Origin of the sequence: Flavicella marina (genome assembly GCF_009193215.1) — a bacterium.
GTDB classification, from domain to species: domain Bacteria; phylum Bacteroidota; class Bacteroidia; order Flavobacteriales; family Flavobacteriaceae; genus Flavicella; species Flavicella marina.
Window position 1 is genome coordinate 57672 of sequence record NZ_VYVA01000004.1, and the last position, 57671, is coordinate 115342.

51 protein-coding genes and 1 tRNA gene (2 of these 52 cut by a window edge) are annotated in these 57671 nt (G+C 32.7%); 21 read left to right on the forward strand and 31 right to left on the reverse strand.

Annotated elements, in window-relative coordinates:
• The 7 genes from F6P99_RS09315 to aroQ form a co-directional block, all read right to left on the reverse strand.
• Nucleotides 1–337, reverse strand: the 5' end (the start) of a protein-coding gene (locus tag F6P99_RS09315) for a glycosyltransferase family 4 protein (RefSeq protein WP_152287211.1). Its footprint begins 830 nt before the window's first position; the window shows 337 of its 1167 coding nt (coding positions 1–337); its start codon is at nt 335–337; its stop codon lies off the left edge, out of view.
• Nucleotides 321–1301: a glycosyltransferase family 2 protein gene (locus F6P99_RS09320; RefSeq protein ID WP_152287212.1), complete on the reverse strand. Its 981-nt coding sequence runs from the start codon at nt 1299–1301 to the stop codon at nt 321–323. The genes F6P99_RS09315 and F6P99_RS09320 overlap by 17 nt, the downstream gene beginning before the upstream one ends.
• Nucleotides 1301–2446, reverse strand: a complete 1146-nt coding sequence (locus tag F6P99_RS09325; RefSeq protein WP_152287213.1) for a polysaccharide pyruvyl transferase family protein — start codon at nt 2444–2446, stop codon at nt 1301–1303. The genes F6P99_RS09320 and F6P99_RS09325 overlap by 1 nt, the downstream gene beginning before the upstream one ends.
• A complete protein-coding gene (locus tag F6P99_RS09330; protein WP_193316045.1) occupies nt 2424–3350 on the reverse strand; it encodes a nitroreductase family protein in 927 nt (308 codons plus the stop codon). The genes F6P99_RS09325 and F6P99_RS09330 overlap by 23 nt, the downstream gene beginning before the upstream one ends.
• A gap of 158 nt (nt 3351–3508) precedes the next feature.
• Nucleotides 3509–4762 carry an ABC transporter ATP-binding protein gene (locus tag F6P99_RS09335; protein ID WP_152287215.1) on the reverse strand — a complete coding sequence of 418 codons (1254 nt, stop codon included), beginning with the start codon at nt 4760–4762 and terminating at the stop codon, nt 3509–3511.
• Between the two features lies 1 nt (nt 4763).
• Nucleotides 4764–5618 carry an ABC transporter permease gene (locus F6P99_RS09340; RefSeq protein ID WP_152287216.1) on the reverse strand — a complete coding sequence of 285 codons (855 nt, stop codon included), beginning with the start codon at nt 5616–5618 and terminating at the stop codon, nt 4764–4766.
• Nucleotides 5619–5693: 75 nt separating this feature from the next.
• The gene (aroQ, locus tag F6P99_RS09345) at nt 5694–6107 is read right to left on the reverse strand and encodes a type II 3-dehydroquinate dehydratase (protein WP_152287217.1); all 414 of its coding nucleotides are present in this window, start codon (nt 6105–6107) and stop codon (nt 5694–5696) included.
• Nucleotides 6108–6233: 126 nt separating this feature from the next.
• Between aroQ and xerD the strand changes: the two genes are divergently transcribed.
• Nucleotides 6234–7136, forward strand: a complete 903-nt coding sequence (gene xerD, locus F6P99_RS09350) for a site-specific tyrosine recombinase XerD (RefSeq protein WP_152287218.1) — start codon at nt 6234–6236, stop codon at nt 7134–7136.
• On the opposite strand, the gene lpxK is transcribed toward xerD, so the two are convergent.
• Nucleotides 7133–8173 (reverse strand): tetraacyldisaccharide 4'-kinase, encoded by a 1041-nt coding sequence (gene lpxK / locus F6P99_RS09355; RefSeq protein WP_317162579.1) that lies wholly within the window; start codon nt 8171–8173, stop codon nt 7133–7135. The genes xerD and lpxK overlap by 4 nt on opposite strands.
• Before the next feature lie 114 nt (nt 8174–8287).
• Between lpxK and F6P99_RS09360 the strand changes: the two genes are divergently transcribed.
• Nucleotides 8288–9385 (forward strand): Nif3-like dinuclear metal center hexameric protein, encoded by a 1098-nt coding sequence (locus tag F6P99_RS09360; RefSeq protein ID WP_152287219.1) that lies wholly within the window; start codon nt 8288–8290, stop codon nt 9383–9385.
• A gap of 2 nt (nt 9386–9387) precedes the next feature.
• A complete protein-coding gene (locus tag F6P99_RS09365) occupies nt 9388–10161 on the forward strand; it encodes a zinc ribbon domain-containing protein (RefSeq protein ID WP_152287220.1) in 774 nt (257 codons plus the stop codon).
• Between the two features lie 134 nt (nt 10162–10295).
• Here the strand turns inward: F6P99_RS09365 and dnaB are convergent, their stop codons facing one another.
• Complete coding sequence (gene dnaB / locus F6P99_RS09370) at nt 10296–11813, reverse strand: replicative DNA helicase (protein ID WP_152287221.1); 1518 nt, start codon at nt 11811–11813, stop codon at nt 10296–10298.
• Between the two features lie 224 nt (nt 11814–12037).
• Here dnaB and F6P99_RS09375 point away from each other — a divergent pair, with 224 nt between their 5' ends.
• From F6P99_RS09375 to F6P99_RS09400, 6 genes are all read left to right on the forward strand, one after another.
• Nucleotides 12038–13099 (forward strand): DUF3810 domain-containing protein, encoded by a 1062-nt coding sequence (locus F6P99_RS09375; protein WP_152287222.1) that lies wholly within the window; start codon nt 12038–12040, stop codon nt 13097–13099.
• Nucleotides 13100–13161: 62 nt separating this feature from the next.
• A complete protein-coding gene (locus F6P99_RS09380) occupies nt 13162–13971 on the forward strand; it encodes a TrmH family RNA methyltransferase (RefSeq protein ID WP_152287223.1) in 810 nt (269 codons plus the stop codon).
• 65 nt (nt 13972–14036) lie between these two features.
• On the forward strand, nt 14037–15278 hold the full coding sequence (locus tag F6P99_RS09385; protein WP_152287224.1) for a M48 family metallopeptidase: 1242 nt from the start codon (nt 14037–14039) through the stop codon (nt 15276–15278).
• Between the two features lie 20 nt (nt 15279–15298).
• Nucleotides 15299–17512, forward strand: coding sequence for a RelA/SpoT family protein (locus tag F6P99_RS09390; RefSeq protein ID WP_152287225.1), 2214 nt, complete (start codon nt 15299–15301; stop codon nt 17510–17512).
• 187 nt (nt 17513–17699) lie between these two features.
• Nucleotides 17700–18137 carry a Fur family transcriptional regulator gene (locus tag F6P99_RS09395; protein ID WP_152287226.1) on the forward strand — a complete coding sequence of 146 codons (438 nt, stop codon included), beginning with the start codon at nt 17700–17702 and terminating at the stop codon, nt 18135–18137.
• A 29-nt stretch (nt 18138–18166) separates the two neighbouring features.
• Nucleotides 18167–19438 (forward strand): adenylosuccinate synthase, encoded by a 1272-nt coding sequence (locus F6P99_RS09400; RefSeq protein WP_152287227.1) that lies wholly within the window; start codon nt 18167–18169, stop codon nt 19436–19438.
• 70 nt (nt 19439–19508) lie between these two features.
• Here the strand turns inward: F6P99_RS09400 and F6P99_RS09405 are convergent, their stop codons facing one another.
• The 5 genes from F6P99_RS09405 to F6P99_RS09425 form a co-directional block, all read right to left on the reverse strand.
• Complete coding sequence (locus tag F6P99_RS09405; protein WP_152287228.1) at nt 19509–19859, reverse strand: hypothetical protein; 351 nt, start codon at nt 19857–19859, stop codon at nt 19509–19511.
• A 156-nt stretch (nt 19860–20015) separates the two neighbouring features.
• Nucleotides 20016–21635 (reverse strand): ABC-F family ATP-binding cassette domain-containing protein, encoded by a 1620-nt coding sequence (locus tag F6P99_RS09410; RefSeq protein WP_152287229.1) that lies wholly within the window; start codon nt 21633–21635, stop codon nt 20016–20018.
• A 96-nt stretch (nt 21636–21731) separates the two neighbouring features.
• Nucleotides 21732–22184 carry a tRNA (cytidine(34)-2'-O)-methyltransferase gene (locus F6P99_RS09415; RefSeq protein WP_152287230.1) on the reverse strand — a complete coding sequence of 151 codons (453 nt, stop codon included), beginning with the start codon at nt 22182–22184 and terminating at the stop codon, nt 21732–21734.
• A gap of 17 nt (nt 22185–22201) precedes the next feature.
• A complete protein-coding gene (locus F6P99_RS09420) occupies nt 22202–23356 on the reverse strand; it encodes a class I SAM-dependent methyltransferase (RefSeq protein WP_152287231.1) in 1155 nt (384 codons plus the stop codon).
• A gap of 115 nt (nt 23357–23471) precedes the next feature.
• Nucleotides 23472–26099 carry a valine--tRNA ligase gene (locus F6P99_RS09425; RefSeq protein WP_152287232.1) on the reverse strand — a complete coding sequence of 876 codons (2628 nt, stop codon included), beginning with the start codon at nt 26097–26099 and terminating at the stop codon, nt 23472–23474.
• 163 nt (nt 26100–26262) lie between these two features.
• Here F6P99_RS09425 and F6P99_RS09430 point away from each other — a divergent pair, with 163 nt between their 5' ends.
• Nucleotides 26263–26673 carry a DUF1573 domain-containing protein gene (locus tag F6P99_RS09430; protein ID WP_152287233.1) on the forward strand — a complete coding sequence of 137 codons (411 nt, stop codon included), beginning with the start codon at nt 26263–26265 and terminating at the stop codon, nt 26671–26673.
• A 46-nt stretch (nt 26674–26719) separates the two neighbouring features.
• Here F6P99_RS09430 and F6P99_RS09435 read toward each other — a convergent pair whose 3' ends face one another.
• Nucleotides 26720–27895: a GlmU family protein gene (locus F6P99_RS09435; RefSeq protein ID WP_152287234.1), complete on the reverse strand. Its 1176-nt coding sequence runs from the start codon at nt 27893–27895 to the stop codon at nt 26720–26722.
• Between the two features lie 154 nt (nt 27896–28049).
• On the opposite strand from F6P99_RS09435, the gene F6P99_RS09440 reads away from it, so the two are divergent.
• Entirely contained in the window at nt 28050–28964 is a 915-nt protein-coding gene (locus F6P99_RS09440) for a choice-of-anchor D domain-containing protein (RefSeq protein WP_152287235.1), read from the forward strand.
• A 48-nt stretch (nt 28965–29012) separates the two neighbouring features.
• Here the strand turns inward: F6P99_RS09440 and F6P99_RS09445 are convergent, their stop codons facing one another.
• From F6P99_RS09445 to F6P99_RS09505, 14 genes are all read right to left on the reverse strand, one after another.
• A complete protein-coding gene (locus F6P99_RS09445; protein ID WP_152287236.1) occupies nt 29013–30941 on the reverse strand; it encodes a DUF349 domain-containing protein in 1929 nt (642 codons plus the stop codon).
• 120 nt (nt 30942–31061) lie between these two features.
• Nucleotides 31062–31811 carry a shikimate dehydrogenase family protein gene (locus F6P99_RS09450; RefSeq protein ID WP_152287237.1) on the reverse strand — a complete coding sequence of 250 codons (750 nt, stop codon included), beginning with the start codon at nt 31809–31811 and terminating at the stop codon, nt 31062–31064.
• A gap of 77 nt (nt 31812–31888) precedes the next feature.
• Nucleotides 31889–32539, reverse strand: a complete 651-nt coding sequence (locus F6P99_RS09455; RefSeq protein WP_152287238.1) for an SCO family protein — start codon at nt 32537–32539, stop codon at nt 31889–31891.
• Entirely contained in the window at nt 32520–33137 is a 618-nt protein-coding gene (locus tag F6P99_RS09460) for a toxin-antitoxin system YwqK family antitoxin (protein ID WP_226913054.1), read from the reverse strand. Before F6P99_RS09460 ends, F6P99_RS09455 begins: the two co-directional genes overlap by 20 nt.
• A gap of 8 nt (nt 33138–33145) precedes the next feature.
• Nucleotides 33146–33964, reverse strand: coding sequence for a YHYH protein (locus tag F6P99_RS09465; protein ID WP_152287239.1), 819 nt, complete (start codon nt 33962–33964; stop codon nt 33146–33148).
• 123 nt (nt 33965–34087) lie between these two features.
• Complete coding sequence (locus tag F6P99_RS09470; RefSeq protein WP_193316046.1) at nt 34088–34639, reverse strand: porin family protein; 552 nt, start codon at nt 34637–34639, stop codon at nt 34088–34090.
• Nucleotides 34640–35014: 375 nt separating this feature from the next.
• Nucleotides 35015–36289 (reverse strand): serine hydroxymethyltransferase, encoded by a 1275-nt coding sequence (glyA, locus tag F6P99_RS09475; protein ID WP_152287241.1) that lies wholly within the window; start codon nt 36287–36289, stop codon nt 35015–35017.
• A 107-nt stretch (nt 36290–36396) separates the two neighbouring features.
• Nucleotides 36397–38223 (reverse strand): sulfatase-like hydrolase/transferase, encoded by a 1827-nt coding sequence (locus F6P99_RS09480; protein ID WP_193316047.1) that lies wholly within the window; start codon nt 38221–38223, stop codon nt 36397–36399.
• A 419-nt stretch (nt 38224–38642) separates the two neighbouring features.
• A complete protein-coding gene (locus tag F6P99_RS09485) occupies nt 38643–39038 on the reverse strand; it encodes a YchJ family protein (protein WP_152287243.1) in 396 nt (131 codons plus the stop codon).
• Nucleotides 39038–39199: a hypothetical protein gene (locus tag F6P99_RS13415; protein ID WP_193316048.1), complete on the reverse strand. Its 162-nt coding sequence runs from the start codon at nt 39197–39199 to the stop codon at nt 39038–39040. Before F6P99_RS13415 ends, F6P99_RS09485 begins: the two co-directional genes overlap by 1 nt.
• Before the next feature lies 1 nt (nt 39200).
• Nucleotides 39201–40538 (reverse strand): TolC family protein, encoded by a 1338-nt coding sequence (locus F6P99_RS09490; protein WP_152287244.1) that lies wholly within the window; start codon nt 40536–40538, stop codon nt 39201–39203.
• A complete protein-coding gene (locus F6P99_RS09495; RefSeq protein ID WP_152287245.1) occupies nt 40535–43693 on the reverse strand; it encodes an efflux RND transporter permease subunit in 3159 nt (1052 codons plus the stop codon). Before F6P99_RS09495 ends, F6P99_RS09490 begins: the two co-directional genes overlap by 4 nt.
• A gap of 4 nt (nt 43694–43697) precedes the next feature.
• Nucleotides 43698–44816, reverse strand: coding sequence for an efflux RND transporter periplasmic adaptor subunit (locus F6P99_RS09500; RefSeq protein ID WP_152287246.1), 1119 nt, complete (start codon nt 44814–44816; stop codon nt 43698–43700).
• A gap of 241 nt (nt 44817–45057) precedes the next feature.
• Nucleotides 45058–45135 (reverse strand) — tRNA-Val (locus tag F6P99_RS09505).
• Nucleotides 45136–45367: 232 nt separating this feature from the next.
• On the opposite strand from F6P99_RS09505, the gene F6P99_RS09510 reads away from it, so the two are divergent.
• The 6 genes from F6P99_RS09510 to F6P99_RS09535 all read left to right on the forward strand — a co-directional run bounded on the left by F6P99_RS09510 (nt 45368) and on the right by F6P99_RS09535 (nt 53451).
• Nucleotides 45368–48280: an FAD-binding and (Fe-S)-binding domain-containing protein gene (locus F6P99_RS09510; protein WP_152287247.1), complete on the forward strand. Its 2913-nt coding sequence runs from the start codon at nt 45368–45370 to the stop codon at nt 48278–48280.
• Between the two features lie 115 nt (nt 48281–48395).
• Nucleotides 48396–49052, forward strand: a complete 657-nt coding sequence (locus F6P99_RS09515) for an NAD(P)H-binding protein (protein WP_152287248.1) — start codon at nt 48396–48398, stop codon at nt 49050–49052.
• A gap of 11 nt (nt 49053–49063) precedes the next feature.
• Complete coding sequence (locus F6P99_RS09520; RefSeq protein ID WP_152287249.1) at nt 49064–50002, forward strand: alpha/beta hydrolase; 939 nt, start codon at nt 49064–49066, stop codon at nt 50000–50002.
• A gap of 47 nt (nt 50003–50049) precedes the next feature.
• Nucleotides 50050–51042 carry a DUF4421 family protein gene (locus F6P99_RS09525; RefSeq protein ID WP_193316049.1) on the forward strand — a complete coding sequence of 331 codons (993 nt, stop codon included), beginning with the start codon at nt 50050–50052 and terminating at the stop codon, nt 51040–51042.
• A 39-nt stretch (nt 51043–51081) separates the two neighbouring features.
• Nucleotides 51082–52530, forward strand: a complete 1449-nt coding sequence (gene mltF, locus F6P99_RS09530) for a membrane-bound lytic murein transglycosylase MltF (RefSeq protein ID WP_152287251.1) — start codon at nt 51082–51084, stop codon at nt 52528–52530.
• 54 nt (nt 52531–52584) lie between these two features.
• Nucleotides 52585–53451, forward strand: coding sequence for a tetratricopeptide repeat protein (locus tag F6P99_RS09535; protein WP_193316050.1), 867 nt, complete (start codon nt 52585–52587; stop codon nt 53449–53451).
• Nucleotides 53452–53557: 106 nt separating this feature from the next.
• Here F6P99_RS09535 and F6P99_RS09540 read toward each other — a convergent pair whose 3' ends face one another.
• Nucleotides 53558–55294: an ABC transporter ATP-binding protein gene (locus F6P99_RS09540; RefSeq protein ID WP_152287253.1), complete on the reverse strand. Its 1737-nt coding sequence runs from the start codon at nt 55292–55294 to the stop codon at nt 53558–53560.
• 166 nt (nt 55295–55460) lie between these two features.
• On the opposite strand from F6P99_RS09540, the gene F6P99_RS09545 reads away from it, so the two are divergent.
• From F6P99_RS09545 to F6P99_RS09555, 4 genes are read left to right on the forward strand one after another with little or no spacing between them, the layout of a single operon-like run.
• Nucleotides 55461–56321, forward strand: coding sequence for an SPFH domain-containing protein (locus F6P99_RS09545; protein ID WP_152287254.1), 861 nt, complete (start codon nt 55461–55463; stop codon nt 56319–56321).
• A 3-nt stretch (nt 56322–56324) separates the two neighbouring features.
• On the forward strand, nt 56325–56483 hold the full coding sequence (locus F6P99_RS13420; RefSeq protein ID WP_193316051.1) for a DUF4177 domain-containing protein: 159 nt from the start codon (nt 56325–56327) through the stop codon (nt 56481–56483).
• Nucleotides 56484–56485: 2 nt separating this feature from the next.
• Nucleotides 56486–56974: a hypothetical protein gene (locus F6P99_RS13425; RefSeq protein ID WP_193316052.1), complete on the forward strand. Its 489-nt coding sequence runs from the start codon at nt 56486–56488 to the stop codon at nt 56972–56974.
• Nucleotides 56975–56978: 4 nt separating this feature from the next.
• Nucleotides 56979–57143, forward strand: coding sequence for an Arc family DNA-binding protein (locus tag F6P99_RS09555; RefSeq protein ID WP_152287255.1), 165 nt, complete (start codon nt 56979–56981; stop codon nt 57141–57143).
• Here F6P99_RS09555 and msrA read toward each other — a convergent pair whose 3' ends face one another.
• Nucleotides 57144–57671 carry the 3' portion of a peptide-methionine (S)-S-oxide reductase MsrA gene (gene msrA / locus F6P99_RS09560; protein WP_152287256.1) on the reverse strand. 108 nt of this gene lie beyond the right edge of the window, so 528 of the gene's 636 nt are visible here — the last part of the coding sequence; its start codon lies off the right edge, out of view; it ends in the stop codon at nt 57144–57146.

Below are 57671 nucleotides of genomic sequence, written 5' to 3' on the forward strand. Positions count from 1 at the left end.
AGAAAGGAACAATTAAAAAGGGTTTAAACTTTCTAATAAACTGTATCATCTTTAACAAATAAAGAAAAGTTTTAATGCCGTTTCTTAAATTTTTCAGAGAAATATTGTTAGATAATTTTAAAAAATATTTTTCTTTATAATGAATTTCATCAATTCCAATTTCTTCTGCAAACTGTTTAAATTCTTTCGAAACCAAACCTGAATGCGTAGCAATAATTTTTACAGAACAATCTAAAGTATGTATGGCATAATCAGCAAAACCTAATGCTTGACGTTCTGCACCACCTAATACCGGAGACTTTATAAGTAAAACTATATTTTTATTTAAAAGATTCATATGGATTTTTCAAATTTAAAATCATCTTTAACCTGTTATCTCCACGGTTAAAAAACTTAATTGAATAATAATAAATTTTAAATCTATAGATTGATAAATGAAACTTTTTTAATGAAAAATTTTCTTCAATAAACAAGTACACTCTTTTAGCTTTATTAAATTCTCTAATTCTGATCAAATACAAAAAAACTTTAATCATCTGATTCAATAAAACCTCTTGTATTCTTACAGAATTTTTAACCGAATTTAATTGTAATTGTTTTGTTTTAACTGCTAAATATGAATCTATATGATAATTTCTTTTTTTGTTTTTTATTGTAATTGATTCGTTATTTTCTCGAACAAAAATTAAAACTTTATCAATAAATCCTATATTCTTCTCTTTATCTAAAATTCTAGAATAACATTCTAAGTCTTGATGTTGGTAGATTTTTTCATCAAACAAATCATATTTTAACAATAAGCTTCTTCTCCAAATTGGGATAAAAGTTAGAATTGATATTTTTCCAGATATATAATTTTCAAATAGATCACCAACTTTTTCAAACATTGATATCCACCCATCATCAAAAATACTTTCATTAAAGTTTTGATATTTACAAACTACAAAATCAGTTTCTTTATGGCTTGTTAAATATTCTACCTTTTCTTTTATATGGTCTTCAGTCATAATATCATCACTATCAAACCAATTAATAAATTCACCTGATGATTTACTAAAGCCATAATTTCTTGCGGCATTACCTCCTCTCAACAAATGAGAAGGACGTTCAAAAAGTTTAAACCGACTATCTTTTTTAACAAAAGCTTGGACAACATTTATTGTCGTGTCTGTTGATCCATCATCAACTATAATGCATTCCCAATTTGTATAAGACTGAGCAATTATAGAATTCAATGTCTCAGCTATTACCTCAGCTCTGTTGTATGTGGGAATTATTAAAGAAACTTGTGGTGCAACCATTACAAAACAAAATTATCAACCATTGACCACATTTCTTTCGATTTCTTCTTCTCTTCCTTGCCTTTCAAATCCAATTGATTCTTTAATTTTTTGTATTCTGAAGGGTGTAAGTATTTGCTAATTTTATTTATTGAAACGTCAGGTTTATTAACATTTAGTAACCCATCAAAAAAACCATAATCACTCATCAATTCATTATATTTATGACTCCATGAAGTTGAAAAAGTAGGTATTGATTGTGATAATCCACTAACTACTCCATGAAATCTAGAAGATATCAACATTTTTGATTGACCAATTATAAATTTCACTTCATTAGCATTCAAATCTGTAAGGAAAGGTAGTTCTAGGTGATTCAATTCCTTTATTAAATCTAAATCTGATTGCCCTTCATGATTTAAAAAAAACACCTCTTCTCCTTGACGTTTTAATTCTTTAACTATTTTGATCAAAAAAGATTTATAGTTTGAGGCTATTTCTTTGGTTGTATGCGTTAACATCTTCGAATTAGGTATGACACATATCTTATTTTTATATAATTCAAATTTACTTTTATCATCTATCTCAGGTAAGTACAAATTCGTAAAATCAGGAGCTAATTGTAGTTTCTCAGAACTTGATAAAATATTTGACATGTATTCAAAAGACACTTTATCCCTTGCAAAAAAAAGATCACATATAGCATAGAGTTTTAGGATGTAATATTTCGAAAGCTTTTTCTCGAAACTACCAAAAGCTTGAGGTAAAAAAACTATTTTAACTCCTCTCTTCTTTAAATCTTTATAGTATTTAATTCTTTTATTAATCTTTTCAATCTTCGTAGTTTCATATATCCATTGATCACCAAATTGAAAACCACCAGCATCAAGCACAACGCTAATATCTTTATCAAAAACTAGCCCATGCATCAATATTTTTTGTGAATCAATAAAATTCGAGAATTTAATTTTAAATCTTTGTAGCGAAAGAGGGGAATATAAATTTAATAAAACTTTCTGAATCTTAACATATTCATTTAGGTCACCCCCTCCATTATATACGATTCTTACTTCCTCATTAGCGTCATAGTGTTTTATAATTGATCGAAGCATTAATTCTGCTCCTTTGTTTACAAAACCGGCATTATCTACCTGTATATATCTCATTGTATTTCAGTATTTTACTGGATTCTTTTTTTTCTGAATAAGGTATTTTACCTGTTTCTTTTGCATAACCTAAGGCAATAAAGCATACTCCTCTTTTGTGGCTTGGAATGTTAAATATTTTATGAAATTCTTTTTCATAGGCCTCTATATCAGGCCAATTAATAACACAAGATGAAATACCTTGAACCTCAAGTCCAAACAAAAATGCCATCGTAAACAAAGAACCATCAACATATATTAGATGCCTATCTCGTTCACTAAAGTAATAACTTAAATCACCGACAATAATTGCAATATTTTTAATCTCTCCCATAAAAGTAGTAATTCCCATAGGCAACTTCAACGCTTCAGATAATAATTCTTCCTGATTAAAAAACAAAACTTCAAACGGTTGTCTATTGCAAGCACTTGGAGATTGTAAGCCTATATCCAATGCCTTCTCTAATTTTTCTTTTTCTACTTTAACGTCTTTAAAAAAACGAACTGAGTGTCTTCTTTTTGCTAAACTTAATAGATCATCATAGACAATAGGAGTCTTTTCTAATTGAGATTGGTTAAAAGGAACACTTGAAACTACCTCTAAATCTAAATCAATACTCGATAAAAATTCATGTAGCTTTTCTCTTGAAAGATCAATCGAATGATTACCGTTACCAATTTCATCAAAATACTTTATCAAAACATCACAACACCATTTTTTATTAAACGAATCTAATTCATGAAATGATGCTATCAAAAAATCAACAGTTGACTCAATATAATCTGAAGCAAAAAATGGTTTCCTATTCGGTAGTATCAAACCTTTTTCAATCCTATGGACCTCTCTCCTAACCTTAGAAATATTTGCCTCATTATTATCTATTCTTTTTTCAAACAATTTTTTACCTAAAAGTACACTTTTCATTTCTCTGTCAAATGAGTGGTCAAAGAAGAAATAAAACAGTTTAATTAAAAAAATATTTTTTTCTGTTAACTTAGTATATAGGTATTGAGCTATTTTTAATTTTAGCTTTTTGGGAATTTTTAAAACCCTTTTTATCATTTTTTTTATAAAAACTAACATCATGCCCAAGTGCTTTCAATTAAAAATCTACCATTCCCCTCAATAACATTCTTACCAATTCCGTAATAATCTCCTGGTTCTACATAAAAAGTAAGTGCATTTAATTCTCTATGATGAGGTTTTCCGTATAAATGTAAAGACAGGTTTATTGTAAATGTACCCGAAACAAATGGTAATTTATTGATTTGAAGAGAAATATTTTTTTTATTGGTTTCAATCTTATACCCTGCATACGTATTGCCAAAGTGAGCTTGTTTTACTCCATATTCATCATACAAACCTACAAACAAATTTACCTCATGCTCATCATTAGTTTCACGTTCAATAGTTACATCTATTGTCAAACTATCTCCGCTATGAAAAGTATTACATACAAGGTCTTTATTTTTCAGTTGTGCCATTGTCATCTTAACAACTCCTGCATTGCTAAAAAATTTTTTAACAGATAAATCTTCTACTTTATTCAATAAAAGATATTCATTTATTGCCGTTTTAGTATCTGCTAAAATTTGAACCCCTCCATTTTTTAAAACAACACAACGCGTACACAAACTTTTAATCGCCCCCATATTATGACTCACAAATAAAACCGTTCTTCCATCACCTTTTGAAATATCTTGCATTTTACCAATAGCCTTTTTTTGAAATTCTGCATCACCTACAGCTAAAACTTCATCTACAACTAAGATGTCAGGTTCTAAAAAAGCCGCTACGGCAAATGCTAACCGAACTTTCATCCCGCTAGAGTATCGTTTTACTGGAGTATCGATATATCGTTCACAACCTGAAAATTTGACAATTTCATCTAATTTTGAAGCAATTTCTTTTTTGGTCATCCCTAAAATGGCTCCATTTAAAAAAACGTTTTCTTTTCCTGTCATTTCTGGGTGAAAGCCAGTCCCTACCTCAAGTAATGAAGCAATTCTACCTTTTGATTTGATACTTCCTTTAGTAGGCCCCGTAACTTTAGACAAAATTTTTAATAAAGTCGATTTACCTGCACCATTTTTTCCTATGATCCCTAAAACTTCGCCTCGATTCACTTCAAAATTAATATCCTTTAAAGCCCATACATATTCAGAATTCCCTTTTGAAGCTCTATCGTTACTTTCTCCTATTTTCAAATACGGGTCTTCTTTACCTCGAATCTTTGCCCACCATCTATTTAAATCATGACTTATGGTTCCTGTACCAATTGTTCCTAGTCGATACTGCTTTGATAGATTTTCTATTTTTAAAATTACTTCTTCCATCTTAAATCGTATCTATAAAACTTTTTTCCGTTTTGTTAAACACTAACATTCCAAAAATTAATACTACAAAAGAAATTCCAAGTACAGAAAAACTTGAAATTATCGTAACATCTCCAGTTCTTAAAACAATATTCCTAAATGATTCAATAACTGTTGTCATTGGATTGTACGCAACGATCCACGCGTACTTTGGCATCGTTTTTTCTACAATTTCTAATGGATATACAACAGCAGATAAATACATCAACAATTGAACTCCAAATGACACCAAAAATGTCAAATCTCTATATTTTGTTACCATCGATGATATAATCATTCCTAAACCTAACCCAAGAAACCCCATCGATATTATCAAAATAGGTAAAAATAAAATTGCAATCGAAATTGAAAAAGACATTCCTTGAAATATAAAATAAGAATAAAACAAAAAGAAAATAGTTAATTGAATTCCAAATTTCAACAAATTAGAAACGACAATCGATAAAGGCATAATTATTCTTGGGAAATAAACTTTACCAAAAATTGCTTCATTTTTCTTAAACGTATCAGAAGTCGAAACCAAACAATCCTTAAAGTAATTCCAAGCTGTAATTCCAGCCAAATTAAATAAAAATGGAGGAACTCCGTTTGTTGGAATATTAGCTATCTTGTTAAACACTAGAGTGAAAATTATAGAAGTAAACAAGGGCTGAATTAAATACCATAAGGGTCCTAATATTGTTTGTTTGTATAGTGTGATTACATCTCTCTTTACAAACAGAAACAACAAATCTCTATATGCCCAAATTTCCTTAAAATTAAAATCAAGCAATTTATTTTTTGGGGTTATTTCGAAAAGCCAATTGTTTTTACTCATACCTATCCCCGTAAAATTAAATAAACGAATCAAAAAAACACAAATAATTGGGGTATTATACTTGCGATTTTTCTTTTACAAAAAACTCTCGATAGCTAAATCATAGCTTTTTAAACCGAAACCTAAAATGACACCTTTTACACAAGGCGATAAATAAGAATGTTTTCTAAAATTTTCTCTTGCATGTGTATTTGAGATATGTACTTCTATAACTGGAGTTTCAATTCCTTTTATAGCATCTGCTATAGCAACAGATGTATGTGTGTATGCACCAGCATTCAATACTATTCCATCAAACGAAAATCCTATCTCATGCAATTTATCTACCAACTCACCTTCATGATTTGATTGAAAATAAGTTAACGAAACTGTTTCAAATTTATTTGATAATTTCTCAAAATAATCTTCAAAGGTTGCCGAACCATAGATTTCAGGCTCTCTTTTTCCTAATAAATTTAAATTTGGGCCGTTAAGTACTAGAATTTTCATGATTTCAATCTATATAAAAAACAAAAATAAGAATGTTATCGAATTAACAATGACTATTTTCAATTTTCTTAGAAAACTCGCCTCTTTAAATCATATATCTTTATACTTTTTAATACCTTTACTCGCATGAAATGGTTGCAATTTTTAAACGATTACAAACTTTATTTACAAATTGAAAGAAGCATGTCTTTCAATACAATTGACAGCTATAGTCGAGACATTAAAAAACTCATTAATTACCTGGAAGACAATAGTATTATTGTAACCCCTGAACAGATTGACAAAGAAATCATACTACAGTTTATTTACGAAACTGCTAAAAGCAGCAACCCTAAATCGCAAGCTAGACTCTTATCTGGATTGCGTAATTTTTTTGATTATTTGATTTTTGAAAAATATCGCGATGACAACCCAACAGAATTGATTGAGACCCCAAAAACAGGTAGAAAACTTCCAGACACTTTATCTCAAGTAGAAATTGACATGCTCATTGATAGTATCAATTTAAGTCATCCACAAGGTGAACGCAATAAAACAATGTTAGAAACACTGTATAGCTGTGGTTTTCGTGTAAGTGAACTCATCACACTGCAAATTTCTGATCTGTTTTTTGATGAAGGTTTTATACGAGTAACTGGGAAAGGAGACAAACAACGCTTTGTTCCATTAAGTTTAGATACTCAGAACTTGATCACAAATTACATCAAATACATCCGTTGTCATGACACACCCCAAAAAGGTTTCGAAGATACTTTGTTTTTAAACAGACGAGGCAAAATGTTAACGCGAAATATGATTTTCACGATCATCAAAAACCTTGCGCAAGAAGCTGGTATTCAAAAAAAAATTAGCCCACATACATTTCGACATTCCTTCGCTACACATTTGTTAGAAAATGGCGCTGACTTAAGGGCAATTCAACAAATGCTAGGGCATGAAAGCATTACTACAACAGAAATTTACATGCATTTAGACAAAAGCCACTTAAAAAGTGTCGTGGAAAAATTCCATCCCAGAAGTTCATTCTAATTTTTGATACTTTGCTTTACAAAAGCATCAAATTCTTTATTTGAAAAAATCGAAGTTTTAATACCTAATGCGTACAAATTCTCTACACTATCAGACAAACGTGTAAAATCTTTTTCAGTTGTAAGAATTATCTTGTTATCAGTCTCAATCTCCTTATAAATGTTTTTTATATTTCTTATATCCGTCTCTTCAAAATGATGGTGATCAGGAAACTCAACATGTTTAAAAGAAATATTCTTTGACCTTAAGAAATCCAACAATGGTTTGGGTTTCGCAATACCTGTAACCAATACAACTTCATAATTAACCAAGTCACCTACTCTTATTGTATTGCTGTTAGAGTTTACCACATCATCATATTCAATACTACTAAAAAACACTTGTTGCTTCTTATTTGGTTTGATTTCATTGACAATCGATAGTTGTTGCTCATTGGTTAAATCAGCAGGGCATTTCGTTACCACAATAGCATGTGCCCTATTTACTCCAAATCGAGACTCGCGTAACTCTCCAGTAGGCAATACAAAATCTTTCGTAAACCTATTGTCATATCCAGTTAGTAAAGTATAAAAACTTGCTTTTACTTTTCTATGTTGATACGCATCATCCAATAAAATCAAATCAATTGAAGCATCTAATGCTAGTAGTTTTTTTATACCGTTAGTCCTATCCGCGTCAACCGCAACAAGAATGTTTTTAAATTTTTGAGAATATTGAAAAGGCTCGTCTCCAATATCTTCAACTTTTGTCGTTTCATTTGCCAACACAAAACCTTTGGTTTTCCTTTTATACCCCCTACTCAAAACAGCAATACGATAGTCTTTTTCTAACAAACGAATCAAATATTCTATTTGCGGTGTTTTACCTGTTCCTCCCACACTCAAATTACCCACAGCAATCACAGGAATATCAAAACTCGTTTGCTTAAAAACACCTAAATCAAAAAACACATTCCTAACAGCCACTACCAATGCGTAAAGTACAGAAAAAGGAAAAAGTAGGTATCGAAGAAATTTTATGAATGTTTTCTGAAACATAGATTGCTTGCGTTTGTCTAAATTATTCTCACAAAAGTAATCAAATATCTCTTGCTCATTCTAAAAAGAATCCAACTCTTTTTTTTACATTTGATTTCAAAATTTATGCAAAATATGACTACAATAAGAGATATTGCCAATAGCATTGAAAAATTAGCTCCATTAAATTATGCAGAGGGTTTCGATAATGTCGGACTGTTGGTAGGAGACTACAAAACCGAAGTAACTGGAGTTTTGGTTACGCTAGATACTTTAGAGAATGTAGTTGATGAAGCAATTGAAAAAAACTGCAATCTTATTGTAAGCTTTCACCCTATAGTTTTTTCAGGTTTAAAGAAAATCAATGGATCAAACTATGTAGAAAGGGTCGTAATTAAGGCTATAAAAAGCAACATTGCAATATACACTATGCACACTGCATTAGACAATTCTTTCAATGGTGTTAATGCAAAAATTTGTGATGTACTGGGGCTTTCGAATAAACACATCTTAATTCCTCAAAAAAACACAATAAAAAAATTATTGACTTATGTACCCATAGAAAATGCTGACAGATTGAGAAAAGCAATGTTTGCGAAAGGTGCTGGAAAAATCGGTAAATACGATAATTGCAGCTTTAACGTGGCTGGATTTGGAACCTATAGAGGTGGTGAAGACTCTAACCCTACTATCGGAACTAAAGGTGTTTTACATACCGAAAAGGAGATTATTATCGGAGTTATTTTTGAAAAACATTTGGAAGGAGCCATTTTAAAAGCAATGTTTGACAACCATCCCTATGAAGAAGTAGCTTATGAAATAACAACCATTGAAAACAAACACCAACAAATCGGTATGGGAATGATCGGAGAATTCGAAAACGAAATGAAAGAAACCGATTTTTTAAATTTTGTAAAAAAGACTTTACACACAGATTGCATAAGACATTCTAAGCTATCAGGTAAAAAAATAAAGAAAGTAGCTGTTCTCGGTGGATCAGGAAGTTTTGCTATTGAAGACGCAAAAAGAGCTGGCGCTGATGCTTTTATCTCAGCAGACTTTAAATACCATGAATTCTATAAAGCTGAAAATCAGCTACTAATAACCGATGTAGGACATTACGAATCAGAACAATTCACAAAAAACCTATTAGTCGATTATCTTACAGAAAAATTTACTAATTTTGCAATCATTTTATCAGATAAAATTACGAATCCTATTTATTATATATAGTCATGGCTAAGAGCAAAGAACTAACCGTTGAAGAAAAATTAAGATCACTATACAGATTACAATTGATTGATTCAAGAATCGATACAATTAGAAGTGTACGTGGTGAATTACCATTAGAAATTGAGGATTTAGAAGATGAAGTTGCTGGTCTTAAAACTAGAGTTTCTAAATTAACGGAAGATGTTGCAAATTACGAAGCAGACATCGCTGCTAAAAAAATAGCAATCGAAGAAGCGAAAGCAGCTGCGAAAAAATACGAAAAACAACAAGAGTCAGTTCGTAATAACCGTGAGTTTGATTCTTTGTCAAAAGAAATTGAATTTCAAGGATTAGAAGTTGAATTAGCTGAAAAAAGAATCAAAGAATTCAAGGCTAAAATCGAGCAAAAGAACGAAATCATCTCTAATACAACTGAGAAATTAGATAGACAACAATCTCATTTAGATCATAAAAAAGCTGAATTAGATGCGATCGCTAAAGAAACTGAAAAAGAAGAAGAAACGATGAACAATCTTTCTGCTGAATTGTCAGAAAAAATTGACGAGCATTTATTAAAAGCTTACAAAAGAATTCGTTCTAATGTCAAGAATGGTTTGGCTGTTGTATCTATTGAAAGAGGTGCTGCTGGAGGATCTTTCTTTACAATTCCACCACAAGTACAAATAGAAATTGCTTCTCGCAAAAAAATCACTATTGACGAATATAGTGGTAGAATTTTAGTTGATTCTGCATTGGCCGATGAAGAGCAACAAGCACTTGCTGACGTTTTATCTTAAGCATTTATAATTAAATATAAAAAAGGCTAGCAATTATTTGCTAGCCTTTTTTATTTATATCAATTACTCATGAAGTTAAAAGTAAAACCCGATAACATTAATTGTTATCGGGTTTGTTATTTATTTCATATCCTTTAAAAAGGCATTCCGTCATCTTCAGGTGCTCCGAAGGCATCTTCTGCACTTGGAAAATTGTTCGATGATATTTCTTGATTGAAATCATTCATCTTGGATTGGAATTCATTTCCGAATCCTTCTTCTAAATCAGAGAATCTAGCTAAGTGTCCTGTAAACTTCAATCGAATATTTTCTAAACCACCATTTCTATGTTTGGCAACAATAAACTCTCCTTGCCCTTCACATGGTGAATGATCATCATCATCCCACTCTGTAATACCATAATATTCTGGACGGAAAATAAACGATACAATATCGGCATCTTGCTCAATCGCACCAGATTCACGTAAATCAGAAAGCAAAGGTCTTTTTGAACCGCCACGTGTTTCAACCGCACGAGACAATTGTGATAAAGCAATTACGGGAATATTCAATTCTTTTGCCAAAGCCTTTAAGTTTCGAGATATTGTTGAAATCTCTTGCTCACGATTTCCATTTGTTGCTCCACCAGCAGTCATTAATTGCAAATAATCAATTACAATAATCTTTATACCGTGTTGCGAAGCCAAACGTCTTGCTTTTGCACGCAAATCGAAAATTGACAACGAAGGTGTATCGTCTATAAAAATTGGAGCATCTGTTAAATTTTTAACCTTTACATTCAATTGCTCCCACTCATGAGGCTCTAAATTTCCTTTACGTAGTTTTTCTGATGTCAACCCTGTTTCACTCGAAATCATACGAGTAATCAATTGTACAGAAGACATCTCTAAAGAAAATAAGGCTACCGGATGATTGAAATCAATGGCCATGTTTTTTGCCATAGAAATTACAAAAGCTGTTTTACCCATACCCGGACGTGCAGCGATAATAATCAAATCCGAAGGCTGCCAACCAGAAGTCAAAGCATCTAATTTAGTAAAACCGGTCTCTAAACCACTCATACCCTCTTGGTTCCCTATTTCTTGAATCTTATTCACAGCTTGCTTCACAAGGTCCTTAGCACTCTCAGAACTTTTTTTCAAGTTCCCTTGAGTAACTTCAAACAATTTTGATTCTGCTTCATCTAGCAAATCAAAAACATCAGCTGTCTCATCATAAGATTGTTCAATAATTTCGCTAGAAATACTAATTAGTTTCCTTTGAATATATTTTTGAATAATAATACGAGCATGAAATTCAATATGTGCCGAAGATGCTACTTTTTGCGTCAAGCCAATTAAATAAAAATCGCCTCCAGCAAAATCAAGTTTTCCGTTTTTACGCAATTGATTCGAAACGGTTAACAAATCGGTAGGTTCTGAATTTTGGAACAACGTGTAAATAGCATCATATATTTCTTTATGAGCCTCTTTGTAAAAAGCATCAGCATGTAAAATATCAATTACATCATCAATACCTTTTTTATCAATCATCATAGCTCCCAACACAGCTTCTTCTAAATCTAATGCTTGGGGTGGGATTTTTCCTTTTTCTAAGTTGATAATTCTACTTTTATCAACTTTTTGTCCTTTCACAGTGCGTGGTTGTTCCATACCAACAAAATTAAATTATTAATTCAATTTTTTATTAATTTCAACACTTTTATTTGTACACATGGCTGTTTACAAAAAGCTTTATTTGTTGATAACATTTTTTTTAAACTTAAAATTATGGTTGGTTGTAAATAGATTAGGCATTATTTTTTTTAAAACAGAACACAAATTTTAACGTATTTTAGTACCACAATTTTCAACAATAACCAGGAGAACAAATTACTATGAAAGATGATTTATTAGCAAAATATCTTACCCTATTCTTAGTCTTTCAAATACTTTTTGTTCAAGTGATTTCTAGGTTTCCGCTAACAATAGAAAAATTTTACTCGAACGGTATCTATAAAATAATTGCTGGTTTTTACAGAATCGCTACAAGTTATATTCCTTTTAGTATTGGTGACATCCTTTATTTTATTTTCATTTTAATTGCAATCAAGTTTATCTACATAGTTTTTAGAGACAAACTTTCAGAAATTCGTTCCTACCTTTTAGCTATTGGTGGTGCAATTTCTGTACTTTATTTTTTCTTTTATGGAAGCTGGGGTTTAAACTATTACCGCTTGCCACTTGCCGAAAGATTGCAAATAGAACAAACAAACTACACAACCGAAGAACTTTCAAATTACACCAAACAAACAATACATGACATCAATAAACTACACATAAAATTAACATCAAATGATAGTGTTAGTTTTGAAGTCCCTTATTCAAAAAAAGAAATTTTAAAAAAAACGAAATTAGGATATGATCAAATTTCCAAAAAACATCCCTTTTTAAAATATAGACACCCATCCATCAAAAGCTCCCTTTTAAGTACGCCTCTTACCTATATGGGCTTTTCAGGATATCTAAATCCATTCACAGGTGAAGCACAAGTAAATTCAAAACCACCTAAATTCTCATTACTATTTACTGCTAGTCATGAAATTGCACATCAACTAGGTTATGCCGCAGAAAATGAAGCGAATTTTATCGGATACTTGGCCTCTACATCACACCCCGATCCCTATTTTCAACTATCTGGTAAAATGGTTGCTGCAAGATATTTACTAGCAGAATTACACAAACGTGATGTTAATGAATATCAAAAAATCTCAAAAACGATCAACTATGGTATTCTAAAAAAGTTTAAAGAAAGTAGAGAATTTTGGAATCAATATGAAAACCCCTTCGAGCCCTACTTTAAAAAAAGCTACAACGTATATCTAAAAGCCAACAAACAAAAATCCGGAATCAAAAGTTATAATTATATGGTGGATTTGCTGTTGCATTACAAAGAATAAGATTTCCACTATAGTTACTTTTAGAAACAAGTAAAACCTTATTTTTGCCTAAAATCATTGAAATGCATAAACAAATCACAAGTCCACAAAACGCTCTTGTTAAAGAAGTAGTACTACTCAAAGACAAATCTAGAATTAGAAAAAAAACAGGTACTTTTTTACTAGAAGGACAACGTGAAATTTCACTAGCTATTGCAGGTGAATACTCTATCAAAACATTGCTGTTTTGTTCTGATATCGCAAACAAAAGTGAATTGGATAGCATCATAAACCAAGTAAAATCTTCAACTGAGCTAATTGAGATCAGCAAAGAAGTTTATCAAAAAATTGCATATCGCGATACCACAGAGGGAATTCTAGCGCTTTGCAAGGCTAAAAATCACACGCTAGACAAATTAACTTTTAAAAGAAAGAAACCTTTAGTTTTAGTTGCTGAAGCACCAGAGAAACCTGGTAATATTGGTGCTTTGTTGCGTACTGCAGATGCTGCCAACATTGATGCCGTTATCATTGCAAATCCAAAAACAGATATTTACAATCCTAATATTATCCGAAGTAGCGTTGGATGCGTATTTACAACTCAAATTGCAACGGGATCTACTGATGAAATATTGTCCTTTTTACAAAAGCACAATATCCAATCATACGCAGCTGCCTTAAAAGAAGACTCTGAACCTTATCAAAAACAGAATTTCACCAATGCATCTGCTATCGTTGTTGGAACTGAATCAACAGGTTTGTCAGACCAATGGTTAGAAAACGCCTCAAAAAAAATCATAATCCCTATGAACGGAAAAATTGATTCTATGAATGTTTCTGTTGCGGCATCTATCCTAATTTTTGAAGCTTCTAGACAAAGAAACTTCTTATAGTCAATGTAAGGTTTTAATTAAATATTACACTACTTTTACAACAACTTTTATAAAATGGAATAGGTATGTCCCCAAACTCAATGTTCAATTTATTGGTCGGAATTATTATTCTAAACTTCATTAAAGAAGAGATTTTATCTTTTTTAAATGCAAAACATTTTTATGATACTGTTCCTGACGAACTAAGTGATGTTTATGATAAATTTAGTTATAAAAAGTCTCAGAAATACAAACGTGTGAATTATGATTTTTCTTTTTACACAAATAGTTTTGGGCTCATTTTAACGCTCTCATTTTTCTTTTTTGAAGGATTTGCTTTTGTTGATTCTATAGTAAGAGATTTAACTAACAATGAAATACTACAAACCTTATATTTTCTTGGAGTTTTATTTATTGGAAGTGATATTTTAACCACGCCTTTTTCATACTACAAAACATTTTATATTGAAGAGAAGTTTGGATTCAATAAAACCTCTAAACAAACATTTTTTATAGACAAAATAAAAGGATGGTTGCTAACGATCATCGTTGGTGGAGCTCTATTAAGTTTAATAACGTGGTTTTACCAGTTGTCAGGAAATAAATTTTGGTTGTATACGTGGCTTGTGATTACTTTGTTTTCACTTTTTATGAATTTATTTTATTCATCACTGATAGTTCCGATATTTAATAAACAGACACCTTTAGAAGCAGGAGAACTTAAAGACAAACTAGAAAATTTTGCTGCTCAGATAGGTTTTACATTAAGTGATATTTATGTAATTGATGGCTCTAAAAGATCCACAAAAGCAAACGCATATTTTTCTGGATTTGGTCCTAAGAAGAGAATTGTTTTATATGACACCTTGATAAATGATTTAACTAGTGATGAAATCGTTGCAGTATTCGCTCATGAAGTAGGCCATTACAAACGAAAGCACATTATTTTCAATCTAATTTTATCAACTCTTTTAACCGGACTTACATTATTTATATTATCACTATTAATCGGAAATCCCTTATTGTCAGAAGCTTTAAAAATAAACACTCCTAGCTTCTATATTGGATTGATTACATTCGGAATTCTGTATAGTCCAATTTCTGAACTTACAGGCATGGTTATGAATGTAATTTCTCGTACATTTGAATATCAGGCAGATGATTTTGCTAAAAAACACTCAAGTAGTAGAGATTTGGTGAGTGCGTTAAAAAAACTATCTAAAAACAGTTTGAGTAATTTAACCCCACATAAAGCAACAGTATTTGTTCATTATTCTCACCCTACTCTGCTTCAGCGAATTAGAAATCTCAATAAATTGTCTGAATAGTATAAAATTCTGTTTCGTTTATGACATACAATGTTACTGTAGAAGAAGAAAATAAAGAAATTGCCAATCGATATAAAGATTTACTAAAAGGAACGTACCAAACTTTATCAGAAAGTGACAAAGCCTTAATTCGTAAAGCTTTTGATTTGGCTCTAGAGGCACATAGCGATCAGCGTAGAAAATCAGGTGAGCCTTATATTTACCATCCAATTGCTGTGGCTAAAATAGTAGCTTATGAAATCGGATTAAATGCAGAATCCATTGCTGCTGCTTTGCTACATGATGTCGTTGAGGATACCCCCTACACAGTAAATGATATGGAGCAATTGTTTGGTGAAACAATTGCAAAAATAGTAAGTGGGCTTACAAAAATTTCTAGGCTTAACAAAGAACAAGATGCTTCGATACAAGCCGAGAATTTTAGAAAAATGTTGCTCACCTTACATGATGATGTTCGTGTGATACTCATAAAAATTGCAGATAGACTTCATAACATGCAAACCATGGAATCAATGCCTGGTTACAAGCAAGTTAAAATTGCTTCTGAAACGTTGTATATCTACGCACCTCTTGCACATAGATTAGGGCTGTATAATATAAAAACAGAATTAGAAGACCTTGGATTAAAATATACTGAGCCTGAAGTTTTTGAAGACATCAAACACAAATTAAACGCTAACAAAGAAGAGCAAGAAGCCTATATTAATAGATTCTCTGATAACATAAAAGAGAAATTAAATAGTGAAGGTTTTAAATACAAAATTAAAGGACGAACAAAGTCAATTTATTCGATTCGAAGAAAAATGAATGCGCAAAACGTAACCTTTGATGAGGTGTACGACAAATTCGCTATTCGTATTATTTATAAATCTGATATTAACAATGAGAAATTTGATGCTTGGAAAATTTACTCAATTGTTACTGAACAATACAACCCTAACCCTCTTCGATTAAGAGATTGGATTACAAATCCTAAAACAACAGGGTACGAATCCTTACACATTACCGTAATGGGTCCAGGTGGAAATTGGGTTGAAGTACAAATTCGTTCTGATAGAATGGATGAGATTGCTGAAAAAGGATATGCAGCTCATTTCAAATACAAACAAGGTACCCAAAACGAAAAAGGATTAGAGACTTGGCTAGACAGATTGAAAGATTCGTTAGAAAATCGAAGTGCAAATGCTATCGATTTTGTTGAAGACTTTAAACTAAATCTATACTCAGAAGAAATTTTTGTTTTTACCCCAAATGGAGATTTAAAAACATTACCCAAAGGGGCTTCTGCCTTAGATTTTGCTTTTGCCATCCATACCGATATTGGTTTGAAATGTAGAGGAGCAAAAGTCAACGGGAAACTTGCCCCGCTAGATACCATATTAGGTAGTGGAGATCAAGTAGAAGTGCTCACTTCAAATGTAAAAAAGCCAAACAACCGATGGTTAGAATTTGTAGTTACTGCTAGAGCACGTGCTAGAATTAGAGCGGCTTTAAAAGAAGAAGAAAAAGGAATCGCAGAAGAAGGTAAAGTATTACTTGGTAGAAAGTTAAAGCAACTTAAAATTCCATTTAACGAAAACACGACCAATGATTTGGTTCGTTTTTTCAAGCTCAAAACTAGTTTCGACTTGTTTTATAGAGTGGGAATTGGAACTATTGAAAACTCCGAGCTTAAAAACTTTGCAAATCAACGAAGTAATTCTATTTACAATTTCTTCAAAAATAAAATTCAAAGAAGCAAGAGCAAAAAAACTCATGAAGATACCGATGAACTATCAAGTAATTATGATTTACTTGTGTTTGGTAAAGATGAAGAACGCTTAGAGTACAAATTATCGAAATGCTGTAACCCAATTGCTGGTGATAAGGTATTCGGATTCTTAACAATTAATGATGGAATTAAGGTACACAAACACGATTGTCCAAATGCCATTAGTATGCAGTCTAACTACGCATATCGCGTATTGTTCGCAAAATGGATTGACTCATCAAAACGTAACTTTAAAGTTACCTTAAAAATCAGTGGTGAAGACAAATTGGGTATTTTAAATAACATTACGCGCATCATAGCTGGTAATGCCAATATGAACATTTATAACATTAATTCCGTAACTAGAGGGACCGTTTTTCAAGGGAAGATAACCATTGATGTAAAAAACAAAACTCAACTGAAAAAGTTGATCGATAATATTCTGAAGATAGACGGTATCAAACGAGTACAGCGCGTAGATTAAACTTAAAAAAACTACAAAGTCATCATTAAAATATGAACATTTGTGATGACTTTATTTTTTGCTTTACAAAACATCAATTTTACTGTTGAATTTATTTCGATAATTAAAAGAAATAAAATGTAATTTCAGCTCGTCTAAATGAAAAATAAAGTTAAATTTGCGTTTTGCTATTTTAAAATAGTTTACCATGGAAGCTACTAATACAAATCAAGAGACTGTTAAGGCTGTTTTTGTTAAGTTTTTAGAAAAACACAACCACAGAAAAACACCTGAAAGGTTTGCAATTCTACAAGAAATCTATGATTTAGAAGATCATTTTGATATAGAATCTTTATATATCAGTATGAAAAACAAAAATTATAGAGTGAGTCGTGCTACACTTTACAATACAATTGAATTGTTGTTGAGCAGTGGATTGGTAAGAAAACATCAGTTTGGACAAAACCAAGCTCACTACGAAAAAAGTTTTTTTAACAAACAACACGACCATGTAATTTTAGATACAGGAGAAGTGATTGAGTTTTGTGATCCTAGAATCCAGAATATCAAAAAATCTATTGAAGAGTTTTTTAACATCGAAATAGAAGATCACTCACTTTATTTTTATGGTAAAAAGAAACAATAACACACACAAAACAAATTAATTTTTAGATAATGGCTGTAGATTTATTATTAGGCTTACAATGGGGAGATGAAGGGAAAGGAAAGATTGTAGACGTACTTACAAAAAATTACAATTTAATTTCTCGTTTCCAAGGAGGACCTAACGCAGGACACACATTAATTTTTGATGGACACAAACATGTATTGCATACAATTCCATCAGGTATTTTTCACGATGATGCTTTAAATATTATCGGAAACGGAGTGGTTATTGACCCTGTTATCTTTAAAAAAGAATTAGAAAACCTAGATAAATTCAACTTAGATTTAAATGCTAAGATCTTAATTTCAAGAAAAGCACATTTAATTTTACCTACGCACCGTTTGTTGGATGCAGCTTCTGAAGCCTCAAAAGGAAAAGCGAAAATTGGTTCTACTTTAAAAGGAATTGGACCAACATACATGGACAAAACAGGACGTAATGGTATGCGTGTTGGTGATTTAGAACTTGATAACTGGAAAGAAATATTCGATATCTTGACGCAAAAACACCTTAAAATGTTAGATTTCTTCGACATTGATTTAGACTACAACCTAGACGAATTGAAAGAAGAGTTTTTCACAGCGGTAGCACGATTGAAAGAAATGACTTTTATCGACAGTGAAGAATATTTACACCAAGCAATCAAAGCTAAAAAAACAATTTTAGCAGAAGGAGCTCAAGGTTCTTTGTTAGATGTTGATTTTGGTACGTATCCATTTGTTACATCTTCAAATACAACTGCTGCCGGTGCTTGTACTGGATTAGGAATTGCTCCTAACTCAATCGGAGAAGTGTATGGAATTTTTAAAGCTTATACAACGAGAGTAGGTTCTGGACCATTCCCAACAGAATTGTTTGATGAAGACGGAGCTAGAATGGCTAAAGTTGGACACGAATTTGGAGCTACAACAGGTAGAGCTAGAAGATGTGGATGGTTAGATTTAGTAGCCTTAAAATACGCTTGTCAAGTAAATGGTGTAACACAGTTAAACATGATGAAAGGTGATGTTTTATCTGGATTCGAAACATTAAAAGTTTGTACAGCCTACGAATACAAAGGAGAGGTAATTGAGCATTTCCCTTATAATATCGAGCCAGAAAATGTAAAACCAATTTATACTGAATTCCCGGGATGGAAAGAAGATATTACAGAAATCACATCTGAAGCTGAATTCCCTAAAGAATTGTCAGAATACATTGCTTTTATAGAAAAGGAAACTCAAATAAAAATCAGTATTGTATCTGTTGGACCAGATAGAAAACAGACAATCGTTAGATAAAAATTCTTTTTACTACAAATAAAATAAGCCCAATCTAAATTAGATTGGGCTTTTACTTTTTAAAATGTTTTTATTTTTTAGCTTTCGCTCTTTCCTCTTTAACATGAGCCCAATATTTGTTCATGTTCTTCTTCCCTCCTGCAACTTCTGTTTGAGCTTCTACAAACGGAGCGCATATTTCTTTAAAGACTTCATTGCTCACCTTTTTTCCTCCATTTGCCTGTTTCGCTTCATAAATAGCCATCTGTTTCTTAACCTCTTGATCGTACATGATTTTCGTTTGAGCGTCATCTAACTCCAAAAACTGTTTCATATCCTGAGAAACATCAGTTGCTTTTTTATCAATCCATTTCGGTGTTTTTTGTGCTGAAACTGAGAATGCAAAAAATAGTATTGCTACGATACTTAGTAATTTCTTCATGTGTAATTAATTTTGTTATTATTGATTTAAATATAAACTAAAATTACACAATACAACACAGACTTATGTTGGTTTCAGTTTGTTAAATGTAACTTTCAGTACAAAACAAAAAAAACACCTTTGAAAGGTGTTTTTCTATAGTAACAATATAACCTTCTAGCTATATAGTTTTTTCCTTTGTTCTTTTACCTTTGGATCTGATAAATATTCGTCAAACGTAGCATATTTATCAATAACTCCTTTCGGTGTAATTTCAATAATTCTATTGGCAACCGTTTGTGCAAACTCATGATCATGCGTAGAGAACAAAACTGTTCCTTTAAAATTGGTCAACGAATTATTCAGTGCTTGAATCGATTCAAGATCTAAATGGTTTGTTGGTTCGTCTAACATTAAAACATTTGCTCTAACCATCATCATTCGTGACAACATACAACGTACTTTTTCTCCACCTGACAACACATTACATTTCTTTAAAGCTTCTTCACCACTAAAAATCATTTTCCCCAAGAAACCTCTTAGATGCACTGCTTCTCTTTCTTCTTCGGTCTTCGCATATTGACGTAACCAATCAACCAAATCTAATTCTGCATTTTCAAAAAACTCAGAATTTTCAAGTGGCAAATATGATTGAGTAGTTGTAACTCCAAAATCAAAAGATCCAGAATCAGCGTCCATCTTCCCGTTCAAGATTTGATAAAAAGAAGTAACTGCTTTAGAACTTTTAGAAATAATTGCAACCTTATCTCCTTTTGTTAAATTGATGTTAATGTCTTTAAACAATACTTCTCCATCAAGTTCTTTCGACAAGTTCTCAACATTTAAAATTTGATCTCCAGCTTCACGTTCTCTTTCAAAAATAATTGCAGGATACCTTCTACTCGAAGGTTTGATATCTTCTACATTTAATTTCTCGATCATCTTTTTTCTACTTGTTGCTTGTTTCGACTTGGCAACGTTTGCAGAAAAACGACGGATAAACTCTTCCAATTCTTTTTTCTTGTCTTCAGCTTTTTTGTTTTGCTGAGCTCTTTGTTTTGCAGCTAACTGACTTGACTCATACCAGAAAGTATAATTCCCAGAATACTGATTTACTTTTCCAAAATCAATATCTGAAATATGCGTACAAACAGCATCTAAAAAGTGACGGTCATGTGAAACGACAATCACAGTATTTTCATAATTTGCTAAAAAGTTTTCTAACCATCCAATCGTTTCAAAATCCAAATCATTGGTAGGCTCATCCATGATCAACACATCTGGATTTCCAAATAAAGCTTGTGCAATCAATACACGTACTTTTTGCTTTCCATCTAAATCACCCATTAAGGTATAATGAGCGTCATCTTTAATCCCAAGAGAAGATAATAAGGTCGCTGCATCACTTTCAGCAGTCCAACCTCCCATTTCTTCAAACTTTACTTGCAATTCACCAATTTTATCAGCGTTCTCATCGGTATAGTTTGCATACAAATCATCAATTTCTTTCTTTATGGCGAACATATCTTTGTTTCCCATCATCACAGTTTCTAACACAGGAAACTCATCGAAAGCAAAGTGATCTTGAGACAAAACAGACATTCTCTTTCCTTTTTCTAAAGAAACTTGTCCAGATGTTGGCTCCATTTGCCCTGTTAATATTTTAAGAAATGTAGATTTTCCTGCACCATTGGCACCGATAATTCCGTAACAGTTTCCTTGAACAAATTTTGTGTTTACTTCATCAAATAAAACACGTTTTCCGAACTGAACAGATAAGTTTGATACTGAAAGCATTGTATGATTTTTTTATTTTTTGCAAAAGTAATTAAAATGAGTGAATTACCCTTAAAAATAAGGGAATTGTTCTAGCTAAATAAAATGAATGATAGACTAACGCAACTGTCTTAATCCTTCGCCTAAAGCCATGGCAACAGCATTGGCCAAATTAAAACTTCTTACCGTACCAGGAAAAGGTATTTTTACACACTGTGCTTTATAAGCATCAACAATTTCTTGTGGCAGACCATCAGCTTCTCTACCAAACACTAACCAGTCCCCTTCTTGATATTCAATATCATAAAAAGTTTTTTCTGCTCTTGTTGTAAAGAAAAAGACACGTGACACATCTTGTATTGTATGTATCAAAGCATTAATTGAATCATGATATGACAACTCTAAATCACCCCAATAATCCAAACCAGCACGCTTTACTCTACTATCAGTAATTTCAAAACCAAGCGGCTTTACCAAATGTAATTTACTCAAACTCCCAACGCATAAACGACCTATATTACCCGTGTTATTTGGTATTTGGGGATTTACTAAAACAATATTAAAGTTCATTTTTTCCACACGAATTATTATTTTATTTGTGTTTCTAAATAATGCTCTTCAATACCATACGTATCTTTTATTTCAGAAATTTTTTGATTCAATGATTTTTCATCAATGTCTTTTGTTGATTTGGTGGCTACTAACATTACATTTTTACGAGTATGCTCGTTCGACACGAATTCAAAAATTTTTGTTTGGTAATGTCTCTTTTCCAATATCAGCGCACGAATCGTATCAGTCACCATTTCAAACTGGCGCTCTTTAAAAATCCCATATTTTAAAATAGGGTTTTCTTGCTCTTTACCTTTCAATTGTTGACGAATCTGTTTATGGCAACAAGGTGCACAAACGATCAAACCGGCTTTTGCTACAATTCCTTTTGTAATAGCGTCATCAGTTGCTGTATCACAAGCATGCAAAGCAATTAAAATATCAATCTTTTTGTTTTCGTATTCTTGAATTGGTTTGCACTCAAAATTCAAGTTTTCAAATTCACATTTTTGAGCTACATCGTTACAATAATCGACCAATTCTTTTCGCAATTCAATTCCAGTAACGGTAACATTCATCTTTCGTTGCACAACTAAATAATCGTACAAAGCAAAAGTTAAATAACCTTTACCAGACCCCATGTCAACAATCTGAATTTGTTTTGGAAGTTTCGCATTTGCTATCAAACCTTCCATAATTTCCAAATACTTATTGATTTGACGGTATTTATCGGCCATTTTCGGAATCACTTGATTTTCTGAATCTGTGACACCTAAATAGCGCAAATACGCTCCCATATCAGCCCTTTTTTCTTTAGGTTTGTCATGAGTAATTGGAGGTTTATTGGTAAAACTCGGAGAAACTCTTTTATAGCTAACTACTTTCTTTTTAGAAACAAATACTTGTAAATCTTCACGCAATGTAAATACAACAGCGGCTCTAAACGTAGTAGTTAAATACTCTTGTAATAATGAAACTCCTTCAATAATTGAATAGTTTTTTACCTGATCATTTGTTTTATAGTGATACGTAAACGATAGTTTTAACTCGTCTTGAATCAGTACCAAACGAACATAAATATTTCGCAAACCATCGTTTTTACGAAGTGGTTTGCTCAACGTGATTTTCACAAAATCATCTGCAGCAATACTTGTTTGTACTACTTCAGAAAATGTATTAAATGTATCCATGATTTTGTTTTTATCTTTTTATTTCTGTCATTTTGAATCCGAAGCCAGTCATAGTGTACAATTATTAAGCATTTCTCTTCGAAAAGCTCAGTGTACCAAATAGCTCAGACCAAATTTACAACGTAGCCAAACTCGCTTTTAAGGTTTCTATTTTCGCTAAAGCATCTGCTTCTTTTTTGCGCTCATTTGCAATTACCTGTTCAGGTGCATTATTTACGAAACGCTCGTTGCTTAATTTTTTCTGAACAGATTTTAAAAAGCCTTCAGTATATTTTAATTCCTCATTGATTTTTGCGATTTCTTCTTCAACATTAATTGCTCCTGAAACCGGAATAAAATACTCGTTAGACTTAATTCTAAAGCTCAATGCTCCTTCTACTGCTGCAGCTACTTTTTCGATTTTAGTTGTATTACCCAACTTCTCAATCACAGCATTAAATGTATCACTAGCATTTTCGTTATCTAAAACAGAAAGCGCAATCTCATCTTTAAAACTGATGTTTTTATCTTTTCTTATTTTTCTAATTCCTGAAATTACTTCAGAAGCAAATTCAAAATCAGCTATAATTTTTTCATCAAAAGAAACTAACTCAGGGTACTCTGATATAATTAACGCTTCTTCAGGAGTTCTTGTTTCTATATGTTGCCAAATCTCTTCAGTTAAGAATGGCATAAATGGATGTAACAACTTTAAATTATCTTCCAAACATTGGATTGCTGCTTTTTGTGTTAAAGCGTCTATCGGTTGCTGATAACCCGGCTTAATCATCTCTAAGAACCAAGAAGAAAAATCGTCGTATATCAACTTGTAAATAGTCATCAAAGCTTCTGAAATTCTATATTCTTCAAAAGATTTTTCGATACTTACCAATGCCTTTTGGAATTTAGCTGTATACCAAGCAATGGCTGTTTTAGATGATTCTGGTTGTTCGATAGCTTCTGAAACTTCCCAACCGTTCACCAATCTAAAAGCATTCCATATTTTACTAGAGAAGTTTCTTCCTTGTTCACATAATTCTTCATCGAATAACAAGTCGTTTCCAGCAGCTGCACTTAGCAACAACCCTGTACGAACACCATCAGCACCATATTTTTTCATCAACTCGATAGGGTCTGGGGAATTCCCTAAGGATTTCGACATTTTTCTACGTTGCTTGTCTCTTACAATTCCAGTAAAATACACATTGCTAAATGGTTTCGCATCAGCAAATTCATATCCTGCAAATATCATACGAGCTACCCAAAAGAAAATAATATCTGGTCCAGTTACCAAATCGTTTGTTGGATAATAATACTTAAATTCTTCATTATCTGGATTTCTTATTCCATCAAATAAAGATATTGGCCACAACCAAGATGAGAACCAAGTATCCAATGCGTCCGGATCTTGCTTTAAATCATCAATTGATAATTTTGTATTTCCTGTAACCACTTTTGCTTTTTCTAAAGCTTCTTCTTTGGTTTGTGCTACAACGTAATCCTCTAGTCCTTCACCATAGAAAAATGCAGGAATCTGATGACCCCACCATAATTGACGAGAAATATTCCAATCACGAATATTTTCTAACCAATACTTGTATGTGTTGTTATAGTGCTTTGGATAGAATTTGATGTCTTCGTCTTTTAAAACAGCATCCAAAGCAGGTTTTACGATTTCTTCCATTTTTAAGAACCACTGCACAGAAATTTTTGGTTCGATAACTGCTTTTGTTCTTTCAGAGACACCAACTTTATGCATGTGCTTTTCAGTTTTCACTAAAGCCCCTGATGCTTCTAATTCTTTTGCAATTTCCTTTCTGGCTACAAAACGATCTTTACCTTCATAATGCAAACCTAAAGCATTTAAAGTTCCATCATCGTTTAAAACATCAATCACCTCTAGATTGTGCTTTTCACCGATTGTCTTATCGTTTTGATCGTGCGCAGGTGTAATTTTTAAACACCCTGTACCGAATTCAACATCTACATATTCATCTTCAATTATTGGAATTACGCGATTCGCGATAGGCACAATTACCTTCTTTCCTTTCAAATGAATAAAACGTTCGTCTGTAGGATTGATACATATTGCAGTGTCTCCTAATAAAGTTTCAGGTCGCGTAGTCGCAACAGTAATTTTTTCATCAGAACCTTCTATCTGATAATTGATATAATATAAATTTCCTTGTTTTTCAACAAACTCTACTTCTTCATCAGACAAGGTAGTTTTTGCTTCAGGATCCCAATTTACCATTCTATAGCCACGGTAAATCAACCCTTTTTCAAACAAGTCAACAAAAACTTTTGAAACAGCTTCACTTAAATCATCATCCATAGTAAACGCTGTACGCTCCCAATCACACGATGCTCCTAATTTTTTTAGCTGTTCTAGAATAATACCACCATGTTTATCTGTCCACTCCCAAGCATGCGTTAAGAATTCATCACGAGTAAGATCGTCTTTGTTGATCCCCTCCTCTTTTAATTTTGCTACAACTTTAGCTTCGGTTGCAATAGATGCATGATCGGTACCAGGTACCCAACAAGCATTGTATCCTTTCAAACGAGCACGACGAATTAATACGTCTTGTATGGTATTATTTAACATATGTCCCATATGTAAAACTCCAGTAACGTTTGGTGGAGGGATGACTATCGTATAGGCTTCTTTTTCGTTTGGTGTTGAATGAAAATATCCATGCTCCATCCAATAGCTATACCATTTGTCTTCTACGTTTTCTGGGTTGTATTTATTTGGGATCATTGTAAAATGAGTTGTAATTAATTATCTATTTCTATTAAAAAGTAACAGTACTTTTTAAGTGTTTGCAAAAGTACAATTATCTCTTTTAACTAAAAAGTTAACAAACCTATATTTTGTAGGCTCGCAATTATGTTTATTTTTGTTTCAGATAAAACAAAATCTTATGAAAAAATCGATATTCTTTGCTGTATTTTTTATTGGGCTATTTTCTATGAATGCACAAACAGCAAAACCTGTAGAAAATTTTGATGCCAATGCACCAGCGTTTAAATTTAATGAAGAAGTTATTGACTACGGAAAAATTGAAAAAGGTGCTGACGGAGCACGTGAATTTACATTTACCAATGTTGGAGGTAGTCCTTTGATTATTTCTGCTACAAAAGGAAGTTGTGGTTGTACCGTGCCAACCTATGATAAAGAACCAATTATGCCAGGAGAAACAGGTACTATTCGTGTGAAATACGACACCAAAAGAATCGGAAGGTTTTCAAAATCTGTAACAATCACTTCTAATGCCACCGAATCAAAAAAAGTGGTACGAATAAAGGGTGAAGTACTACAACCGAAAGAATAGTTACGAATAAAAATATATAGAAAAGCACTCAAATTGAGTGCTTTTTTTATGTTCTGTATTCATTCGAAATTTCAAAAACTGTTGTGAGTATCTCCTTATCAATATCTGTAAAAGCCTCTTTTTTAAGTTGTTTCATTTTTGACGCATCTTCTATCGCTTTATCTAAATGATAGATTGATTTTTTTTCAAATCCACTCCACGAAAACGAAGGAATAAATTTTTCTGGAAACCCTGAACCAAAAATATTTGATGATACTCCGATCACTGTACCTGTATTGATCATGGTGTTGATCCCTAATTTAGAATAATCACCTAAAAACAGACCACAAAATTGCAAACCTGAATTGACAAATTCCTTTTCAGAATAACTCCACAATTTAATCTCGCTATGGTTATTTTTCATATTCGAACAGTTGGTATCTGCTCCAAAATTACACCACTCACCTACCACTGAGTTTCCAAGATATCCATCGTGTCCTTTGTTAGAATTTCCGAAAAAGACAACATTTTTTACTTCACCACCAACCGTACAATTTGGTCCAACCGTTGTGCCTCCATAAATTTTTGCTCCCATTTTTAGGACAGCGCTTTCACCAATTGAAAAAGGACCTCGAATATGACTACCTTCCATTAAAACAGCACCTTTGCCTATATAAATAGGTCCATCTGTAACATTTAAGCTTACACACTCCATACTTACACCTTCTTCAACAAAAAGATTTTCGACATTGCCGATAATTGTATTTGAACTTGAAATTTTTGACGATGTTCGTTCATTCGTCAATAAGTCAAAATCACTTGCTATGGCTTTGTAATTATTAGAAAAAATCTCTGATAATGATGTGAGTCGTATCAAGTCAGATTTATATTCAATCATTTCATAAGAATCAAATTCGACTTCTTCTTGCTCTTGAGTGGCAAAAAAAGAAATAACTTCACATTGGTATACAATCGCTTGATTTCTTTCTAAAAATGATACATCTTCAGCGAGTTTTTCTGTTGGTATAATGGAAGCATCAATAAATACATTTTCTTCGAATTCCACCATCGGAAACTTATCTTCCAAATATTCCTCTGTTAAATAAGTAACGGTACATCCTAACATTTTTTCCCATTTTTCTCTAATAGTAAGAATTCCTATTCGTATTTCAGCAACAGGACGTGTATAGGTAAAAGGTAATAGATTCTCACGAAAAGCACCGTCGTAAAGTATGTAGTTCATAATTTTTCACTTTCTACAAATATATTCTTTTACAATAGTACACACTACCAACATGAATACATTTATGTTTTTAAAAAAATAAATCTTATTTTTAACTTTAACTAAATGTAAGTTACTTATTTATATTCGACGTATTTTACACTAAAACCAATTTATGAAAAAATATACAACCGTATTCATTGCCATATTTGGCGCTCTACTCGTGTCATGCTCATCAGATAACGGCGAGGTGGAAACTAAAACCTTTACTACACAACTTTCGAAAACTTCAATAAATTTTGGAAATGTAGAAGTTGCGGAAGAACGGAAAGAAACATTTTTAGTAACCAACACAGGTACACAAGCCATTACAATTAGTAACATTACAGCACCAACCGGTTTTTCTGTTTCTCCTACAAGTGGGACGATAAACTCTGGTGATTTCATCAATTTCACCGTTACTTTTATTCCTAATGCGATTGATATTTTTAATGGAAACATAGTCATTACTTCCAACTCAACTAGTACTGCAAATACGATCAGTGTTTCCGGTACAGGTAGTACCATTACAACAGGTGTAAAAACATACGAAAACACCATTGCTTCGATCATGAATAAAAGTTGTTCTACCACAGGGTGTCATAGTGGACAAAACCCTGCTGGAAGTGTTTCTCTAACAAACTTTGACGAAGTGAAAAACGGATTTATTGTTGATGATTCTTGGGGAGAAATTACGTCGGGTAGAATGCCAAAAGCGGGAGTTTCTCCACTTACACAAGACGACAAAGATAATTTGGAAACTTGGATCAATGCAGGGTACCCTTCTGGAGAATTAAAAATAACAAGCTATGTAACAGATGTTGCTCCTTTGATAAATCAAAGCTGTGCTACTACTAATTGTCATGGAGGAGCACAATCACCGACATTATCAAATTATAGTCAAGTAAAAACTGCTTTTGAAGCTACCGGTAACTTGAGCTCTATTGGAAGAATAGAAAGCGGTAATATGCCTAAAAACAGTGCAAACTTAGCACAATCAAATATTGATTTATTAAAAACTTGGATAAACACTGGTTTTATTGAGCAATAAAAGAAATCAAAAAAAAATGTACCCATCGACTAGCTCAGGGTACATTTTTTATTCATTCAAACTTCTGACATGATTGAGTTTCTTTTTCCATACTGCCAGCATTTTTCCTTTTTCTTCGATTGATTTTCTAACATTCACAACCAGCGGATTTTCTTCAGTAGCATTTGCTATAAAACTAATGTTATTATCTAATTGCTGTATTTCTTTTGAGATCTCATCTATTTTCTTTCTCAAAAACTGAATCTCACTTTCGATTTTACGCGTGTCGTTAGACGCAGCATATGAATCTACTTGCAACTTATATTTCAACATTTCCAACTCGCTACCTTCTATCGATAATTGTTTGAACAGTTTTTCGATTGCAGAATTAAAATCATTTTCTATTTGCTTGTCTTTTCTAGGAACACGTCCAATATTTTTCCAAGTTTTCAAATATGCTTTCACCTCTTCAAGTGTGATACCTTTGTTACCAATAACAGCATTGATCTGTGACAAGAAATCTTTTTTAGTCGCTAACGCATCTAACTCTTCTTGAGAACCATTGTCTTTAATTTGATGTACTCTATCAAAAAAATGATTACACGCATCTTTAAATTCTTTCCAAATTTTGTCAGAATGTTTTCTTGGAACATGTCCTATAGTTTTCCAATCTGCTTGAATTTTTTTCATCTGATTGGTTACTGTTTTAAAATCGTCACTATCTTTTAATGACTTTGCAACATCCAACAAAGCCAACTTCGCTGTAAGGTTTTTGTGTTGCTCGGCATTTAATTCTTTATAGAACTGATTTTTAGCATGATTGAATTTTTTGGTTACAGCTTTTAATTCATCCCAAATTTTTTGACTTTTATTTCTAGGAACTTTCCCTATCGTAAAAAACACTTCTCTTTTTGCTTCAAATTGTTTTATAGATTTCTGCCAATCAGAATGTGTCTTATTTTGAGAGTAATCAAACTTTGCTAAATCAGCAATTACAGCTAACTTCTTTTGAATATTTTCTTGGTATTTTGATTTTTGCTGATCAAAATACGCATCTCTTTTGTCGTGAATAATTTTTGTTGCTTCACTAAATTTTTGCCAAATCTCTTCGCGAAATTCACGTGATACTGGTCCAATTTCTTCTTTCCAAGCCTTGTGCAAACTTTGCAACTCTTTGAATGCCTTTGAAACATCTTCTAATTGCGTCAAAGCATAAGCCTTTTCAACAATTTTTATTTTTTCTTCTAAATTATGTTTGAAATCTAATTCACGTAAATCGTTATTCATGTGTAACAGATCATAAAATCGTTCTACATGATGGTGATAATTACGCCAAGTATTGTTGTATTTTGTTCGTGGTACAGGTCCGATTGTCTTCCACTTGTCTTGCAACTCTTTAAATTCTTTATACATCGTTTTTGAGTTGGCTTCTTTAATAATTCGCTTTAAATTATCGATAACCTCAATACGCTTGTCTAAATTTTCTTTCAGTTGTTTCTCAAGCTCAGAATAATAGGTGTTTCGTTTTGTTCTATAATCCTGCATCAATTCATTAAACTCTACCTTCAAAGGACTTGAAAACTGAAAATCTATTGACTCACCTCCTTCTGCTAAAAATGCTGCTTTCTTTGATGCCAATAATTTACTAAACTGAGATTCAAAGTTTTTTTTCAGTGACTCAACACTCGTTTTAATAGCCTGAATTTTCTCGTTTTTTATCAGCTTTTTAAGTTCACTTACAATGTCTTCCATCGATAAAGACTGATAATCAACTGTAGGAACTATTTCTTTTTCTTCTTCTTTTTCTGCTTCTGCAGCAACCTTATCTTCAATAGAAGAAACAACTTTTTCCATGGCCTTCGTTGCTTCATCGACAACTATTGACTCTGGCTCGGCTATTATTTCTGATTTATTTTCTTCGGAAGAATTATTTGTGTTTTCATTGATTTGAGAAGCTTTGTCTAATTCTTCAGAATTTTTATTTGCTGCGTCTAACATGTATCTATGTTTAAAGTTCCTAATTATTGTTTAAATATAGCCATAGCATCTTAAACAACAAAATTAATAGACTTTAAATAAGTAAGATATAAATGGTACGCCTTGTTTAAAAAGAAGGTATTATTTATTCCAAATCTCCCAAGATTTTTCTGCTTGAAGCTCTAGCATTTTCATTCCGTTTGCAATAGCGGCTCCTTGTTCTTTTCCTTTACGTAAAAACGTAGTCTCAGCAGGATTGTAAATCAAATCAAATAATAAGTGTTTTTCATTAAGAAATTGATACGGAATATTCGGATGTTGATCAATATCTGGATGGGTACCCAATGGCGAACAGTTTACGATGATTCCTACTTGAGTTATACTATTTTCAGTTAAACTATCGTAACTAACCTGGGTAGCATCTTTAGGAACTCTAGAAACAAATTTGTATGAAATTCCACGTTTTTTAAAAGCATAAGCCACAGCTTTTGACGCACCACCGGTTCCTAAAATCAAAGCCGTTTTATGGTGTTTTTTAATAAACGGGGCAATAGATTGATCGAAACCATATACATCTGTATTATAGCCTACACGTGTACCATCTTCAAGAATTTTAATGGTGTTCACTGCGCCTATTTCATCGGCTTCTTGATCTATACTATCTAAGAAAGCACCAACTTCTTCTTTATAAGGAATCGTAACATTCATCCCAATTAAAGATTCTTTATGTGTTTCAAAAAGGATAGGAAATGCATCGATAGATTCTAAATCAAAATTCACATACGAATTTTCTGTCAATTTCATCTTTTCAAATTTCTCAGAAAAATATCCTCTAGAGAAAGAATACTCAATGTTTTTACCTACCAAACCAAACAGTTTTTTTGCACACATAATATAATTTTTGAAAGCAAAAATATCGAAAACCTATATGCTTACCATAAAAAAACACTCTTTTCTGACAAGATATTTTATTCTTTAAGTAGTGTTTGAATATCTATTTTTAATTGATTTATAGAAGCTCTATTCAATCCGTTATAAATTCCTCTAATATGTTTGTTTTTGTCAATCAATAAAAAATTCTCTGTATGCAGAAAATCGTTAACATCTTTAATCGTACCTAAATCATTTTCCACAAAATATTGTTCTCTTCCTAAACGATAAATAGTAGTTCTTTCTCCTGTCACCAAATGCCATTTACCAGCTATAGCGCCTTTGTTAACAGCATAATTCTTTAACACAGATACGGAATCTTTCTCAGGAGTTACAGAATGAGAAAGTAAAAGCAGGTCTTTTTCATTTAAAAATGCATCTTGAATTTCTTTCATATTTGCTGTCATTCGAGGACAAATACCAGGGCAAGAAGTAAAAAAAAAGTCGGTGACATAAATTTTATCTTCGAACGTAGCTGAGTTAACAATATCACCATCTTGATTTACAGTTGTAAAATTTGAGATACTGTGGAAATTCTTTTCTTCATCACTACCCGGCACTAACCAATATGGAGTAAAACTCTCATCTTTATAATATGGTAAATGCGCAACCCTACTTTTATTATCAGTCTCTTTACAACCGAAACATAATAAAAAAAGTATCGTTACTTTAATTGATATAATTTTCATATCTAACAACGGTTTCGTTTTTTAAATTATAGCAAGAATTAGCCCGACGCATTCCGAATATTCTTCCCTCTTTCGCTTCATAATTTACATATAACTTCCCATTTTTCAACCAGGCTTTTTGCAAACCATTTTCTTTGCCATTTAATAAACTCCTTTTTTTAGAAATTTTTCCATCGGCCCACCAACTTGTCTCTATTCCATTTCTTTTTCCTTTCTTGTTATATTTTACATGGTATGCTTTAGTACCATTCGACCAATAGGTTGTGTAATCAGATACTAGGCTATTTTCTTTGTAATAACAAACTTTACGAGTTCTTCCATTAGCAAACCACTGTGTTGCAAGTCCTTCTTTTTTACCTTTGTAAAAACCAATAAATTCGGCCTTACGACCATTGCCATAATATTTTGCAGCAAAACCGTTAAACGGCTTGTCTTTATAACTCCAAATACCTTTATTACCATCAAGTACCAAATCTTTTTTTAAAACCACTGTGTTTTTTATAGGCTCAAAAAGGAAATGACTTGAAGCATTGTTTTTATCTGCACAAGAACAAAACAACGTGATAATTAAAATGAATATGTAGTGGGAAATTCTCATCTCAAAATCTATAGGCTTCCTTTATATGGACCAGCAAATAAAATATATCCAACATCTCCAGCAGATGTAGTTGAGTACATTTCATTGATAATATGATAATGATATTCTGATGAAGTTGTGTGCTGTGTAGTAGAAGAATGTCCACCAGAACTATCAAGATCTGTAGGGTACCCTCCTGTTGAATTACATTTTCTACCGTAGATAAAAAAACCGTCTTTCAAAATACCCACTAAATCTTCATCGTCGTTAGTGATAGCATGCGGTTCTAAATGATAATGATATACATCAGGCCCAATATGTCCACCCGTCCAATCTAAAGTTGCAGCAGCTTCATCTAGAGAACCAGATCCTTCTTGATCGTTATAGATTGCAGCTCCTGAAACCGCAATTCCAATCAACCCCATTGAGGTTGAAGTAGTATTATTGGCTAAAGTAGGATTTGTAGCAACAGTAAATGAGTCATCATATGTTCTAGCTTCTCCTCTCATATCTGTATAAGTCCCATTCGGATTTATCGTAGAAGGTGTCCCTGCAAAAGATCCACTTTCTGCTCTATAGAGTTCGTGGTTACTCCCCCAATAAAATGTTTCATGATTTGGTAAACCTGTGGTCTCAATTGTAACATCTGCTCCACCATTGATCAAATAAATATCTGTTTCTTCAGTATCGAATGCTGCAAACGCGGCGTGCAATTCACCTGTAATTACTTCTGATTCATTTACTTCTTCTTCTTCAACGACTTCAGCGATATCATTCGATGCACAATTCATAAAGAGCATAGTAGATACTAAAAAAATACTTGTAAGTTTTATTGGATGATTTTTCATTATATAGGGTTTTAAAGGTTTGTTGTTAATAAAACAGTCATTTTACCCTAAACCCTACCCTTCAAAACAAAAAAAATCCCTTTTCAAATAAATGAAAAGGGATTTTTTATGAGTATTTTTTTTTTAGAATTTATATCCTAAACCTAGATTGAATGTATCAAATCGTGCATCTAATTCAACAGGAGCAAGTATTTCATCATCCTCCAACCTTTCTGAAACACCAAATGAATATCTAAGATTTAGAAATAATTTCTCTGTTAAATCTACTTCTGCACCTAACGCTAGACCAAGACCAAATTTATTAAGACCATCCGCATCGTCATCTAACAAATAATCAAATTGTGGTCCTGCCATCAAACTAAAACTTCTGGCTACCTCATACTTAAACATAACTGGAATCAATAATTCTGAACTATTATCTCCATCAGAACTGTAAACAGCAAATTGAAACTCTGGACGAATCGTAAACTTTTCATCAATATTAAATTCCTTAAACAATCCTATATAGAATCCACCTGCTGAATCTGAATCTGAATCTGAATCACCTTGATATGAAGCTTTCGCTTTAACGATTAGAGAACTATACCCCGCACTTAAGCCGAAAGCATCTTTTTGAGCATTCACACTTGATAAACCCAATACTGTAACTATAACAGCGACTAGTAACTTTTTCATATAAAATATTTTTTTAATTTGAGGCAATGATACTACTTTATCGCTTATTATCATAGGTAATTCAAATAAATGTAGAAAATACGTTAATTTTTATTCTCGACACAAAAAATTAAGAAAAAGCCTTCACTTAACACCTAATATTTGATATACTATATTTTTTTTAAGTTTTTATTAAAATCTGCATCCTAACAATAAGTTAAATGTATCGATTCTCAAGTCGTTGGCGACAATTGTATTTGAAATCCAGTCGACATCTGAATGCAACTCTAATTTATGGCTTTGACGATTAACAACACCCAAAGAATATTTTGAATTCACAAAAAAATCCCTTTCTAAATAAATAGAAAGGGATTTCAAATAAATTTTATAAAATTATTAAGCGTTGAACAAAGCTCTACCACTCATTAATTTATTTACTTTTTCTCCAACAGCTTCTAAAACCGCTTCGTCTTCAAAATTCATGATAACCTCATCAATCAAGTCAACAACAGTTGCCATTTCATCAGCTTTCAATCCACGTGTCGTAACCGCAGCCGCTCCAATACGGATACCAGATGTTACAAATGGTGATTTATCGTCAAATGGAACCATATTTTTATTTACAGTAATATCAGCTTTTACCAATGCTTGCTCGGCATCTTTACCTGATAAGTTTTTATTACGTAAATCAATCAACATACAGTGGTTGTCTGTTCCACCAGAAATTAATTTGTACCCTTTTGCAACAAATGCAGCAGCCAATGCAGCAGCATTTTCCTTCACTCTCACTTGGTAGTGCAAAAATTCATCTGTCAAAGCTTCTCCAAAAGCAATTGCTTTGGCAGCAATCACATGTTCTAATGGTCCGCCTTGCATTCCAGGGAATACAGCAGCATTTAACAAACCAGACATTTTACGCAACGAACCATTTTTAAGAGTGATTCCCATTTTGTTTTCGAAGTCTTTCCCCATCATAATCATTCCTCCTCTTGGACCTCTCAAAGTCTTGTGAGTAGTTGTTGTTACAAAATGACAGTGAGGCATTGGGTCATTCAACAATCCTTTTGCAATCATCCCTGCAGGATGTGAAATATCGGCCAATAAATAAGCGTCTACGCTATCAGCTATTTCTCTAAAACGAGCAAAATCAATATCTCTTGAATAAGAAGAAGCACCCGCAATGATTAATTTTGGTTTTTCTTCTAAAGCAATTTTTTGAATATTATCGTAATCTAAACGACCTGTTTCTTCTTCAACTCCATAAAAAGAAGTTTTGTACGTTTTTCCAGAAAAGTTTACTGGAGAACCATGTGTTAAGTGACCTCCGTGAGAAAGATCAAATCCTAAAATTTTATCTCCTGGTTTCAATACGGCTAAATAAACAGCAGCATTTGCTTGGGAACCTGAGTGAGGCTGTACATTCACATATTCAGCACCAAACAATTCTTTCGCTCTATCAATAGCAATTTGCTCAACTACATCTACTACTTCACAACCACCGTAGTAACGTTTACCAGGATATCCTTCAGCGTATTTATTTGTCAACACAGAACCCTGTGCTTCCATTACTTGCTCACTTACAAAGTTTTCAGAAGCGATTAATTCTAATCCTTCTAATTGTCTTTCTTTTTCGTCTTGTACTAAGTCGAAGATGATTTGATCACGTTGCATCTTTTAAGATTTACAGTTTATAAAAATAAAGTGCAAAATTACAAATTCTCTTTTGTTTTATACTTATGTTTTATGCAAAAAAGTTTTGATTGATATTTTTGTAAAAATCAATCATTCATTTTTCCAAAATCCCAGTCATCTGCATAAATACCATAATAATAATCCATTTCATATTTTACTGCATACACTTCGTCTTTATCAATTTTCTCATTGATATGATAGGCGTAAACTTTTACCCCAATATTTCTTAAATTCTTAAATAGTTCTGTGTGTTTGGCTAACGATTTTCTCGACATCGCCACATATTTAATGTTTAATTCTTTTAACTTTTTTAATATGTTGTGTTCATCAGAAAAAATAAGATTTTCAGACACAATTGGTTCAATATTATTTTCTTTAGCAACATGCACCGCCTCCCAAGTAAACAACTCCATCATCAATCGATTTTTAAACTGAAACTCTTTTACGAATTTTTTAGGAGAATTTACTTTATCGGTTATCAATACTGCATCAGGATGCGCTGCAAACCATTTATTCACAAGATTTATATCTAGTGGAGTATAACGATTTGCTATCTTAGATGCTAAAAATATGTCAAGAGAAACAGGCACTTCGCCATAGTGGCTTGTAAAAGCTTTCCATTCATCCCAATCATGTACTGCCACAAACACATCATCTGAAGTCGATCTAAAATCAATTTCAAACAACCTGAAGCCTTTTTCATAACTATTATTCATAGCTTCTAATGAATTCGTGTAATTTAGTCCGTCAATTGCTCCTCCTGCATGTGCAATAAAACGTAATGTGTCTTTTTTATATTGATCATACTTATCAGATAATTTCGGTATCAAAACGGAGTTTCCTGCCCCACCAGAAAACCCAGATATGTTCAGCTTTGTAAGCTCGGTAATATTATTTTCTACGTATAAATTTAAATCTTCATCCACTTGTTCTGACAAAAATGAAATATTATGATCAATACCTGAAAGATCTAGAATCATTTTAGGTAAATCTAATTGGTATCGCTTTATAGAATCTTCTGCTATAGTTTTATTTTTAGGAGAATTGGTAAGTAAATACAATCCTCTTTCACCAGTTTCATAAAATATTTCTGGACTACCATGTTTCAAATGATCAGGTATAATATAAATCTGTGTACTGTCTAAAAAATTGTTTTTCTCTAAAAAGGCTAGAAAATCTGCAACCATATAATCAACGGATGCAACCATAAACTCTAAATCTGATTTTTGTGGATTGATATATTTTTCCATTCTATCATCATATATTCCATCAGGGTTGTGAGTACTTAATGTGGATAAAAAGAGTGTGAAGTTTTCATTTTTGTTTTTTTGATCTACAACAATATTTTTTGCTATTTCAAACAAATCTTTATCCATAGAACTATCCCCCAAAGAAGTAAAATCAATAATCTCGTCAACTCCTAATGCATAAAGCATATTTTCCGTTCCAGAGAATTTTGCGTCTTTCGACAAATAGATGTTTTTGTACCCCAATCGACTGAAAACAGTATAGATACTAGGAATACTGGCTTGATGAAACGTTTGAAAAATAGAATTATGTTCACTTCCAAAAAAAGCTGGGTATCCTGTTAATGTTGTATAAAGAGAACCACTTGTCCACTTACTACCTTCATTTTCATTTACCTCAAAATATGTCCAATCGTTATTCGTTTTTAGCCTTCTTAAATTAGGAGTAAGATGTTTCATTTTATCACTCAGATATCCTTTTTCAAAAGACTCTAATGACAAAATAATTACATTTTTTTTATGCGCTGAAAAAGCTTCAACATCTTTAATTTCAGTAGTCTTTAATTTTAATCTAGATGCTATTTCTTTGTAGCTAAAATCAGTACTTGTATTATACAATTGAAGGAGTTTATTAGCCTCAAAAAGCACACCCTTCTCTTTCGTCATAACGATAATGGAAGTAGCAAATATCAAAATTGAAAAACCAATCCTTATAACTGCACGATTCTTTCTATCAAATAAAAGAAATAGTTTGTTTATTATTCTACGAGAATAAACAAAAGTCAACCCTATTAGTGTCCAAAGAATAAACAAGAATAGTATAAAATTAATCCTGAATAAATGTATCAATGAGAGTACATCTCTTACATTAAAATGTATTAAAAAACGGTAGTTAACAAATGACTGCAATAGATAGATACTCAATAGCTCTGCCATCAAAATAAATGACAATACGATCGCAATAACTATCTTTACTCTTTTGTTGTTAATAAAATAAGTCAACAGCAAAAAACATACATAAAGTAATATGATATTTAAAAGTCTAATCTCCCCACCTACAATATCAATAATTTGCTTCATAAAAATTAATTCAATTTTGAAAAATACTTCCAAACACCATTTTCTTTTTCGAAAAACGAATTTTCGTGAATAACAGACACCTTGCCTCCTTCAAAAAAATATGCTTTGAATTCTACCGTACCGGTTGTATCTACATCAGAACCTTTGGTTGAATTTAATACTTCTAATTTTATCCAGCTAACAGATTTGGCCCAAGCTTCAATTTCTTTGGCTTCATTTTTACTTGGTTGTGTTTTTGTATGATGACTCTTTTGAAGGTAATTTCCATTCGCCATTGTAAATGCAGTGTACCTAGAGCGCATCAAATCTTCAGCAGAGATTGCTTTTCTGATATCGAGATGCACAACGCCACAGCATTTTTCGTATTCCGCATCTCTTCCACAGTTACAATTAACAGACATTACGATTCTTCATTATTTAGTTCATTGTGCTTTTTTACCAATTCCTTCAATCGTTGTTGACGAGCGAGTTTCTCCTCTCGTTTTTTATTCAATTTACGATTCATCAACTTTGTATGTTTCGCTTTGTTCTTCGTGTTTTTTTCTTTTCCTTTTTTAGGCATATTAAAACTGTTTATTGGCAATAATATCACCGGCCAATTGCAACAACACAAGTTCAGCTGTTTTCGCTGAATACTTCGCTGCACTATAGGTCAGCTCAGCATTCACCAAATTTACTTGTGCCAATCTAAAGTCAATAGAACTAATTTGTCCTAATTTATAATACTCCGTAGATCTTTCAAAATTTAATTTGTTCGTTTCTACGTTTACCTTTTGAACTTTTAATGTAAACAAGGCGTTTTGATAAATCTCCCATGCATTGTTTACATCACGTTTCAAAAATTCTTCTTGTTGTTCTTTTTGCGTCTCTAATCGATCGACCGCAATCTTAGCATTTCTAACACGTGTAGTGGTATTTCCCCCATCGAACAAGTTCCAAGTCAAACCTACTCCAGCATTCAATCCGTTTTGATATCGCTCAACCGTACTAAAGGGATTGTCTGGATTAAAAGGGTCACTATAATTTTTTGACCATGCATAAGAACTCGTCAAACTTACATTTGGCATCCACCCTGAATTGTTAATTTTCACATCGTACTCTCCCAGTTCCAAAGCTTTTTTCGCTTGTAAATAATCTACATTATTTTCTAATGATTTTTCCAATACATATTCTAAATACATATCATCTAAATATACAATTGTAGTATCAACTGAAACCTCTTTATTCACATCGGTTCCTAGTACGATATTCAAATCTCTTTTAGCATTTGCCAATTCTCTTTGAACTCCTAAATATGTAATACTGTCATTATTTAAGTCGACCTCTGCATTGAGCACATCTAATTTTGTATTTTGACCGTAATCAGATCCGTATGTAGCACGTTTCAATCTTTCTTTAGAAATTTCTAGAGTTTGTTTTTGATTGTCTAAATTTTCTGTCAACCTAGCAACTTCATAGTATGCAGAAAATAACGTGATCAACGTATTCTCTAAAACTGCTCTTGCTTGTAACTCCGTTAAATTATAGGTTTCTTTTAATTTACCATAAGTATAATACCTCCCTAGACCATTAAAAAGTGTATAATTAAATCCTACTGATGCACTCAGGTTTTTTGACTCTAAACTACTTGTAGACACTACATCTCCTGAAATCTGAGTTGCTTCAGAGTCATTCAAATCATAAGAAGCATTTGCATTCGTAAATAAAGTTGGCAAATAGCCACTGTTGTAAACACTTGCATTATTTCTTGCTGTCTCAAGACTATTTTCTGTAAGAATAATATCATAATTATTCTCTAAAGTTTGCAATATAGCTTCTTCCTTTGTAAGTAAATCTTGCGCTGATATATGAGCAAACACAACAAGAAACAACACGAAAACTATTATCTTTTCTTTTCTCATAATTCCAATTCTTTTTGTTCGTACTCCATTTCTTTAATAGCTCTTTCTACAGATTCTCTTGAAGGTTTTGTACCGCTAATAAACCATTTTACATATATTTTGACCCAATTCGCAAAAGACAATAAAATTGGTAAGGTTAATAATGTTAAAAAAGTAGCTATAATAATACCATAAGCGATAGAAATTGCCATTGGAATTAAAAATTGTGCTTGCCTACTTGTCTCAAAAATCAACGGTACCAATCCAGCTACTGTGGTAATCGTTGTTAAGAAAATCGCTCTAAATCTAGATTTACCAGCATGGTACAAAGCTTCATCAAACAACATTCCTTCCTTTAAAAAGGAATTGAATTTACTAATCAACACCAAACCATCATTTACCATGATACCTATCAAGGCAATAATTCCCAACATGGAAAGCATGTTTACCGGAAAATTATGAATATAATGCCCCCAACCTACACCAACAAAACTAATTGGCACCATCAGCAACAACATAAATGGCTGTCCATAAGATCTAAAAGTAAATACAATTACGATATAAATCAACAACAAGATAACTCCTCCAACAGTAGGAATATTACTCAATACTTTTGCCGCTTCTCTATTCTGCCCTTCATATAATACCGATACTTGAGGATATTTATCCAACATGTCAGCAATAACCGTTCCTTTCAAATCTTGTAAAACTTCAGTAGCCGACGATTTATCATCTTTTAAATCGGCTTCTACTCTAATTTCACGCAACCCATTCAAATGGTTGATTTTTATTTCACCTCGTTCTATTTCATAGGCTGCAACTTCTGAAAAAGCTACCTTTGCTCCGGTAGGTGTAGCTATCCTCATGTCATCTAGATTTTTAATAGAAGAACGTTCTTCTCTATTGTATCGAACCCAAATTTTTATTTCGTCTTGACCTCGTTGAAATCGCTGTATTTGATATCCAAAAAATCCACTTCTAACTTGAGACATGATATCTTGATACGTCAAACCTAGCAAATAAGCACTTTCTTTTAGTTTGATTTTTATTTCTTTTATTCCCTGTGGATCATTATCAGAAATATCTTTCAAAATTGGATTGTTTTCAAAACTCTGTTTCAGATCTGATTTGGCATTTTTTAACTGTTCTATATCATTTGACAATAAAGAAACAGAAATTGGACTACCTCCAAATCGCCCTCCAGAACCAAACACTAAAGACTCTACTCCATATACCGGTCCAACTGCAGACCTAAACATATTTGCCAATTCAATCGCATTAAAATCTCTTGTTTCACCTGGAAGCAAGTTTACATTTAGCGACGCTGTAGAAGTTCCTGAACCCAATCTCTTTATTACATTATCAACTACAGATAAATTACCGGTTTGTTTGGCTGTCAATTCTTCATTTACTTCCCAAACCTTATCTTCTATCATACTTATAATAGAATCTGTAATTTTTTCATTTGTTCCTTGAGGCATTTGAAGAGAAATAGCAACTCTATCACTGGCAATATTCGGGAAAAACGTAGCCCTTATTAGTCCTCCTTTAAACGCTCCTAACGTAATAATGAATAATGCAATTGGTATCGTGATTCCTAAAAATTTATTTTTCAATACAAATTTCAAAGCAGGTCCATACAAACGATCACGCATATAGTCCATCACCTTTTCTGCATGTTTGTTGATTACATTTACCTTTTCATTTCTATCCAAGGCTTTTGAATGTGCGACATGTGCAGGCAAAATAATCAACGCTTCTACCAAGGAAATAACCAATGTAAGCGCCACAACAGTGGCAACTTCACTGAAGTATTCACCAAGTCTTCCATCTAAAAAAAAGAAAACTGAAAAAGCTAAAATCGTAGTAAAAATCGCTGAAAATATTGGAGGTACCACTTCCATAGTACCATCAATCGCTGCCCTTACTGGATTTTTTCCTTTCTCGTAGTGATGGTAAATATTTTCTGAAATTACTATTCCATCGTCCACTAGAATTCCAATTACGATAATCATCCCAAAAAGAGACAATACATTAATCGTTACATTAAAATAACCAGCTAACATAAACATCCCGAAAAAAGCAACAGGCAACCCAGCAGCAACCCACAAGGCTAGACGAGGTCTTAAAAACAGTGATAAAAACAATAGCACCAACAACATCCCTTGCCAAGCATTCGTAAATAAAAGTTTTGTTCTCTCTACTAAGGTTATCGACGAGTCTCTTGCAACTACTAACTTTACATTGTCGTGCTTTTCATTGAATTCGGCAATGTACTTATTTACTTTTTCTGCAGTCCCTATTAAATCTTCGCTATTTGTATTATCTACACGAACCCTTACTGATAAATCACCGTTGTAATACAATCTATTGGGAGATTCATTCCATCTATCTGTAACTTCTGCAATATCTTTCAATCGAATTACTCGCCCATTTTGATCTGCTCTTACAACCATAGAATTCATATCAATTCCATAATAAGATCTATTTTTAGCTCGAATCAAAAACTCTTCTGAATTGGTTTTTACAGAACCACCTGAAGTAAGAATATTATTTTTTGATACTGCTTGAGCAACATCTGCAAATGTCAAATCAAAAGCTCTCAAAGAACTCTCACTAACAGCGATTTCAATCTCTTCAGCCGGAAACCCCATAATGGAAATCTGCGAAACGCCATCCATCCGTCTTAAATCATTCTCGATTTCTCTTGAAAAGGTTTTCAAAGATTTCAAAGGAATTCCATCTCCGGTAATCACAAAACTTATTGTTTCACGTATTCGCTCTACCTTAGCAACCACCGGAGGCTCCATACCCGTGGGAAAATTTGGTACTTTATCAACTGCATTTTTAACGTCTGCTAAAACCTCATTGATATCGTAACCCTTAATTATTTCTATAGAAATCGATGAAGAATTCTCGTTAGAGGTAGAAGTGATTCGATCAATACCAACAATTCCTTTTAAATTATCTTCTATTTTTAAGACAACACCTTCTTCCATTTCTAAAGGCGATGCCCCTGGATAAGCAACACTCACTGAAATCTGATCAGACTCGGATAAAGGAAAAAATGAAGAATTCAAATTCGAATATCCGAAAATACCCAATAGCACAAATGCTATGATGATGATATTTACAGATACAGGGTACTTTATAAAATAAGAAATTATTTTTTTCATCCCCCTATTCTTTTGAGTCAATAAATTGCTTTGCAGGCATACCATCAAATGCACCTAAAACAGGTTTCGAAATTAAATCGACCCCGTCTGGAATCCCTTTTACAATAACCGAGTTCCTTTTGTAATATACAGGCGTGACGGGAATTTTTCTCAAAATAGAGTCTTTAAATATAAATACATGTTCTTTTTTTATCAATAAATTTCGAGGAATTTCATAGGAATCAGGAACACCTCTTGCATTTACTTCAGCTTCTAGATAAATACCTTCTCTAAGGTTATCACCGCTAACTTCAATGAAAACATCAAGTGTTTGACTATTCAAATCAATTTTACCACCAACTCTAACAACTTTACCGGTAACCTTTATCGTTTTTGTCAAATCTGTTAATTCAACTTTTTTACCAATTCTAATATCATTAGCTAGACTTGCATTTACCGATAATACCAATTCATAAGTATCTGTGTTGATAAACTCACCCATTATCTGACCTTGCCTCACCAACGCACCTTCATTAACATTTACCTCAATGATTACACCATCAAAAGGAGCTCGAATATTGTATTTCTCTAAACGAACCTCTAAGTTTTTGATGTTATAGTAAGTCGTGTATATATCTTTAGCAGTGATGAAATATTTTTCTTTATCGGAAGAAGGCTCAGGAATCGCCTTTATTTTTTTGTCAACTTCAAAATTATTCAAATAATGCAACCATTTTTCGAAAGATTCAGGATAATCCATTCGTAAATCTGGCATTATTGAAACAATTAAATTTTGAAAAATACTTTTCTGAGCTTTTAAGGTTGCAACATGTTCATCGCTATTTATCGCAAGTAAAGTCTCTCCTTTTTTAAATGCTACACCAACTCTAAACTCTTTTTTAGAATTCTCTAAAACACCTTGAACTTCGGAATATAATACAACCCTGTCTTTCGATCGTAAACTACCTTTTTCTTTAATTACTATCGGAATTTCTGCATTCTTAACAACTTCTGTAAAAACCGTTTTTTGAACTTTTGACACCACCCTTTCTTTCTCTTTCTTATTATTAATAAAGAATTGGTAAACTCCTAATGACAGACCTAAAACCACGAATCCAAGAATTACGAATCTATATTTTTTCATGTAGTACTTTGTAAAATTAAAACGATATCGAAATTGATAATTTCTAGAAATAAAATAAGATGCTACCCTTATTCTATATTTTTGACATCAAATATACAAACATCATGCCTAACAGTACTTAAAACCACCTTTTAAACAATACTTAATTACTAGCGTATGTTATATGATTCTTTCAAATGAAAACCAAAGCTCAGAAAACAAAAAAAGTCTACACAAAACGTGTAGACTTTTTATAAAAATTTGGTGGGCAATGAGGGATTCGAACCCCCGACCCCCTCGGTGTAAACGAGGTGCTCTGAACCAACTGAGCTAATTGCCCTAAGCGGTTGCAAATATAAAACCTATTTTGAGATAAACAAGCATATTTATTGAATATTTACAGTTTATTTTAAAATAAAACTATTAAGTTTTGAGAACGAACCATTTAGCAAAAAATATTTTTCTTCATGTTCTTTAACATAAAAAATCAACCTCATAATTCTTTTAAAAACTAACAAGTATAGCTTATATTTTTAACTATTTTTACTTTCGAACCTATCACTTTGTTATCCATGACATCAGAACACGACATTTTAAATCTTCAAAATAATCTGGATGGAGAATTTTATACAGACAACCTACAAAAAACGATCTACGCAACAGATGCTTCTGTTTATAGAAAAATGCCTTTTGCGGTTGCCATTCCAAAAACAAAAGAAGATTTAAAACTATTGACAAGTTTTGCCAATGAGCACAAACTAGCTCTGACTCCAAGAACAGCTGGAACTTCTTTAGCAGGTCAATGTGTTACAGACGGAATAGTTGTGGATACATCGAAATACTTTAACAAAATTATTTCTTTTGATGCAAAAGCCAAAACGGTTACTGTACAGCCTGGTGTGATTAGAGATGATTTGAATCGTTATTTAAAACCTCATGGGCTCTTTTTTGGTCCTAATACATCAACTTCTAATCGTTGTATGATTGGTGGAATGGTAGGAAATAACTCTTCAGGAACTACCTCTATTCGATATGGGGTTACAAGAGATAAACTAATTGCATTAGAAACCATTTTAAGCGATGGTTCAGAAGCTACTTTCGAAAGAATTAGTTCAGAGAATTTTATAGCCAAAACCAAAGGAAACACTTTAGAAAGCAAGATATATCAAACAATTTATAAAGAATTATCTAACGAATCAATTCAAAAAAACATTCACAAAGAATTTCCATTACCAGATATCCATAGAAGAAATACAGGATATGCAGTTGATTCTTTACTGAAATCTGAACTATTTGGAGGAAATGAAAAAGATGTCAATGTATGTGATTTGTTATGTGGAAGTGAGGGAACTTTAGCGTTTTCGACAAAAATCACTTTACAGTTAGACAACCTCCCTCCTACACAAAACATTATGGTATGTGCACATTTTACAAGTGTGCAAGAAAGTTTAGAAGCAGTTGTTGTCGCAATGAAACATCATTTGTACAATTGTGAATTGATGGATAAAATAATTCTTGATTGTACGAAAAACAATTTGGATCAAAAGAAAAATAGATTTTTCTTAAAGGGTGATCCAGAAGCCATATTAATGCTTGAAGTAGCCTCAAATTCATTGGAAGAAACCGAAGTACTCGCAGAAAAATTGATTTCAGATTTGAAAGCGGCAAACTTCGGTTACCATTATCCAAAAGTACATGGAGCAGAAATTGTAAAAGTCCACAACCTAAGAAAAGCCGGACTCGGACTCTTAGGGAACATCATAGGAGATCCAAAAGCCGTAGCTTGTATTGAAGATACTGCGGTACTTGTTAAAGATTTACCCAACTATATATCTGAATTTACGAGTATGATGGATAAATTTGGACAAAAAGCTGTCTATTATGCACATGCAGGTGCTGGTGAAATACACTTGCGTCCGATTCTTAATCTTAAGAAAAAAGAAGATGTAACATTATTTAGAACAATCACCACAGAAACCGCAAAAATGGTAAAGCGCTATCAAGGCTCTTTTAGCGGTGAGCATGGTGACGGAATTGTACGTTCAGAATTTATTCCTCTGATGATTGGCAGTCAAAACTACGAATTGTTAAAGAGAATAAAATCCGCGTTTGACCCTCAAAACATTATGAATCCAGGAAAGATCGTTCACCCCTATCCTATGGATAAAAACCTAAGATACGAAGCCGATAGAAAAGAGCCCACCATCAAAACCTTGATGAATTTTGACGACAATGAGGGAATCCTAAGACTTACCGAAAAGTGTAATGGAACAGGTGAATGCAGAAAATCACCCGAAGCTGGAGGTACAATGTGTCCTAGCTATAGAGCTACAAAAGATGAAAAGAATAGCACACGTGCAAGAGCAAACACCTTAAGAGAATTTTTAACAAACAGCGACAAACCAAATAAATTTGACCATGAAGAGCTACATGAAGTTTTTGATTTATGTCTAAACTGTAAAGGTTGTACCAGCGAATGCCCAAGCAATGTAGATATTTCAATATTAAAAGCAGAATTTTTACATCAATACTACCAAACAAATAAAATTTCTTTTAGAACCAAATTATTCGCTCACAACGCCAAGTACAATAAAATAGGAAGCCTATTCCCTAGCATTACTAATTTTTTTTTAGAAAAAAAACTCACTAAAAATTTCATGGGTATTGCGAAAGAACGGTCTATCCCTAAATTATCAAAAGAAACTCTAAAGAGCTTCTATTTAAAAAACAAAGCAAAACTATCTGAAAACTCACCCAATGGTAAGGTATATGTGTTTTGTGATGAGTTTACGAATTACATGGATCTTTCAGTTGGAAAAGCTACTTTAAATTTGCTTTCTACAATTGGTTTTGAACCTGTAATTGTTAATCATGATGAGTCAGGGAGAGCAGCTATATCAAAAGGGCTCTTAGATTTTGCCAAAGAAAAAGCAAATAACAACATTGCTGTTTTTAAAGACTTGATCGATAAAGACAACCCTTTGATTGGTATGGAACCTTCAGCAATTTTGTCGTTTAGAGATGAGTATATACGACTTGGAGATGACAAAGCAGCTGCTGAAAAAATAGCTAAAAACACATTCACCATTGAAGAGTTTTTAAAATCGTGTATCGAAAGAAATATTCTAACCACTGAAATGCTAACTTCTGAAGAGAAGACTATTAAAATTCATGGACATTGCCATCAAAAATCTTTAAGTAACATGGAGCCTTCATTTGCCATTTTAAACCTGCCTAGTAATTATAAGGTTACTATCTTAAATACGGGCTGCTGTGGAATGGCTGGGTCTTTTGGTTACGAAAAAGAACATTACGAAATAAGCATGCAAGTCGGTGAAGACACACTTTTTCCTAAATTAAGAAAATTAGATTGTCAAACACTCATAGCTGCTGCAGGTACTAGTTGTCGACATCAAATAAAAGACGGAGTGCAAAAAAATGCGCTTCACCCTGTAGAAATTTTATATGCTGCCATCAAAAAATAACAGCATTCACTATTTGTAAAACACCTAACAAGTCATCCATTAGCAAAATTTCTGAGTATGATTATTCAAACATTATTAATTAACTTACCAAAACGTAAATAACTCACATCGAATAATGGGAAAAACAGCAATTGTTATTGGAGCAACAGGTGCCACGGGTAGAGAGTTGGTTCAACTTTTGGTAACTAATAAACAGTACGACAACATAAAACTATTTTCTAGATCTTCAATAGATATAAAACACCCGAAAATCAAAGAATATTTAGGAAACCTATTTCAATTTGATCAGTTTAAAGATGATTTTTGGGGAGATGAAGTTTACTGCTGTATTGGAACGACTCAAAAACAAACACCAGATAAAAATATTTACGCACTTATAGATTTCGGTATTCCCGTATCCGCTGCGAAAATGGCAAAAGAAAACAACATCAATACTTTTCTTGTCGTTTCTTCTTTAGGAGCAAACAGCAACAGTAAAACATTTTATACGAAAACAAAAGGTGAAATGGAAAATGCAGTTTTAGCAGTCAGAATAAAACACACCTATATCTTTCGCCCATCGTTACTATTACGCAAGACAAAAGAACCAAGAATTGCAGAAAAAATAGCTGGTGTTGTTTTAAAAACAGTTGGAGTTTTACTTGTAGGAAACCTAAAAAAATACAGGGCCATAGACACGAATGTGGTAGCAAAAACCATGATTATTGTAGCAAATAAAAAACCAGAAGAGCAACTATTTTTATCAGATGCCATCCAAGATTTAAGTCTGTAAATTTATTTGATATGAAAAAATACTACATCACTTTACTCATCTTTATTGGTTATTTTTTTACAAATGCACAAAACCTTAGCTATTTAGATCAGGATTCTTTTGACTTTAAAAAAAATGAAACGTATGGTGTAAATGAAAGAAACACATTTGACATCATTCTACCAAAATCAGACAAACAAACACCTTTGGTAATTTTTATTCATGGTGGAGGTTTCAAAAAAGGTAGAAAAGAAAAACTTTATGTTCGAGAAAAAGATATCGCTTATTTTGTCAAGCATAAAATTGCAGTTGCTACTGTAAACTATCAATACAGACAAGACAACGATTCACTCGGAGTAAAACGCTGTATCAATGATGTACAAAAAGCTATTCAATACATTAGACATCATGCAAAAACATACAATTTAGACAAAACTAAATTGGCATGTTACGGAAGTTCGGCCGGTGCTGGAATGAGTTTGTATTTTGCTTTTCAAGACGACAGCAAAATTATAGGTGATACTACTGCAATAGGTGAATCCACTAGATTAACATGTGCTGGTGCGATTGCTACACAAGCAACTTATGACGTATTTCAATGGGAAGAATTTATACCTTATTTAGGATTTTTTATCCTGTTAAAAAAAGCAGCATTCTATGAAATGGCAGCAAATTTTTATGGCTATGAAACCTATGAGGACTTTGAACCTTCAAAAAACACGATTTGTAAAAGTTTGGATATGTTAACCATGATCGATTCAAACGACCCTCCTATTTATCTTCAAAACACACTCGAAAAAACATTTCCAACAAACAATAATATAATCCAACATCATAAAAATCATGCAATTACTGTGGGTGAAAAACTCGATGCTGTAAAAGTTAGCAACATCGTAATTACACATGAAACAAATAGCAAAGAAAAAAAATACCCAATCTATCAATTTATTACAGAACAGCTTCAAAAATAATGCTTAGAATAATTACGCGATCTATAACAAATACAACCTCCTTTCTTATGCTGTTTTTAGGATTGAGCATGCAGGTTACTGCTCAAATCGATTCTACACGTGTGTTTGTTCATGATGGATATATAGAGAAAATGCGGGATTATATAGCAATTGAAAACTCTGTTAATAATGATTATGAAATATTTGAATTAAAAAACAACGGTACAGAATTGCAAATTGCACCAAACATCGGAACTAATTACAGAATTCAAGTGAATTATAAATTTATTTTGGCTGGTTTTCAATTTGCTCCGAAACTCTTTCCAGACAACAGAGATAATGATACCAAAGGAGAAACCAACTCTTTTAATTTTAAAGTAAAAATGGTATTTGACCATTTTTATCATATCGCACAATATTCAAAAAACCAAGGCTACTATTTAAAAAACTCTGCAGACTACACAAACATCGATAACGGTTATATCATTTTTCCTGATTTACATTATCAAGCAATTGAATTAGAATCTGGCTACATACACAACTCTAAATTTTCGTATCGAAGTATTACCTCGCATATGGAAAGGCAAATTAAAAGTGCTGGTACTTTTATACCGATACTCAAACTAAGGTTTTACAATCTTGACGATAGATCATCGAGCATAAACACTCAAAAAACCAATAATATTGAATTTACACTCGGTCCAGGTTATGCCTATAATTTTGTCATTGCTAAAAACTTTTACAGTACTATAGGCGGATTGGTTAGTTTAGGAAATATACACACAAAACTAACCACCAGATTAGAAAATGAGGCAGCTGTGAGCTATCAAAACAACTTACTTATTCAGTGGCAAGGAAAAATTGGATTAGGGTATAATGGACGAAAGTTTTATTCAGGAGCATTTGCAACCTTATCTGAAACCAACTACAATCAAGAGCACACTACAGCAACTAACTTTGAAACAAGAGTCTTTTTCAATTTTTTCGTTGGTTTTAGAATTAAACCACCAAAATTCATTCAGAAAAATGCCGACAAAATTGAGTCAAAATTAGGTTTCTAAACAAATATTATTTGTAATTTAACATCAAAAATAAACTTCATGAGACACGTAATTTTTTGCTTTTTTTGTTTGTTATTAGTTTGTTGTGGCTCAGAATCAGAAGAAAAAAAGGAACAAACAGTACCCAAAGAAAAGCAAGCCAAAGTCTACAAAAAAAGAAGTTTAGAAGAAATCAAATCTTCCGGTGTCTTGCGAGTATCTACCACCTATAGTTCTACCAGCTATTTTTTATATAAAGGAAAAATAATGGGTTTTGAATACGAATTACTACAACGATTTGCAGAGCATTTAGGAGTTCGTCTAGAAATTGAAGTTGCCAACGATATCGATAATTTGATTCCAAACTTAATCAATGGTAAAGTTGATTTAATGGCACATGGACTTACTGTAACCGCAGAAAGAAAAGCTCAAATAAATTTTTCAGACTACATCTACCTTACGAAACAGGTTTTGGTGCAAAAAAAACCAACTAATTGGCGCCAAATGAAATGGAGCAGTCTTGAGCGTTCAATTATCCATGATGCAATGGATTTGTTGAATGATACCGTCGCAATTAGAGAAGAAACTTCTTACAGAGAACGAATCGAAAACTTATCGAATGAATTAGGAGGTACAATTCATATCAAAAAGCTAGATGGTAGTTTAACTACAGATGAAATTATAAAAAAAGTTGCCAAAGGAGAACTAAAGTATACTATTGCAGATGAAAATATAGCCAAAATAATGGCCTCGTATTACCCAATATTGGATATAAGTGTACCTGTCAGTTTTTCTCAAAAAATAGCTTGGGCAACCCGAAAAGAAAGTACCGACTTATTAAACGAACTGAACCAGTGGCTTAAAAAATCAAAGAAAACCGTTGACTATTATGTGATCTATAACAAGTATTTTAAAAATACTCGTGATTTTAAAAAACGCACAAAAAGTAAATTCTACAGTATCAACAGCCACAAGATTAGCAAATATGATGCACTCATAAAAAAACACGCAAAAAAAATTGGCTGGGATTGGAGATTGGTTGCCTCTATCGTATACCAAGAATCAAGGTTCAACCCAAATGCGAAATCCTGGGCAGGTGCAAAAGGCCTCATGCAAATAATGCCAGCAACAGCTAAAGAGCTTGGTGTTGAGAGTCGATCTGACCCAAACCACAGTATAGAAGGTGGAACAAAGTACTTACAATATCTTTACAACAAACTGGATAAAATTGAAGACCCTGTTCAAAGGAAAAAGTTCGCTATCGCTTCGTACAACTGCGGATTCTATCATGTTTTAGACGCACGTAACTTGGCAAAGAAAAGAGGTTTAAACCCAACCATATGGGACCAAAACGTAGAAGACATACTATTGGAACTCAACTTGAAAAAAAACTATTCAGATCCAGTTGTAAAGTACGGATATGTGAATGGTATCGAACCTTATAATTATGTCCAAGAAATATTTGAAAGATACAAACATTACCAAGATTTTATTCCGAAAGGAAATTAAAATAATCCTTAAAGATTTTGTATGTTTAAATCTTCAAAAAAAAATAAACTCTCAATGAAATTTTTTCGTTTACTAGCAGTTGTAATTTTACTAACATCTTCAGCAACTTCACAAACTTACGAAGAACGTATTGCCGATTTAAGTTGTGAATACATACAAGATATAGACATTACTAATGATGTTGAAATCAGTATGAAAAAATGCATTCTTCAAGCAAAATTTGAAGTTGAACAAAAACATCCTGAATTAAAGCCAAATATCTCTATTGAAGAATTAAGAGCAAAATACAAAGAAATTTTTGCTCTAATTTCTAAAAATTGCCCTAGTCTCACCTCCAAAAAGTCAGCTCATAAAAAACACTTAAACTACATTCCTTCAATAAACAAAGAAGCTGTTTTTAACTTTGATAAAGGGAATAGACTTTCAGATGAAAAAAATTACAAAGCAGCTATCACAGCATACAAAAAAGCCATTCGACTTGATGAAAATTACTGCATGGCTTATGATCAATTAGGAATCGCTCATATGCAAATTAACGAAACAAAAAAAGCGATTAAATTTTTTAAAACATCTTTAAAATTATTTCCTGAAGGAGACATCGCTTTGTTAAATATCGGTGAAGCCTATTTATCATTAGAAGACATAAAAGATGCTTCTGTGTATTTTAGCACACTACTCTCATACTACCCTACAAATGCAGATGCTTATTTAGGATTGTCTAAAACTGAGCTTTTAGATGAATTGAATGAACCAGCCCTTTTACATGCAATTTTTGCAGCAAATAATTCTGATACAAACGACGAAGTAAACAGTAAAGCATACAAAATTATCGATGATATTTACAACGTACTGAAGAACAAGGGACAGATTGAAATATTTAACAATATTGCTAAAGAAAATAATTTCGTTTACAACAAATAAATAAGTTCAATTATTTTTTACATTTATAACAAGATCCAAAATCAAGTTATAAATACTTGTAATGAAACTCAAAAACTTTACCGTTAACAACAAGCGTATATCGATTTTATATTCTACTTTGATAAGTGAATAAATCAAAATATCTTCCTTGTTTAGAGATCAACTCATCGTGTTTTCCACGTTCTACTATATTCCCTTCTTCAACTACCAAGATCTGATCTGCTTGTTGAATTGTGCTGAGTCGATGTGCAATTACAAAAGTCGTTCTATTTTTCATTAATTCTTGTAAACTCTTCTGAATAAAACTTTCACTTTGTGTATCTAAATTCGAAGTTGCCTCATCTAATATTATTATTTTTGGATTTGCCAATATGGCTCGAGCAATAGATATTCTTTGGCGCTGACCTCCAGAAAGTTTTACACCTCTCTCTCCTATTACAGTTTCTAATCCATTTTCAAATCGATCCGTAAATTCATCGACATAAGCAGCCTTAACCGCATGCATTAAATCTTCTTCATTTGCACCAGGATTCGGAAATAATATATTTTCTCGAATCGTTCCTTCATATAAAAAGTCGTCTTGCAAAACAACTGCCAAATGTTGTCGATAACTACTCAAATTCACTTTCGACAAATCATTTCCATCCAACAAAACCTTACCCTGTGTCGGATTTAAAAAAGTAGCTACCAAACCTGCAATTGTAGATTTTCCTGAACCCGAAGACCCAACCAAAGCAGTAACCGATCCTGCTGGAGCATCAAAACTAACACCATGCAGCACCTCTTTATCTTCTTCATAAGCGAAAGAAACCTCTTCAAAATTCACATCCCCAACAATACCATCAATAATTTCCGTTCGCTCTTCTGGATTGTCTTCTTCATCCATTTCCATCAATTCTTGGGTTCTATCTAACCCCGCCATTGCTTCCGTTAATTGACTTCCTATATTACTCATCTGCACAATGGGAGCAATCATAAAACCTAGGAATAAGGTAAATGATATAAACTCACCATAGGTCATGGTATTGTCCATCATAAAGTAACCACCAATCCCCATAATCCCTGCTGATGCCAATCCGAGTAAAAACGTAGAACTACTTGTTATCAATGCTGTAGCTGTTAAACTTTTTTTCACATTTAAAAACAACCGCTCTACACCTAACTCAAAGGTTTTACTCTCTTGTGCTTCAGCATTAAATCCTTTGATTACTCTAATTCCGTTCAAGGTTTCTGTAAGACGCCCTTTTACTTCTGCATTTATTTTTCCTCTATCTTTAAAAATTGGACGTATATATCCGAATGCTTTCAATGCTACAAATGCAAAAATAGAAACCGGTAGTAAGACAAAAAACGTCATTAAAGCATTGATTTTTATCAAAATCACCAACGAAATTATTGCGGTAAAAGTACCACCAACTAATTGAACCAAACCAGTCCCTACTAAGTTTCGAACACCTTCTACATCAGACATTACGCGGCTTACCAAAGCTCCTGACTTATTGTTGTCGAAAAAACGGATAGGTAATCTCAATAGTTTTTTCTGTACCTGTGCCCTCAATAACGAAATAAGATGCTGTGCCTCTACACTCAACAACCGCGTCAATGCAAAAGAACTTAAAGCTTGAATTAAGATTGCAAAACAAACTGCACCAAGCAACCATAATAAATTATGTAGGTCTTTTGAAGGAATAACATCGTCAATCAAAGTTTTACTAGAATAAGGCAACACCATACCTGCCAAACTTCTAAAAATAATTAATATAATTCCGATAAATACTATTTTTTTTCTAGGCCAAATATATTCTCTAAATGCCCAACCGAAGGAAACTTTCTTTTTACTCATAATTTTATTTACACGAAAACCACGCCAAATATATATTTTGACAAATCGTCATATATAGTCACATGTCAACACTTAAAAATAAACTTTTTCTATAACTATTTGGATTTCAACTAAAAAAACAATTATATTTGTGATATCATTTTGATATCATTTTAAATTTAACACTATGAACCAAGAAAAAACTATCAAACCCGTTAACGGATACCTAATGTTGGTAATCGTCCTAGCATTATTTATAGGCGGAATCTATGCACTGTTCAGTACTAACAAAGGCGTATTTGCAGCTTTACCCGTAGTTGCCGTATTTCTATCTTTAGGTTTCATTCTAGTAAACCCGAATGCATCTAAAGTTCTATTGTTATTCGGTAAATACATTGGAACTGTTAAAACCAACGGCTTATTTTGGGCAAATCCATTTTTTAGAAAGAAAAAAATATCGTTACGAGCGAGTAATTTCGATAGTGAACGACTAAAAGTAAACGACAAACTCGGAAATCCTATTATGATAAGTACTATTTTAGTTTGGCGAGTTACAGATACGTACAAAGCTGCGTTTGACGTAGACAATTTCGAAAATTTTGTACGTGTACAAACGGATGCTGCTGTAAGAAAACTAGCAAGTATGTATCCCTATGACAATTTTGCAGACGAAGGTCATGCAGAAGATATTACATTAAGATCTAGTGTCAATGAGGTTAGCGAAGCCTTAGAAAAAGAAATAGAAGAACGCTTGTCAATAGCAGGAATTGAAGTTTTAGAAGCTAGAATTGGATATTTGGCCTATGCTCAAGAAATTGCAAATGCCATGTTGAAAAGACAGCAAGCGACTGCCATTGTTGCGGCAAGACATAAAATTGTTGAAGGAGCAGTTAGTATGGTAGAAATGGCCTTAGAAGAGTTGAATAAAAAAGACATCGTAGAACTTGATGAAGAAAGAAAAGCAGCCATGGTAAGCAATCTGATGGTGATTCTCTGTGGTGACAAAGAAGCATCTCCCGTTTTGAATACCGGAACATTAAATCATTAAGAAATGAAAGAATACAAAGTAATTACATGGAAAATGGGTCTGACCAAAAACAACGAACGTTTAGAGGACACCCTTAACGATTTTGCTAGAGCCGGTTGGGAAGCTAAACATATCTCAGACAACCATGCGAGAATCGTATTTGAAAGAGAAAAAAATCGTTAAAAATGAAAGTTTTTATTGAAGAACAACGCTTTACTCAAAGATGGTTATTGATTGTAATTTTTATTTCAATGATACCCCCAATTGCCATCATCATCAACACTTATGTTAAGAGTAATCAGATGTCAACAACAGAATTCATTTCAGCTTTAACCCTGGTTACACTAAGTTGTTGCGTAATTTTTATCTTTAAGTTGAAAACTAGAATCGATGAGTTTGGAATTCATTATAAGTTTTTTCCTTTCCACATACGCAAAAGAATTATTTCTTGGAACGAAATTACATCTATCGAAGTTCGAAAATACGACGCCGTGTCTAAATATGGAGGTTGGGGATTAAAAGGTGGAGCTTTTTGGAATAAAAACAAAGGTCAGGCGATCAATGTAAAAGGTGATATTGGAATTCAATTACTATTGAAAAAGGGTAAAAAATTATTAATAGGCACTCAAAAAAAAGAAGAAGCCATTCAAGTAATCAAAAACTACCAAAAATAGGTATATGGCAAAAAAGAAAGCATTTGCATTAAGAATAAATGAAGACATGTTGAAAGCCATCGAAAAATGGGCCTCAGACGAATTTCGATCTACCAATGGACAGATTGAATGGATGCTTATGCAAAGCCTCAAAGAAAATAAAAGAACCCCTAAGAAAAAAGACGAGTAGCTACTGCTCGTCTTTTTCTTTTAACAACTCTGGATATGCCGACTTAAAACGATTTAACCTTGGAATTGATACATTCTTAACATATCCATTGTTTGGATGTAATTTCTCATAATTCTGATGGTAATCTTCTGCTTTATAAAATTTTTCAAATGCAACAATCTCAGTAACCATTTTTCCTTTATAAACTGATGTATTCAATATAGAAAACATGTTTTTTGCCTGTTGTTTTTCTTTTGCTGTCTGGTAAAAAATAATACTTCTATACTGCGATCCAAAATCTGGATTTTGCCCATAAGTTGTAGCGTCTTGACTTCCAAAATACACTTCCAATAACTCTTCAAAACTAACCACATCAGGCCTGTAATATACCGCAACTGTTTCTGCATGTCCTGTATTTCCTGTACCTGTAGATCTGTATGTAGGGTTTTTAGTGTGACCACCTGAATAACCAGAAACAGCTTCTTCTACTCCTTTTACACTCTCATAGATAGCTTCAACACACCAAAAACAACCACTTGCAAAATACGC

What these genes read in the sequence shown, in the direction of transcription:
- F6P99_RS09320 (WP_152287212.1), bottom strand. Translation starts at nt 1,301, where the DNA reads ATGGTTGCACCACAAGTTTCTTTAATAATTCCCACATACAACAGAGCT.
- F6P99_RS09325 (WP_152287213.1), bottom strand. Translation starts at nt 2,446, where the DNA reads ATGAGATATATACAGGTAGATAATGCCGGTTTTGTAAACAAAGGAGCA.
- F6P99_RS09330 (WP_193316045.1), bottom strand. Translation starts at nt 3,350, where the DNA reads ATGAAAAGTGTACTTTTAGGTAAAAAATTGTTTGAAAAAAGAATAGAT.
- F6P99_RS09335 (WP_152287215.1), bottom strand. Translation starts at nt 4,762, where the DNA reads ATGGAAGAAGTAATTTTAAAAATAGAAAATCTATCAAAGCAGTATCGA.
- F6P99_RS09340 (WP_152287216.1), bottom strand. Translation starts at nt 5,618, where the DNA reads ATGAGTAAAAACAATTGGCTTTTCGAAATAACCCCAAAAAATAAATTG.
- aroQ (WP_152287217.1), bottom strand. Translation starts at nt 6,107, where the DNA reads ATGAAAATTCTAGTACTTAACGGCCCAAATTTAAATTTATTAGGAAAA.
- xerD (WP_152287218.1), top strand. Translation starts at nt 6,234, where the DNA reads ATGAAATGGTTGCAATTTTTAAACGATTACAAACTTTATTTACAAATT.
- lpxK (WP_317162579.1), bottom strand. Translation starts at nt 8,173, where the DNA reads ATGTTTCAGAAAACATTCATAAAATTTCTTCGATACCTACTTTTTCCT.
- F6P99_RS09360 (WP_152287219.1), top strand. Translation starts at nt 8,288, where the DNA reads ATGACTACAATAAGAGATATTGCCAATAGCATTGAAAAATTAGCTCCA.
- F6P99_RS09365 (WP_152287220.1), top strand. Translation starts at nt 9,388, where the DNA reads ATGGCTAAGAGCAAAGAACTAACCGTTGAAGAAAAATTAAGATCACTA.
- dnaB (WP_152287221.1), bottom strand. Translation starts at nt 11,813, where the DNA reads ATGGAACAACCACGCACTGTGAAAGGACAAAAAGTTGATAAAAGTAGA.
- F6P99_RS09375 (WP_152287222.1), top strand. Translation starts at nt 12,038, where the DNA reads ATGAAAGATGATTTATTAGCAAAATATCTTACCCTATTCTTAGTCTTT.
- F6P99_RS09380 (WP_152287223.1), top strand. Translation starts at nt 13,162, where the DNA reads ATGCATAAACAAATCACAAGTCCACAAAACGCTCTTGTTAAAGAAGTA.
- F6P99_RS09385 (WP_152287224.1), top strand. Translation starts at nt 14,037, where the DNA reads ATGTCCCCAAACTCAATGTTCAATTTATTGGTCGGAATTATTATTCTA.
- F6P99_RS09390 (WP_152287225.1), top strand. Translation starts at nt 15,299, where the DNA reads ATGACATACAATGTTACTGTAGAAGAAGAAAATAAAGAAATTGCCAAT.
- F6P99_RS09395 (WP_152287226.1), top strand. Translation starts at nt 17,700, where the DNA reads ATGGAAGCTACTAATACAAATCAAGAGACTGTTAAGGCTGTTTTTGTT.
- F6P99_RS09400 (WP_152287227.1), top strand. Translation starts at nt 18,167, where the DNA reads ATGGCTGTAGATTTATTATTAGGCTTACAATGGGGAGATGAAGGGAAA.
- F6P99_RS09405 (WP_152287228.1), bottom strand. Translation starts at nt 19,859, where the DNA reads ATGAAGAAATTACTAAGTATCGTAGCAATACTATTTTTTGCATTCTCA.
- F6P99_RS09410 (WP_152287229.1), bottom strand. Translation starts at nt 21,635, where the DNA reads ATGCTTTCAGTATCAAACTTATCTGTTCAGTTCGGAAAACGTGTTTTA.
- F6P99_RS09415 (WP_152287230.1), bottom strand. Translation starts at nt 22,184, where the DNA reads ATGAACTTTAATATTGTTTTAGTAAATCCCCAAATACCAAATAACACG.
- F6P99_RS09420 (WP_152287231.1), bottom strand. Translation starts at nt 23,356, where the DNA reads ATGGATACATTTAATACATTTTCTGAAGTAGTACAAACAAGTATTGCT.
- F6P99_RS09425 (WP_152287232.1), bottom strand. Translation starts at nt 26,099, where the DNA reads ATGATCCCAAATAAATACAACCCAGAAAACGTAGAAGACAAATGGTAT.
- F6P99_RS09430 (WP_152287233.1), top strand. Translation starts at nt 26,263, where the DNA reads ATGAAAAAATCGATATTCTTTGCTGTATTTTTTATTGGGCTATTTTCT.
- F6P99_RS09435 (WP_152287234.1), bottom strand. Translation starts at nt 27,895, where the DNA reads ATGAACTACATACTTTACGACGGTGCTTTTCGTGAGAATCTATTACCT.
- F6P99_RS09440 (WP_152287235.1), top strand. Translation starts at nt 28,050, where the DNA reads ATGAAAAAATATACAACCGTATTCATTGCCATATTTGGCGCTCTACTC.
- F6P99_RS09445 (WP_152287236.1), bottom strand. Translation starts at nt 30,941, where the DNA reads ATGTTAGACGCAGCAAATAAAAATTCTGAAGAATTAGACAAAGCTTCT.
- F6P99_RS09450 (WP_152287237.1), bottom strand. Translation starts at nt 31,811, where the DNA reads ATGTGTGCAAAAAAACTGTTTGGTTTGGTAGGTAAAAACATTGAGTAT.
- F6P99_RS09455 (WP_152287238.1), bottom strand. Translation starts at nt 32,539, where the DNA reads ATGAAAATTATATCAATTAAAGTAACGATACTTTTTTTATTATGTTTC.
- F6P99_RS09460 (WP_226913054.1), bottom strand. Translation starts at nt 33,137, where the DNA reads ATGAGAATTTCCCACTACATATTCATTTTAATTATCACGTTGTTTTGT.
- F6P99_RS09465 (WP_152287239.1), bottom strand. Translation starts at nt 33,964, where the DNA reads ATGAAAAATCATCCAATAAAACTTACAAGTATTTTTTTAGTATCTACT.
- F6P99_RS09470 (WP_193316046.1), bottom strand. Translation starts at nt 34,639, where the DNA reads ATGAAAAAGTTACTAGTCGCTGTTATAGTTACAGTATTGGGTTTATCA.
- glyA (WP_152287241.1), bottom strand. Translation starts at nt 36,289, where the DNA reads ATGCAACGTGATCAAATCATCTTCGACTTAGTACAAGACGAAAAAGAA.
- F6P99_RS09480 (WP_193316047.1), bottom strand. Translation starts at nt 38,223, where the DNA reads ATGACGAAAGAGAAGGGTGTGCTTTTTGAGGCTAATAAACTCCTTCAA.
- F6P99_RS09485 (WP_152287243.1), bottom strand. Translation starts at nt 39,038, where the DNA reads ATGTCTGTTAATTGTAACTGTGGAAGAGATGCGGAATACGAAAAATGC.
- F6P99_RS13415 (WP_193316048.1), bottom strand. Translation starts at nt 39,199, where the DNA reads ATGCCTAAAAAAGGAAAAGAAAAAAACACGAAGAACAAAGCGAAACAT.
- F6P99_RS09490 (WP_152287244.1), bottom strand. Translation starts at nt 40,538, where the DNA reads ATGAGAAAAGAAAAGATAATAGTTTTCGTGTTGTTTCTTGTTGTGTTT.
- F6P99_RS09495 (WP_152287245.1), bottom strand. Translation starts at nt 43,693, where the DNA reads ATGAAAAAAATAATTTCTTATTTTATAAAGTACCCTGTATCTGTAAAT.
- F6P99_RS09500 (WP_152287246.1), bottom strand. Translation starts at nt 44,816, where the DNA reads ATGAAAAAATATAGATTCGTAATTCTTGGATTCGTGGTTTTAGGTCTG.
- F6P99_RS09510 (WP_152287247.1), top strand. Translation starts at nt 45,368, where the DNA reads ATGACATCAGAACACGACATTTTAAATCTTCAAAATAATCTGGATGGA.
- F6P99_RS09515 (WP_152287248.1), top strand. Translation starts at nt 48,396, where the DNA reads ATGGGAAAAACAGCAATTGTTATTGGAGCAACAGGTGCCACGGGTAGA.
- F6P99_RS09520 (WP_152287249.1), top strand. Translation starts at nt 49,064, where the DNA reads ATGAAAAAATACTACATCACTTTACTCATCTTTATTGGTTATTTTTTT.
- F6P99_RS09525 (WP_193316049.1), top strand. Translation starts at nt 50,050, where the DNA reads ATGCTGTTTTTAGGATTGAGCATGCAGGTTACTGCTCAAATCGATTCT.
- mltF (WP_152287251.1), top strand. Translation starts at nt 51,082, where the DNA reads ATGAGACACGTAATTTTTTGCTTTTTTTGTTTGTTATTAGTTTGTTGT.
- F6P99_RS09535 (WP_193316050.1), top strand. Translation starts at nt 52,585, where the DNA reads ATGAAATTTTTTCGTTTACTAGCAGTTGTAATTTTACTAACATCTTCA.
- F6P99_RS09540 (WP_152287253.1), bottom strand. Translation starts at nt 55,294, where the DNA reads ATGAGTAAAAAGAAAGTTTCCTTCGGTTGGGCATTTAGAGAATATATT.
- F6P99_RS09545 (WP_152287254.1), top strand. Translation starts at nt 55,461, where the DNA reads ATGAACCAAGAAAAAACTATCAAACCCGTTAACGGATACCTAATGTTG.
- F6P99_RS13420 (WP_193316051.1), top strand. Translation starts at nt 56,325, where the DNA reads ATGAAAGAATACAAAGTAATTACATGGAAAATGGGTCTGACCAAAAAC.
- F6P99_RS13425 (WP_193316052.1), top strand. Translation starts at nt 56,486, where the DNA reads ATGAAAGTTTTTATTGAAGAACAACGCTTTACTCAAAGATGGTTATTG.
- F6P99_RS09555 (WP_152287255.1), top strand. Translation starts at nt 56,979, where the DNA reads ATGGCAAAAAAGAAAGCATTTGCATTAAGAATAAATGAAGACATGTTG.